At 54.3% G+C, this 55,547-nt stretch carries 55 protein-coding genes, 1 other RNA gene and 1 pseudogene (2 of these 57 only partly in view); 28 read left to right on the top strand and 29 right to left on the bottom strand.

Annotated elements, in window-relative coordinates:
• The 3 genes in view from KCR01S_RS08670 to KCR01S_RS08660 are tightly spaced (each overlapping or abutting the next) and all read right to left on the bottom strand, a layout consistent with a single transcriptional unit that may run on beyond the window.
• Positions 1-24 carry the 5' portion of an NIPSNAP family protein gene (locus KCR01S_RS08670; RefSeq protein ID WP_015965584.1) on the bottom strand. Its footprint begins 297 nt before the window's first position, so only the first 24 of its 321 coding nucleotides appear in the window; it begins with the start codon at positions 22-24; its stop codon lies off the left edge, out of view.
• Positions 21-1,715 carry an FAD-dependent oxidoreductase gene (locus KCR01S_RS08665; RefSeq protein WP_061282121.1) on the bottom strand — a complete coding sequence of 565 codons (1,695 nt, stop codon included), beginning with the start codon at positions 1,713-1,715 and terminating at the stop codon, positions 21-23. Before KCR01S_RS08665 ends, KCR01S_RS08670 begins: the two co-directional genes overlap by 4 nt.
• On the bottom strand, positions 1,712-2,533 hold the full coding sequence (locus tag KCR01S_RS08660) for a shikimate dehydrogenase family protein (protein WP_061282119.1): 822 nt from the start codon (positions 2,531-2,533) through the stop codon (positions 1,712-1,714). Before KCR01S_RS08660 ends, KCR01S_RS08665 begins: the two co-directional genes overlap by 4 nt.
• A 152-nt stretch (positions 2,534-2,685) precedes the next feature.
• On the opposite strand from KCR01S_RS08660, the gene KCR01S_RS08655 reads away from it, so the two are divergent.
• On the top strand, positions 2,686-3,444 hold the full coding sequence (locus KCR01S_RS08655; protein ID WP_061282117.1) for an IclR family transcriptional regulator domain-containing protein: 759 nt from the start codon (positions 2,686-2,688) through the stop codon (positions 3,442-3,444).
• A 51-nt stretch (positions 3,445-3,495) separates the two neighbouring features.
• Here KCR01S_RS08655 and cyoE read toward each other — a convergent pair whose 3' ends face one another.
• The 7 genes from cyoE to KCR01S_RS08620 all read right to left on the bottom strand — a co-directional run bounded on the left by cyoE (position 3,496) and on the right by KCR01S_RS08620 (position 10,854).
• Positions 3,496-4,383 carry a heme o synthase gene (gene cyoE / locus KCR01S_RS08650; RefSeq protein WP_052283867.1) on the bottom strand — a complete coding sequence of 296 codons (888 nt, stop codon included), beginning with the start codon at positions 4,381-4,383 and terminating at the stop codon, positions 3,496-3,498.
• 11 nt (positions 4,384-4,394) lie between these two features.
• Positions 4,395-4,724: a cytochrome o ubiquinol oxidase subunit IV gene (locus tag KCR01S_RS08645; protein WP_052283866.1), complete on the bottom strand. Its 330-nt coding sequence runs from the start codon at positions 4,722-4,724 to the stop codon at positions 4,395-4,397.
• The gene (locus KCR01S_RS08640) at positions 4,724-5,335 is read right to left on the bottom strand and encodes a cytochrome o ubiquinol oxidase subunit III (RefSeq protein ID WP_052283865.1); all 612 of its coding nucleotides are present in this window, start codon (positions 5,333-5,335) and stop codon (positions 4,724-4,726) included. The genes KCR01S_RS08645 and KCR01S_RS08640 overlap by 1 nt, the downstream gene beginning before the upstream one ends.
• Complete coding sequence (cyoB, locus tag KCR01S_RS08635; protein WP_061282115.1) at positions 5,325-7,316, bottom strand: cytochrome o ubiquinol oxidase subunit I; 1,992 nt, start codon at positions 7,314-7,316, stop codon at positions 5,325-5,327. The genes KCR01S_RS08640 and cyoB overlap by 11 nt, the downstream gene beginning before the upstream one ends.
• Before the next feature lie 19 nt (positions 7,317-7,335).
• Positions 7,336-8,283, bottom strand: coding sequence for a cytochrome o ubiquinol oxidase subunit II (gene cyoA / locus KCR01S_RS08630; RefSeq protein ID WP_061282113.1), 948 nt, complete (start codon positions 8,281-8,283; stop codon positions 7,336-7,338).
• A gap of 471 nt (positions 8,284-8,754) precedes the next feature.
• On the bottom strand, positions 8,755-10,230 hold the full coding sequence (gene ampG / locus KCR01S_RS08625; protein ID WP_061282111.1) for a muropeptide MFS transporter AmpG: 1,476 nt from the start codon (positions 10,228-10,230) through the stop codon (positions 8,755-8,757).
• A 45-nt stretch (positions 10,231-10,275) separates the two neighbouring features.
• Positions 10,276-10,854 (bottom strand): lipoprotein, encoded by a 579-nt coding sequence (locus KCR01S_RS08620; RefSeq protein ID WP_061282180.1) that lies wholly within the window; start codon positions 10,852-10,854, stop codon positions 10,276-10,278.
• A 298-nt stretch (positions 10,855-11,152) separates the two neighbouring features.
• Between KCR01S_RS08620 and bolA the strand changes: the two genes are divergently transcribed.
• The 9 genes from bolA (at position 11,153) to KCR01S_RS08575 (ending at position 21,645) form a co-directional block, all read left to right on the top strand.
• On the top strand, positions 11,153-11,470 hold the full coding sequence (gene bolA / locus KCR01S_RS08615; RefSeq protein ID WP_052283861.1) for a transcriptional regulator BolA: 318 nt from the start codon (positions 11,153-11,155) through the stop codon (positions 11,468-11,470).
• Positions 11,471-11,805: 335 nt separating this feature from the next.
• Positions 11,806-13,104: a trigger factor gene (gene tig, locus KCR01S_RS08610; protein WP_052283860.1), complete on the top strand. Its 1,299-nt coding sequence runs from the start codon at positions 11,806-11,808 to the stop codon at positions 13,102-13,104.
• A 241-nt stretch (positions 13,105-13,345) separates the two neighbouring features.
• A complete protein-coding gene (clpP, locus tag KCR01S_RS08605) occupies positions 13,346-13,969 on the top strand; it encodes an ATP-dependent Clp endopeptidase proteolytic subunit ClpP (protein ID WP_052283859.1) in 624 nt (207 codons plus the stop codon).
• Positions 13,970-14,103: 134 nt separating this feature from the next.
• Positions 14,104-15,378 carry an ATP-dependent protease ATP-binding subunit ClpX gene (clpX, locus tag KCR01S_RS08600; RefSeq protein WP_061282109.1) on the top strand — a complete coding sequence of 425 codons (1,275 nt, stop codon included), beginning with the start codon at positions 14,104-14,106 and terminating at the stop codon, positions 15,376-15,378.
• Positions 15,379-15,561: 183 nt separating this feature from the next.
• Entirely contained in the window at positions 15,562-17,916 is a 2,355-nt protein-coding gene (gene lon / locus KCR01S_RS08595; RefSeq protein ID WP_052283857.1) for an endopeptidase La, read from the top strand.
• 209 nt (positions 17,917-18,125) lie between these two features.
• Entirely contained in the window at positions 18,126-18,398 is a 273-nt protein-coding gene (gene hupB / locus KCR01S_RS08590) for a nucleoid-associated protein HU-beta (RefSeq protein ID WP_035895161.1), read from the top strand.
• A gap of 212 nt (positions 18,399-18,610) precedes the next feature.
• On the top strand, positions 18,611-20,485 hold the full coding sequence (ppiD, locus tag KCR01S_RS08585) for a peptidylprolyl isomerase (RefSeq protein ID WP_061282107.1): 1,875 nt from the start codon (positions 18,611-18,613) through the stop codon (positions 20,483-20,485).
• Between the two features lie 148 nt (positions 20,486-20,633).
• Positions 20,634-21,011, top strand: coding sequence for a helix-hairpin-helix domain-containing protein (locus tag KCR01S_RS08580; RefSeq protein ID WP_061282106.1), 378 nt, complete (start codon positions 20,634-20,636; stop codon positions 21,009-21,011).
• Positions 21,012-21,246: 235 nt separating this feature from the next.
• Positions 21,247-21,645: a YbgC/FadM family acyl-CoA thioesterase gene (locus KCR01S_RS08575; RefSeq protein WP_061282103.1), complete on the top strand. Its 399-nt coding sequence runs from the start codon at positions 21,247-21,249 to the stop codon at positions 21,643-21,645.
• Positions 21,646-21,745: 100 nt separating this feature from the next.
• Here the strand turns inward: KCR01S_RS08575 and queC are convergent, their stop codons facing one another.
• Together queC and KCR01S_RS08565 are read right to left on the bottom strand one after the other, a co-directional pair.
• On the bottom strand, positions 21,746-22,447 hold the full coding sequence (gene queC / locus KCR01S_RS08570; protein ID WP_061282101.1) for a 7-cyano-7-deazaguanine synthase QueC: 702 nt from the start codon (positions 22,445-22,447) through the stop codon (positions 21,746-21,748).
• A gap of 67 nt (positions 22,448-22,514) precedes the next feature.
• Positions 22,515-24,215, bottom strand: a complete 1,701-nt coding sequence (locus KCR01S_RS08565; protein ID WP_061282099.1) for an SgrR family transcriptional regulator — start codon at positions 24,213-24,215, stop codon at positions 22,515-22,517.
• 99 nt (positions 24,216-24,314) lie between these two features.
• Between KCR01S_RS08565 and cof the strand changes: the two genes are divergently transcribed.
• A complete protein-coding gene (cof, locus tag KCR01S_RS08560) occupies positions 24,315-25,133 on the top strand; it encodes an HMP-PP phosphatase (RefSeq protein WP_061282097.1) in 819 nt (272 codons plus the stop codon).
• A 44-nt stretch (positions 25,134-25,177) separates the two neighbouring features.
• On the opposite strand, the gene KCR01S_RS08555 is transcribed toward cof, so the two are convergent.
• Entirely contained in the window at positions 25,178-26,227 is a 1,050-nt protein-coding gene (locus KCR01S_RS08555) for a PLP-dependent cysteine synthase family protein (RefSeq protein WP_061282095.1), read from the bottom strand.
• Positions 26,228-26,342: 115 nt separating this feature from the next.
• On the opposite strand from KCR01S_RS08555, the gene KCR01S_RS08550 reads away from it, so the two are divergent.
• The 5 genes from KCR01S_RS08550 (at position 26,343) to amtB (ending at position 32,240) form a co-directional block, all read left to right on the top strand.
• Entirely contained in the window at positions 26,343-26,801 is a 459-nt protein-coding gene (locus tag KCR01S_RS08550; protein ID WP_061282093.1) for an Lrp/AsnC family transcriptional regulator, read from the top strand.
• 25 nt (positions 26,802-26,826) lie between these two features.
• Positions 26,827-28,602, top strand: a complete 1,776-nt coding sequence (locus KCR01S_RS08545; protein ID WP_061282090.1) for a SmdA family multidrug ABC transporter permease/ATP-binding protein — start codon at positions 26,827-26,829, stop codon at positions 28,600-28,602.
• The gene (locus KCR01S_RS08540) at positions 28,595-30,373 is read left to right on the top strand and encodes a SmdB family multidrug efflux ABC transporter permease/ATP-binding protein (protein ID WP_061282088.1); all 1,779 of its coding nucleotides are present in this window, start codon (positions 28,595-28,597) and stop codon (positions 30,371-30,373) included. The genes KCR01S_RS08545 and KCR01S_RS08540 overlap by 8 nt, the downstream gene beginning before the upstream one ends.
• A 208-nt stretch (positions 30,374-30,581) precedes the next feature.
• Complete coding sequence (glnK, locus tag KCR01S_RS08530; protein ID WP_004858743.1) at positions 30,582-30,920, top strand: P-II family nitrogen regulator; 339 nt, start codon at positions 30,582-30,584, stop codon at positions 30,918-30,920.
• Between the two features lie 33 nt (positions 30,921-30,953).
• Positions 30,954-32,240: an ammonium transporter AmtB gene (amtB, locus tag KCR01S_RS08525; RefSeq protein ID WP_061282178.1), complete on the top strand. Its 1,287-nt coding sequence runs from the start codon at positions 30,954-30,956 to the stop codon at positions 32,238-32,240.
• A 140-nt stretch (positions 32,241-32,380) separates the two neighbouring features.
• Here amtB and tesB read toward each other — a convergent pair whose 3' ends face one another.
• A complete protein-coding gene (tesB, locus tag KCR01S_RS08520) occupies positions 32,381-33,241 on the bottom strand; it encodes an acyl-CoA thioesterase II (RefSeq protein WP_061282085.1) in 861 nt (286 codons plus the stop codon).
• Positions 33,242-33,582: 341 nt separating this feature from the next.
• Between tesB and KCR01S_RS08515 the strand changes: the two genes are divergently transcribed.
• Positions 33,583-34,083 (top strand): YbaY family lipoprotein, encoded by a 501-nt coding sequence (locus KCR01S_RS08515; RefSeq protein WP_061282083.1) that lies wholly within the window; start codon positions 33,583-33,585, stop codon positions 34,081-34,083.
• 92 nt (positions 34,084-34,175) lie between these two features.
• On the opposite strand, the gene KCR01S_RS08510 is transcribed toward KCR01S_RS08515, so the two are convergent.
• Positions 34,176-34,487 carry an MGMT family protein gene (locus KCR01S_RS08510; protein ID WP_061282081.1) on the bottom strand — a complete coding sequence of 104 codons (312 nt, stop codon included), beginning with the start codon at positions 34,485-34,487 and terminating at the stop codon, positions 34,176-34,178.
• A gap of 164 nt (positions 34,488-34,651) precedes the next feature.
• Here KCR01S_RS08510 and ffs point away from each other — a divergent pair.
• The 3 genes from ffs to KCR01S_RS08495 all read left to right on the top strand — a co-directional run bounded on the left by ffs (position 34,652) and on the right by KCR01S_RS08495 (position 35,511).
• An RNA gene (ffs, locus tag KCR01S_RS08505) (signal recognition particle sRNA small type) lies at positions 34,652-34,748 on the top strand.
• Between the two features lie 302 nt (positions 34,749-35,050).
• On the top strand, positions 35,051-35,299 hold the full coding sequence (locus tag KCR01S_RS08500; protein ID WP_061282079.1) for a hypothetical protein: 249 nt from the start codon (positions 35,051-35,053) through the stop codon (positions 35,297-35,299).
• On the top strand, positions 35,296-35,511 hold the full coding sequence (locus KCR01S_RS08495) for a hypothetical protein (RefSeq protein ID WP_061282077.1): 216 nt from the start codon (positions 35,296-35,298) through the stop codon (positions 35,509-35,511). The genes KCR01S_RS08500 and KCR01S_RS08495 overlap by 4 nt, the downstream gene beginning before the upstream one ends.
• An 86-nt stretch (positions 35,512-35,597) precedes the next feature.
• Here KCR01S_RS08495 and yczR read toward each other — a convergent pair whose 3' ends face one another.
• Entirely contained in the window at positions 35,598-37,025 is a 1,428-nt protein-coding gene (yczR, locus tag KCR01S_RS08490) for a MocR-like transcription factor YczR (protein WP_156478754.1), read from the bottom strand.
• Positions 37,026-37,111: 86 nt separating this feature from the next.
• Between yczR and yczE the strand changes: the two genes are divergently transcribed.
• Together yczE and KCR01S_RS24065 are read left to right on the top strand one after the other, a co-directional pair.
• Complete coding sequence (yczE, locus tag KCR01S_RS08485) at positions 37,112-37,726, top strand: membrane protein YczE (protein WP_061282073.1); 615 nt, start codon at positions 37,112-37,114, stop codon at positions 37,724-37,726.
• 76 nt (positions 37,727-37,802) lie between these two features.
• Positions 37,803-37,934: pseudogene (locus tag KCR01S_RS24065) on the top strand (LacI family DNA-binding transcriptional regulator); the annotation flags it as partial.
• Between the two features lie 200 nt (positions 37,935-38,134).
• Here the strand turns inward: KCR01S_RS24065 and KCR01S_RS08480 are convergent.
• The gene (locus tag KCR01S_RS08480) at positions 38,135-38,977 is read right to left on the bottom strand and encodes a nickel/cobalt efflux protein RcnA (protein WP_061282071.1); all 843 of its coding nucleotides are present in this window, start codon (positions 38,975-38,977) and stop codon (positions 38,135-38,137) included.
• 133 nt (positions 38,978-39,110) lie between these two features.
• Between KCR01S_RS08480 and KCR01S_RS08475 the strand changes: the two genes are divergently transcribed.
• On the top strand, positions 39,111-39,383 hold the full coding sequence (locus KCR01S_RS08475) for a metal-sensing transcriptional repressor (RefSeq protein ID WP_061282069.1): 273 nt from the start codon (positions 39,111-39,113) through the stop codon (positions 39,381-39,383).
• On the opposite strand, the gene KCR01S_RS08470 is transcribed toward KCR01S_RS08475, so the two are convergent.
• The 5 genes from KCR01S_RS08470 to KCR01S_RS08450 all read right to left on the bottom strand — a co-directional run bounded on the left by KCR01S_RS08470 (position 39,376) and on the right by KCR01S_RS08450 (position 44,343).
• Positions 39,376-40,941 carry an EAL domain-containing protein gene (locus KCR01S_RS08470; RefSeq protein WP_061282067.1) on the bottom strand — a complete coding sequence of 522 codons (1,566 nt, stop codon included), beginning with the start codon at positions 40,939-40,941 and terminating at the stop codon, positions 39,376-39,378. The genes KCR01S_RS08475 and KCR01S_RS08470 overlap by 8 nt on opposite strands.
• Positions 40,942-41,034: 93 nt before the next feature.
• Positions 41,035-41,694, bottom strand: coding sequence for a methionine ABC transporter permease (locus KCR01S_RS08465; protein WP_167348821.1), 660 nt, complete (start codon positions 41,692-41,694; stop codon positions 41,035-41,037).
• Positions 41,691-42,482 carry a methionine ABC transporter ATP-binding protein gene (locus KCR01S_RS24060; RefSeq protein ID WP_072277123.1) on the bottom strand — a complete coding sequence of 264 codons (792 nt, stop codon included), beginning with the start codon at positions 42,480-42,482 and terminating at the stop codon, positions 41,691-41,693. The genes KCR01S_RS08465 and KCR01S_RS24060 overlap by 4 nt, the downstream gene beginning before the upstream one ends.
• Positions 42,479-43,285, bottom strand: coding sequence for a MetQ/NlpA family ABC transporter substrate-binding protein (locus tag KCR01S_RS08455; RefSeq protein WP_061282061.1), 807 nt, complete (start codon positions 43,283-43,285; stop codon positions 42,479-42,481). Before KCR01S_RS08455 ends, KCR01S_RS24060 begins: the two co-directional genes overlap by 4 nt.
• Before the next feature lie 26 nt (positions 43,286-43,311).
• Complete coding sequence (locus KCR01S_RS08450; RefSeq protein WP_061282059.1) at positions 43,312-44,343, bottom strand: isopenicillin N synthase family dioxygenase; 1,032 nt, start codon at positions 44,341-44,343, stop codon at positions 43,312-43,314.
• Positions 44,344-44,626: 283 nt separating this feature from the next.
• On the opposite strand from KCR01S_RS08450, the gene KCR01S_RS08445 reads away from it, so the two are divergent.
• Both KCR01S_RS08445 and ykgO read left to right on the top strand, forming a co-directional pair.
• Positions 44,627-44,890 carry a type B 50S ribosomal protein L31 gene (locus KCR01S_RS08445; protein WP_052283831.1) on the top strand — a complete coding sequence of 88 codons (264 nt, stop codon included), beginning with the start codon at positions 44,627-44,629 and terminating at the stop codon, positions 44,888-44,890.
• Positions 44,890-45,030 carry a type B 50S ribosomal protein L36 gene (gene ykgO, locus KCR01S_RS08440; protein WP_003859006.1) on the top strand — a complete coding sequence of 47 codons (141 nt, stop codon included), beginning with the start codon at positions 44,890-44,892 and terminating at the stop codon, positions 45,028-45,030. The genes KCR01S_RS08445 and ykgO overlap by 1 nt, the downstream gene beginning before the upstream one ends.
• Here ykgO and KCR01S_RS08435 read toward each other — a convergent pair.
• The gene (locus KCR01S_RS08435) at positions 45,027-45,737 is read right to left on the bottom strand and encodes a GNAT family N-acetyltransferase (RefSeq protein WP_061282057.1); all 711 of its coding nucleotides are present in this window, start codon (positions 45,735-45,737) and stop codon (positions 45,027-45,029) included. The two genes, ykgO and KCR01S_RS08435, sit on opposite strands and share 4 nt — an antisense overlap.
• A gap of 103 nt (positions 45,738-45,840) precedes the next feature.
• On the opposite strand from KCR01S_RS08435, the gene pdxR reads away from it, so the two are divergent.
• Positions 45,841-47,298 carry a MocR-like pyridoxine biosynthesis transcription factor PdxR gene (gene pdxR / locus KCR01S_RS08430; RefSeq protein ID WP_061282055.1) on the top strand — a complete coding sequence of 486 codons (1,458 nt, stop codon included), beginning with the start codon at positions 45,841-45,843 and terminating at the stop codon, positions 47,296-47,298.
• Here the strand turns inward: pdxR and KCR01S_RS08425 are convergent.
• The 6 genes from KCR01S_RS08425 to acrA all read right to left on the bottom strand — a co-directional run bounded on the left by KCR01S_RS08425 (position 47,267) and on the right by acrA (position 54,066).
• Complete coding sequence (locus KCR01S_RS08425; RefSeq protein WP_061282053.1) at positions 47,267-47,737, bottom strand: YlaC family protein; 471 nt, start codon at positions 47,735-47,737, stop codon at positions 47,267-47,269. The genes pdxR and KCR01S_RS08425 overlap by 32 nt on opposite strands.
• A 104-nt stretch (positions 47,738-47,841) precedes the next feature.
• Positions 47,842-48,396: a maltose O-acetyltransferase gene (gene maa / locus KCR01S_RS08420; protein ID WP_061282051.1), complete on the bottom strand. Its 555-nt coding sequence runs from the start codon at positions 48,394-48,396 to the stop codon at positions 47,842-47,844.
• 140 nt (positions 48,397-48,536) lie between these two features.
• Positions 48,537-48,755 carry an HHA domain-containing protein gene (locus tag KCR01S_RS08415; protein WP_035891858.1) on the bottom strand — a complete coding sequence of 73 codons (219 nt, stop codon included), beginning with the start codon at positions 48,753-48,755 and terminating at the stop codon, positions 48,537-48,539.
• A 25-nt stretch (positions 48,756-48,780) separates the two neighbouring features.
• Complete coding sequence (gene tomB / locus KCR01S_RS08410) at positions 48,781-49,155, bottom strand: Hha toxicity modulator TomB (RefSeq protein ID WP_052283826.1); 375 nt, start codon at positions 49,153-49,155, stop codon at positions 48,781-48,783.
• A 545-nt stretch (positions 49,156-49,700) separates the two neighbouring features.
• The gene (gene acrB / locus KCR01S_RS08405; RefSeq protein WP_061282048.1) at positions 49,701-52,847 is read right to left on the bottom strand and encodes a multidrug efflux RND transporter permease subunit AcrB; all 3,147 of its coding nucleotides are present in this window, start codon (positions 52,845-52,847) and stop codon (positions 49,701-49,703) included.
• A 22-nt stretch (positions 52,848-52,869) separates the two neighbouring features.
• Positions 52,870-54,066: a multidrug efflux RND transporter periplasmic adaptor subunit AcrA gene (gene acrA / locus KCR01S_RS08400; RefSeq protein ID WP_061282046.1), complete on the bottom strand. Its 1,197-nt coding sequence runs from the start codon at positions 54,064-54,066 to the stop codon at positions 52,870-52,872.
• Positions 54,067-54,208: 142 nt separating this feature from the next.
• Here acrA and acrR point away from each other — a divergent pair, with 142 nt between their 5' ends.
• Both acrR and mscK read left to right on the top strand, forming a co-directional pair.
• Positions 54,209-54,853, top strand: coding sequence for a multidrug efflux transporter transcriptional repressor AcrR (acrR, locus tag KCR01S_RS08395; protein WP_061282044.1), 645 nt, complete (start codon positions 54,209-54,211; stop codon positions 54,851-54,853).
• A 126-nt stretch (positions 54,854-54,979) separates the two neighbouring features.
• On the top strand, positions 54,980-55,547 hold the beginning of the coding sequence (gene mscK / locus KCR01S_RS08390; RefSeq protein WP_061282041.1) for a mechanosensitive channel MscK. Its footprint extends 2,783 nt past the window's final position; the window shows 568 of its 3,351 coding nt (coding positions 1-568); its start codon is at positions 54,980-54,982; its stop codon lies beyond the right edge, outside the window.

Here is a 55,547-nt window from a genome sequence, read left to right as displayed (position 1 = left end):
GTAGGTGCGTTTTTCGTAAATCATGCGTTTTCTCCAGAAGTGAGTGGGGATTGTTGAACCATGTGCATGGCGGCCAGGTAGCCAAAGGTCAGCGCCGGGCCGAGGGTAATGCCGGGGCCGGGGTAGGTGCCCGCCATGATTGAGTCCATATCGTTGCCGACGGCGTACAGCCCGCCGATAGGCACACCTTGCTGATTCACCACCTGCGCGTCGGCGGTGGTGACCAGCCCGCGGGAAGTGCCTAAATCGCCGGTGAACAGTTTGATGGCATAAAACGGCGCGGCTGTGAGCGGCGCGTTACAGGCATTTGGCCGATGGGCGGCGTCGCCCATGGCGCGGTTGTAGCTGTTGCCACCCTTGTGGAACGCCGTGTCGTGACCATTTTGGGCATCACGGTTGTAGCGCTCGACGGTCTGCTCCAGTTGCTGCGGTTCAATTCCTAGCTGTTGGGCCAGTTCGCCCAGGCTTTGTGCTTTATACAAGTAGCCGGCCTTAACCAGCGCATCGTTGTTGACCGGTGCCGGACGTGCCAGACCCAGGCCGTAGCTTTTCATCGCCTGTGCATCGCAAAGTAAAAAGCACGGTGCGTTTTCTGCCTGCTGCTGCATGGCGCTGGCAAAATGGTGATAGGAGTTGGATTCGTTAACGAAGCGCACGCCGCGCTGATTGACGGCGATAACGCCCGGCTTGGCGCGGTCGGTCACCAGATGCGGGAAGCGTTCTTCGCTGCCATCCGGGTGACGCAGCACGGAAACGGGTGCCCAGAAAAAGTTGGAGGGCAGGTCGGGGCCTTGTTTCGCATCGACGCGAAGACCAAGCTGGAACGCCGCGCCGTCGTTGGTTGTGGGTGACATGGTGTAATGCTGTTGCGTTGCCGGGCGGAATTGTGGCGCGATGCGCCCGGCGGCGAAACCGCCCGCCGCCAGCACCACGCCGTGGCGGGCGTGCAGCGTGGCGGACTCGCCGTTTTGCTCAATCTCAACGCCGGTCACCCGGTCGTTGTGTTCGATGAGCGACTTCACCGTCACGTTTAAGCGTAATTCCAGACCTTTGCGTAGCGCCAGCGTTGCCATACGGGCGATTAACGCATTGCCCATGGCCAGACGGGTACCGCGGTGATGGCGCAGACGATCGCGTCCGTAGCGCAGCAGCAGCTTGCCGCAGTGGCGGAACGAGGCCCAGGAGCGACGCATGTCGAGGAAATGTTGAATATCGACGCGGTTGACCATCATGCCGCCAAACAGCAGCATGCCCGGCGGCGGGGATCGCAGGGTCCGGAAATGAGCCCCCAGTTTGCGGCCGTCGTACTCGACAACCTCCAGCGCGCGGCCAACATCCACCGCCCCAGGTTCATCCGGGTAATAGTCCGGCGACAGCGGGCGCAGGCTGTACTTCACCGCCCCTTCTTGTTCCAGAAACGCCAGCGCGTCGCGCCCGGCATTCACAAACGTCTCCACCAGTTCCGGACGATAGTTGGCTTCGCCAATGATGGTACGCAGATAGGTTTTCATCTCGTCGGGGCTGCCGTTTTTTCCCAGTTTGCGCGCCTGGTCGGTATCGTTAATCCAAACCGCGCCGCCGGAAATCGCCGAGGTGCCGCCAAAGTGCGGGGCTTTCTCCAGCATCAGTACGGATAACCCTTTACAGCAGGCGGTCACGGCAGCGGCAAAGCCCGCAGCACCGCTGCCGATGACGATGACATCCCAGCTTTTCATGCGGTAGCCTCTTGCGGTTGTGGGAGAGCGCCAATGAATTCACCCATCAAATGCATTTGCGCCAGCGCCATTTCAGGGCCGGTCTGCGTGCGGCATCCGCGTTCGCGGGCAAACGCCAGCAGCGGGGTGATCACCGGTGCGGTGACGACATCGGCGACGTGGGTATTCGTTGTGAGCGTCGCCAGCAGTTCCGGCGTCAACGGCAGTGAGTCAAAGCCAGCCATACCGGCCGGGGAGCCATTGACCAGCAGATCGAATTCAGCCAGTGAAGTGGGTAATGTGGTCAGGTGTACGGTCGGGAAGTGGGTCGCCAGGCGGTTTGCCAAACGTTGGCGGCTGGCGTCATCGCGATCGTACAGCGCCAGCGTGTCAATGCCCGCTTCGCACAGCCCCCAGGCAATGGCGCTACCGACGCCGCCGCAGCCGGAGAGCAGGGCGCGTTTTCCCGCGGCTTCGAAACCCTGAGCCTGCGCCGCGCGCTGGAAACCAACGCCATCCAACATGTCGCCCTCTAAACGCCCGTCAGGCAGCTTGCGCACGCAGTTAACCGCATTCAGATGACGGGCGCGCGGCGTGAGCACGTCGAGGAGTCCGGCAACCCGCTGTTTATGCGGAACGGTAACTAAAATGCCGCTCATATTGTGCCAGCCGCGCAGGGTGTTCAGGTAGTCAGCGACCGCTTCCGGGGCGATATCCACCGGGATCATGACCTTGTCCATATTCTGACTGGCAAAGTAGTGGTTAAAGTTATCCGGCGATTTCACCTGAGTAATAGGGTGCCCGATAACGGCGACGATCTGAGTAAATCCGCTTACCATTTCTCACCTCAATTGTTAACTAACTGTTGCTTGAGTATTTCAATGGAAGCGGTGAGCGACAACGCAGAATTCGGACAGGTTGGTTGTTAATCGCACCGACAGTGCGATAATCGCAGTAATCGACCTTTCATGTTGCAAAAGTGTGAGCAACTATGCAAAACGAGATTCATCAGCGCGATCTGATCGTCGGGCTGCAAAAAGGGCTGGCGCTGATCCAGCTTTTCTCGAAGGCGAATCCCCGCTTAACCGTGCCGCAGGCGGCAAAAATGAGCGGTCTGACGCAAAGCGCCGCCCGCCGGTTTTTCCTTACGCTGGTACACGACGGGTATCTGGATACCGACGGGCGCTACTACTGGCTGACGGCTAAAAATTTGCGTCTGGGGCAGGCCTATGTGGATTCAGCACAGTTTCCGCGGATGGTGCGACCGATTGTAGAATACGTGGCCAGCCGGGCGGAGGAGCATGCTTCCGTTGGCGTGATTGATGATAACGAACTGGTCTATATCGCCCGCAGCAAGCATACGCCGTTCAACTCGACCTCAGTACGTCTGGGCGAGCGCGTACCGATACACTGTACTGCCGGGGGACGACTGTGGTTGGCATCGCTGCCGGAGTCGGAGTGTGAGGCCGTGCTGCAGCAGGTCACTCGCGAGCAGAGAACGCCGTACACGGTGACCGATATTGTCACGTTAATGGAGAGAATCGCGCAGGTTCGCCGGCAGGGATATGCCACCATTGAGCAGGAGTTTGAAATTGGCATGCTGGTGGTGGCAGTGCCGCTGGCGGACAGGGAAGGGCTGTATTGGGGGGCATTGAGCCTGACCAGCCATCAATCGCGGACTTCGCTGGAGGCGATGTGCCGCAATCATCTGGATCTGCTCTACAGCGCGCAGGCGATGCTGGTGGCCTAATCCAGATAATAAAAAACCCGCCGAAGCGGGTTTTTTTACACCGAACAAACCTTACCAGACGTAAGTCAGCAGGTTCTGCGAATTCGGCACCATGAAATCGACGGACATCATCACAGAAAGCGCGGTAATGGCAATGATAGAGAAACCGAACAGCTTGCGCGCCCAGACCTTATCATCTTCCACTTTGTAACCGCGCAGCGCCATGCCTAACCACCAGACGCTGACCGCCGCGGCAACCACCAGGTATTTATACCCAGCGTAGCCACCCAGCGAGAGCATCAGGGTGGCGACAGCAAAGGCCACGATGTACAGCGTGATGTGGTTTTTCGCCACGGAGATGCCTTTCACCACCGGCAGAACCGGAATGTTCGCTGCCTGATAATCCTTGAAGCGGAAAATCGCGATAGCGTAGGAGTGAGGCATCTGCCACAGGCTGAAAATAGCCAGCAGAATCAACGCGCCGCTGTCGAAGTCACCGGTTACGGCACAGTAGCCAATCACCGGCGGCGCCGCGCCGGAGAGAGAGCCAATCAGGGTGCCGTAGACGGAGTGGCGTTTCATGTACAGGCTGTAAACGCCGACATAAACCACAAACCCCATCACCCCCAGCCAGCAGGCGAGGGGATTGGCGCCGAACCACAGCAGCATGAAGCCAGCGAGACCCAGCAAGGTGGCGTAGACCAGCGACGTTTTTGGCGCAATTAATCCCTTAACCAGCACTCGGTTCTTCGTACGTTCCATCTTACGGTCGATGTCACGATCGATGTAGTTGTTGAAAACACAACCCGAGGCGACCACCAGAGACACACCGATGAGCGTCCAGGCGAACAGCGGGTAATCGATGTGGCCTTTGGAGGCCAGCAGGAAACCGCCGATCACGGAGATCAGGTTGCCAAAAATGATGCCAGGCTTCGTAACTTGCAGGTATCGCTTAAACATACTCGCCGCTCTTAGTGAACCATCATGTTGTAGTTCAGGTTCCACATAATCCAGATTGAACCTACCACCACGATGGCAATGATTATCACGGTAAAGACAAACGCGGTCAGGTTCCAGCCTTCGTCAGACTTGCTGTTCATGTGCAGGAAGTACACCAGGTGTACCAGGATCTGCACAACAGCGGTGACCAGAATGGTCCCCAGAATTACCGCATGCGACGCGCTGCCCGTCATCACCATCCAGAACGGGATAACCGTCAGGATGATAGACAGGATAAATCCTGTCATGTAGGACTTCACGCTGCCGTGGGAAGCGCCGCTGTGATCGTTAGAATGACTCATTACATTGCCCCCATCAGGTAAACAACGGAGAACACACAGATCCATACTACGTCCAGGAAGTGCCAGAACAGGCTCAGGCACAGGATACGCGTACGGTTAGTGCTGGTCAGGCCGCGACGGGAAACCTGCACCATCAGCACCGCCATCCAGATAAGACCGGAAGTCACGTGCAGACCGTGGGTACCTACCAGAGCGAAGAACGCTGACAGGAAGCCGCTGCGATCCGGACCCATACCTTCAACAATCAGGTGATGGAATTCATAGATTTCCATCGCGATGAACCCTGCCCCGAAGAGGAAGGTCAGCGCCAGCCAGGAAACTACCTGGCTCTTGTTGTTTTTGTACATGGCGATAGCCGCCATGCCGTAGGTGATGGAGCTGAACAGCAGCAGTGCGGTTTCAACCAGAACGAACGGCAGTTCAAAGATATCTTTACCGGTCGGGCCGCCCGCAGTGCCGTTCACCAGAACGGCATAGGTGGCGAACAGACTGGCGAAGATAATGCAGTCGCTCATCAGGTAGATCCAGAAGCCGAAGATCTTCATCGGTCCGGTATCGTGATGCCCATGTTCGTGCGCGTGGGCGTTATGCGCCAGAGTATCAGTTGCCATTTTTCAGCCCTGCCTTATGAATCTCATCGAAATGCTGATTTTCCAGTTTTTCGACTTCTGCAACCGGCACGTAGTAATCCACGTCCTCGTCAAAGCTCTTGATAATCCAGGTGATAACGATGCCAGCAAAGCTTGCAATCGCCAGCCACCAGATGTGCCAGATCATGGCGAAACCAAATACCGTTGCGAAGGCGGCAATCACGATGCCGGCGCCGCTGTTTTTCGGCATATGAATTTCTTCATACTGGGTAGGCTGTTTGTACGCTTCACCTTTCTCTTTCATTTCCCAGAATGCATCACGTTCGTGAATGTGCGGCACAATGGCAAAGTTGTAGAACGGAGGTGGGGAAGAGGTTGCCCACTCCAGCGTACGGCCGCCCCACGGGTCACCGGTCAGATCGCGGTTTTGGTCGCGGTCACGGATAGAGACGTAGAACTGAATCAGCTGGCAGAGAATACCGCAGGCAATCAGCGCTGCACCGCATGCTGCAACAACCAGCATTGGGTGGAACTGCGGATCAATCTGCTGGCTCAGACGACGGGTCATGCCCATGAAGCCCAGCACGTACAGCGGCATAAATGCCACGAAGAAGCCGATGATCCACAGCCAGAACGCGCGTTTACCCCAGGTTTCATTCAGGGTGAAGCCGAAGGCTTTTGGCCACCAGTAGGTCAGACCTGCGAAGCAGCCGAAGACTACGCCGCCGATGATGACGTTATGGAAGTGGGCAATCAGGAACAGGCTGTTGTGCAGCACGAAGTCCGCGCCTGGCACTGCCAGCAGAACGCCGGTCATACCGCCGACCGAGAAGGTCACGATAAAGCCGATGGTCCACAGCATCGCAGAGTTAAAGACGATGCGGCCCTGATACATGGTGAACAGCCAGTTGAAGATCTTCACCCCGGTTGGGATGGCGATAATCATCGTGGTAATACCGAAGAAGGCGTTTACGTTCGCGCCCGCACCCATGGTGAAGAAGTGGTGCAGCCAAACGATGAACGACAGGATGGTAATACACACGGTTGCCCACACCAGTGAGGTGTAGCCAAACAGGCGTTTACGCGAGAAGGTTGCCGCCACTTCGGAGAACACGCCGAAGACAGGCAGTACCAGAATGTACACTTCCGGGTGACCCCAGGCCCAAATCAGGTTGATGTACATCATCATGTTGCCGCCCATATCATTGGTAAAGAAATGGGTGCCCAGATAGCGATCCAGGGTCAGCAGCGCGACGGTAACCGTCAGAATTGGGAAGGAGGCGATAATCAGGATGTTGGCGCACAGAGATGCCCAGGTAAATACTGGCATCTTGAACATCGTCATACCTGGTGCACGCATCTTGATGATGGTCACGAAGAAGTTAATACCGGTCAGGGTCGTACCGATACCGGAGAGCTGAAGTGCCCAAATCCAGTAATCAACGCCGACGCCCGGACTGTATTCAATTCCCGAGAGCGGTGGATACGCCAGCCAACCGGTCTGTGCAAACTCACCAACGCCCAGAGACAGGTTAACCAGGATAACGCCGACAACGGTGAACCAGAAGCTCAGGTTGTTCAGGAACGGGAATGCCACGTCGCGCGCACCGATCTGCAGAGGAACCACAAGGTTCATCAGACCGATAACGAACGGCATCGCTACGAAGAAGATCATGATAACGCCGTGGGCGGTAAAGATCTGGTCGTAGTGATGAGGCGGCAGGAATCCTGCTTCCCCGGCGGAGGCCAGCACCTGCTGGCTACGCATCATGACGGCATCGGCAAAGCCACGCAGCAGCATGACGATAGCGACGATGACATACATGATGCCGAGTCTTTTGTGGTCAACCGAAGTCAGCCACTCATTCCATAGGTAGGACCACTTACCGAAGTAAGTGATCAAGGCGAGTAACGCCAGACCACCGATGATAATGGCAGCGACCGTAACCATGACAATAGGTTCATGGAACGGCACTGCATCCAGTGTCAATTTTCCGAACATCGTTTTCTTCCTCGGCCCCTTAGTGAGCGGATTCCGCGTGGCTCATGTCCATGCCTTCCATTCCTTCGTGCGATGCGTGTTCGCCTTCAGGTTTGGACATGTCCATGCCCTTGCCGTGATCCATAAATTTGCCTGTGACTGCTTTAAACAAATCTGGTTTCACGCTGGAGAAGTACTCCACCTTGTTGTATTCGCTCGGTGCAGCCACTTTCTCGAATGCCGCCATGTCATCCATGGTGTTCGGAGATTGTTTCGCTTTAGCGACCCACTGATCGAATGTGGCACGATCCGGCGTTGCAATGGCTTTAAACTTCATACCAGAGAAGCCCGGGCCGCTATAACTGGCGGAGATACCGTCGTAGGTACCCGCTTCGTTAGCGATAAGATGCAGGTTGGTCTGCATACCGGCCATGGCGTAAATCTGGCTGCCCAGACGCGGGATAAAGAAGGAGTTCATCACGGAGTTGGAGGTCACTTTGAACTGCACCGGAACGTTCGCTGGGAAAGCGATTTCGTTAACGGTAGCAATGCCCTGCTCCGGGTAGATGAAGAACCATTTCCAGTCCATGGAAACCACTTCGATGGTGATAGGTTTCTCGTCATGAACCAGCGGCTTGCTCGGTTCTAAAGAGTGTGTGGTTTTCCAGGTCAGTACGGCGAGGAAGATGATGATAAGAATTGGCACTGTCCAGACCACAGCTTCAACTTTGTTGGAGTGTGACCAGTTAGGGCTATACTTCGCATCTTTATTGCTCGCACGGTACTTCCAGGCGAAACCAACGGCCATTAAGACGGCGGGAATCACGACGATCATCATCAGGCCAAAAGCCGTCAGTATCAGCGAACGCTGCTCCAGTCCAATCTGTCCTTTGGGGTCAAGTAGTGCAGAATCACAGCCACTGAGTAATACAGTGCTGGCGATTAATGACAACCATCCCAAGTTTTTATTGTATTTCCTGAGTCTCATGTAACGACCTCAATTCCACGGGGTGTTGGTGGCGTTTAAAGTGTGGGGGCATTTTACGGGAAGGTTACATTACTGTAAACATCATTGGTGCTCTGTCAGTTATGTGTTACCGGGTTCTGCCGCGCCTGTCACAGATGTTGCCAAATATGTCTATTTTTCAGGCGGGAAGCCCAGAGTACGGGTGTTATAACGAAAGGGGACCTCAGGTGGGGGTAAAGAGGGCAATTGGTATAACCATTGTCAAAAATATACAAATAATTAACAATTAATCATCAAATAATAGACAATTCAAAAACGAAAAAATAATTGTCATCGTGCTGAATCGGTTAATGAAATAAAGCGTAGTTGAGACGTTCCAATAATTTCCAGAATTCTAAAGCGCACAAAAGCACAAATATTTTTTTTATTTACGCTGCGGTCGTTATTATTACGTATCGTGACTACAGCGTATTAGTCGTATTTTTTACGTATTTATCGAAACTGCGTTTTGCGCAATGCCAGATAATCCAGCAGGCAGCCAAATACAATCCCGGCAAAGGCAACCAGCACGCCAGCTTCCAGCAGCATTCCAGAGCCGTTCAGAGCGGTAAGATTCAGCGCGTTACTGACTAACATCAGCAGCCAGATGCCCAATAAGATAACGCCAATCAGCAGTAAACGCAGGGCAAAACGATAGCCGCCGCTGTAGCTATTTCGCGGCATAAACTGTTCGGTTTGCTGGGTGTATTCTAGCGTCCGGCGGCAGACCAGCAGCAGCAGGATCCCTGGGACCGCAGCCACGACGGAGAACAGATAGAACGTTGGCCAGCCGTGGGCTTCAACAAACCAACCGGCAATGGGCCCGACGTAAACGCGGCCGACGGCGGAAAGCGCCGACAGCAGCGCGAACTGGGTGGCCGAGAAGGACTTGTTACATAAGGTCATCAGCAGCGCGACAAACGCCGCCGTTCCCATACCGCCACACAGGTTTTCAAAGAATACTGCCGCTGCCATGGAGTAGATATGTTTGTCAGTGACCGACAGCATCCAATAACCGGCGTTGGAGACCCCCTGCAAAATGCCGAAGATCAGCAGCGCGCGAAAGAGCGTCAGGCGCTGCATCAATACTCCGCCGTACAGCGCACCGAGAATGGTGGCGAACAGGCCGAGCGTTTTGTTGACCATACCGACCTGGCCGGCGTCAAAGCCGACGCCGCGAATTAAAAAGGTGGTCGTCAAGCTCATGGCAAAAGCATCGCCGAGCTTATACATCACGATCAGCAGCAGAATAAGCCAGGCGTTGTTGCGGCCGAAGAAATCTTTCAGCGGCGCAACAACCGCCTGTTCAAGGCTTTTGGGCACCGGAATGACGTCGCTAGGTTCAGGGGCGAACAGGGTGGCGATAATGCATGGCACCAGTAAAGCGGCCATCAGCCAGTACATGCCCTGCCAGCCGAGCCATTTATCTGCCAGCCACAGCGCTAAACCACCGGAGACCAGCATCCCCAGGCGATAGCCCAGCACGCTGATAGCGGCACCCGCGCCGCGCTCTTCCGTTGGCAACACGTCGGTTTTCCAGGCGTCAAAAACGATATCCTGAGACGCGGAGCAAAAGGCAATAACCACCGCCAGCGCAGCCATCCATCGGAGCTGCGTTGAGGGTTCAAGAAAGCCCATTGCCGCGATAGCAATCAGCAATAAACATTGAGTGGCCAGCAGCCAGCCGCGACGACGCCCTAAAAATGGCGGCGTATAGCGATCCATCACCGGTGACCAAAGAAACTTAAAGACGTAGGCCTGTCCGACCAGCGAAAAGAAACCGATGGTTTTGAGGTCGATATTCTCGACCGTCATCCATGCCTGCAGCGTCCCTGACGTCAGGGCAAGGGGTAAACCGGAGGCAAAGCCAAGAATCAGCAGAATGGCTGATTTCGGTTGCTGAAATATTCGCAGATAGTGATTAGACATTGGCTTTAACGTTCAGACCCGGCCTGAGCCGGGTCTGTGAAGGGATTAGCGTGCGTTCTGCTTGATAAAGTCGTGGATGGTGGTGTCCTGGGACATATCCGCGATGGTATCGGTCAGTACGCTATCAACTGTGTCGGAGATATTCTTGTTAGAGGCCTGGAATGCGCCTTCTACGGAATAGCTCGAACGGTAGTTTTTGGTCATCTTGTTACCGTTTGCCGCGGTCGCGATGATAGCGATATCCGCTTTGGTATTGATGTTGTAACGCACGTTACCCTGGGAAACGTCCGCATACAGCTGGCTTACGATAATCTGCAGATTTGCCGCACCGTTAGGGCCGATCATGTAGCCACGCGCAGCCATCTGTTTTTCCAACACTTCTTGCATCAGGAAGCGCAGGTCGCGAGAGGCGGTAAGGGTAACCAACTGGTTGTTGCGGGTGACTTTTGCCAGCGCCTGATCCTGACGCTGGTCGGCGCCGTTGATGCTGACGGTAACGCCCATCAGGCTTGGATCCTGCTGTGGCAGCGTAATTTTAGGTGACACGTCAACGGTGGTTGGAGGCGTTACGCAGCCTGACAACATAAACAGTGCTACCAAGGGGAAGAGGATTTTTTTTAACATGTTAGGGGTCTCAAAACGCATTGTTTACTGATAATCCCCGTCATCATAACATTGCCAACGGCGAGGGGAAGTAGGCAATGCATGTAAATTCATCGTGTTGATGTTTTTCTGCCCGAGCATACAAAAAACAGGGGTATTTCAGATGAAAACGGATTGTAAAAGGCGTTAACTTCATCTACTTGACAAATAAAATGGCGCGAACGCTAATTTTTTGTTGCCTTTGTGTAATGGAGTCAGTAAAAGCGGCTAACATTTAAAGGGATAGGCGGCATCTTAACGTTGTCGGAGGAGTAATATCATGATGATGCGTGAACAAATCGAAGAAAAATTAAGGGCAGCGTTTGATCCTGTGTTCCTGGAAGTTGTCGATGAGAGCTACCGCCACAACGTACCGGCAGGTTCTGAGAGCCACTTTAAAGTTGTGCTGGTCAGCGATCGATTCACCGGCGAGCGGTTCCTGAATCGCCACCGAATGATCTACGGCACCCTCACAGAGGAGTTTGCTTCTACCGTACATGCACTGGCATTGCACACTTATACGCGAAAAGAGTGGGAGGGTTTGCAAGATACCGTCATTGCTTCACCACCATGCCGTGGAGCGGGCACTATCGCGTAGAAAAGGCATTTGCAACGCGGAACTTTTCCAGTATGTTGCGTACAGAATATGAGAAAACGGCCTGCGGGCCGTTTTGTTTTGTCTGAATTTTGAGCGCCAAAGACAGTATTCAGACAAAAATTAGCCGGGAATTGTGAAAAATGCCGCAGCAACGCGTGATAACCGTTCTCGACTCATAAAAGTGATGCCGCTATAATGCTGCGTCTTATTTTTCGGAATGTCTTCGGGATGATTCTGGCTACAGGGAATGTGTTTCTGATTTAAAGATAACGTCCCAGTACAGCAAGGCATGATTCAGAGTTGACCGAGCACTGTGATTTTTTTGAGGTAACAAGATGCAAGTTTCAGTTGAAACCACTCAGGGCCTTGGCCGCCGTGTAACGATTACTATCGCTGCTGACAGCATCGAAAACGCTGTAAAAAGCGAGCTGGTCAACGTAGCGAAAAAAGTACGCATTGACGGTTTCCGTAAAGGTAAAGTACCGATGAATGTTGTTGCTCAGCGTTATGGCGCTTCCGTGCGTCAGGACGTGCTGGGTGACCTGATGAGCCGCAACTTTGTTGATGCGATCATCAAAGAGAAGATCAACCCAGCTGGCGCACCGAACTACGTTCCGGGCGAATACAAACTGGGTGAAGACTTCACCTACGCAGTAGAGTTCGAAGTTTATCCAGAAGTTGAACTGAAAGGTCTGGACGCTATCGAAGTTGAAAAACCAGTTGTTGAAGTGACCGAAGCTGACGTTGACGGCATGCTGGACACCCTGCGCAAGCAGCAGGCAACCTGGAAAGACAAAGACGGCGCAGTTGACGCAGAAGACCGCGTAACCGTTGACTTCTCTGGCTCCGTAGACGGCGAAGAATTCGAAGGCGGTAAAGCGACTGACTTCGTACTGGCAATGGGCCAGGGTCGTATGATCCCAGGCTTTGAAGACGGTATCAAAGGCCACAAAGCCGGCGAAGAGTTCACCATCGACGTGACCTTCCCAGAAGAATACCACGCTGAAAACCTGAAAGGTAAAGCGGCTAAATTCGTTATCAACCTGAAGAAAGTTGAAGAACGTGAACTGCCAGAACTGACTGCTGAATTCATCAAACGTTTCGGCGTTGAAGATGGTTCCGTAGAAGGTCTGCGTGCTGAAGTGCGTAAAAACATGGATCGCGAGCTGAAAGGCGCGGTACGTAACCGTGTTAAAACTCAGGCGATCGAAGGCCTGGTGCAGGCGAACGAAATCGACGTTCCTGCTGCCCTGATCGACAGCGAAATCGACGTTCTGCGCCGTCAGGCTGCACAGCGTTTCGGTGGCAACCAGCAGCAAGCGATGGAACTGCCTCGCGAACTGTTCGAAGAGCAGGCGAAACGCCGCGTTGTTGTTGGCCTGCTGCTGGGTGAAGTGATTCGTACCCACGAGCTGAAAGCTGACGAAGCACGCGTTGCTACCCTGATCGAAGAAATGGCTTCTGCCTACGAAGATCCGAAAGAAGTAATTGAATTCTACAGCAAAAACAAAGAGCTGATGGAAAACATGCGCAGCGTCGCTCTGGAAGAACAGGCTGTTGAAGCGGTTCTGGAAAAAGCGAAAGTGACTGAAAAAGCAACTTCCTTCAATGAACTGATGAACCAGCAGGCGTAATTTCGCTTTCCGGTTTACGGTTTTGAGAAAAACCCGTTGCCTTTTGGTGACGGGTTTTTTTTATTGCAGCGATAGCCAACGCGAGCGTGATAAAAGGGCTTTTCGGTATTAGCGTAACAACAAAATATTGTTATGCTTGAAATAGGGTAAGATCGTACCCATTACTGGGGGAACGAATCACTCGCCACATCTCTATAATCAGAATGCTGTGGCTATATTATTTTTTATCCAGGAGACGGACATGTCATACAGTGGCGAACGAGATAACTTAGCACCCCACATGGCCCTGGTGCCGATGGTCATTGAGCAGACCTCCCGTGGCGAACGTTCTTTTGATATCTACTCCCGTCTGCTTAAAGAGCGCGTTATCTTTCTGACCGGCCAGGTGGAAGACCACATGGCGAACCTGATTGTGGCGCAAATGCTGTTTCTGGAAGCGGAAAACCCGGAAAAAGATATTTACCTGTACATCAACTCCCCGGGTGGCGTGATTACCGCTGGGATGTCTATCTATGACACCATGCAGTTCATTAAGCCGGACGTTAGCACCATCTGTATGGGGCAAGCGGCGTCCATGGGCGCGTTCCTGCTGACGGCAGGCGCAAAAGGCAAGCGTTTCTGCTTGCCGAATTCCCGCGTGATGATTCACCAGCCTTTGGGCGGCTATCAGGGACAGGCGACGGATATTGAAATCCACGCCCGTGAGATCCTGAAAGTGAAAGGACGTATGAATGAGCTTATGGCGCACCATACCGGCAAATCTTTAGAGCAGATTGAAAGTGACACAGAACGTGACCGTTTCCTGTCTGCCTCTGAAGCTGTGGAGTATGGTTTGGTTGACTCTATCCTGAGTCAGCGTAACTAATGTCATGACGGCACGTGCCGCCGCAGGGTATATACTACTAGAGGCGGCACAACGCTCGCGTAGCAGCTTGCGCTTAAGAATGGCATTTGCGTCGTCATATGCGGCACAAAGAACTTAAAAAGAGGTTTTGACTCATGACAGATAAACGCAAAGATGGCTCGGGCAAACTGTTGTACTGCTCTTTTTGCGGCAAAAGCCAGCACGAAGTGCGTAAGCTCATCGCCGGCCCATCCGTGTATATCTGCGACGAATGCGTCGACTTATGTAACGACATCATTCGCGAAGAGATTAAAGAAGTAGCGCCGCATCGTGAACGCAGCGCGCTGCCAACGCCACACGAAATTCGCCACCACCTTGATGACTATGTCATTGGTCAGGAACAGGCGAAAAAAGTGCTGGCTGTTGCGGTTTACAACCACTACAAACGTCTGCGTAACGGTGATACCAGCAACGGCGTCGAGCTTGGCAAAAGTAACATTCTGCTGATTGGCCCGACCGGTTCCGGTAAAACCCTGCTGGCGGAAACGCTGGCGCGTCTGCTGGATGTTCCGTTCACCATGGCCGATGCCACCACGCTGACCGAAGCGGGTTATGTGGGTGAAGACGTTGAAAACATTATTCAGAAACTGCTGCAGAAGTGCGACTACGACGTACAGAAAGCGCAGCGCGGTATTGTTTACATCGATGAAATCGACAAGATCTCGCGTAAATCCGACAACCCGTCGATTACGCGCGATGTGTCCGGCGAAGGCGTACAGCAGGCTCTGCTGAAGCTTATCGAAGGCACCGTGGCTGCCGTTCCGCCGCAGGGTGGGCGTAAGCATCCGCAGCAGGAGTTCCTGCAGGTTGATACCTCTAAGATCCTCTTTATCTGCGGCGGCGCATTTGCCGGCCTGGATAAAGTGATTGGTAACCGCGTTGAAACCGGTTCGGGTATTGGCTTTGGCGCAACCGTGAAATCGAAAACGGATAAAGCCAGCGAAGGCGAGCTGCTGAGCCAGGTAGAGCCAGAAGATCTGATCAAATTTGGTCTGATCCCTGAGTTCATCGGTCGTCTGCCGGTGGTTGCAACGCTGACTGAGCTGAGCGAAGAAGCGCTGATTCAGATCCTGAAAGAGCCGAAAAACGCCCTGACCAAGCAGTATCAGGCGCTGTTTAATCTGGAAGGTGTCGATCTGGAGTTCCGTGACGAAGCGCTGGACGCTATCGCGAAGAAAGCCATGAGCCGTAAAACCGGTGCCCGTGGTCTGCGTTCAATCGTGGAAGCGGCGCTGCTCGAAACCATGTACGATCTCCCTTCGATGGAAGACGTTGAAAAAGTGGTTATCGACGAGTCGGTGATTGCCGGTCAAAGCGAACCGCTGCTAATTTATGGCAAGCCGGAAGCGCAGCAGGCATCTGGCGAATAATTCACCAGTTCATACAATCAGTTAATCAAAAAGGGGGGATTTTATCTCCCCTTTTATTTTTCCTGATTCATAGCGTTGAATGTGTGGAATACATCCCCATATACTGGTTACATGTTAATGGTTGTGTGAAGCACAGTCGCATGACCAGCTTACCTGGCGGACACTAAACTAAGAGAGAGCTCTATGAATCCTGAGCGTTCTGAACGCATTGAAATCCCCGTATTGCCGCTGCGCGATGTGGTGGTTTATCCGCACATGGTCATTCCCTTATTTGTAGGGCGGGAAAAATCTATCCGTTGTCTGGAAGCGGCCATGGATCATGATAAAAAAATCATGCTGGTCGCGCAGAAAGATGCTTCAACGGATGAGCCGGGTGTAAACGATCTTTTCACCGTCGGGACCGTGGCCTCTATTTTACAAATGCTGAAACTGCCCGACGGTACGGTAAAAGTACTGGTCGAAGGTTTACAGCGTGCGCGTATCTCTACGCTCTCCGATAACGGCGAGCACTTCTCTGCGAAAGCGGAGTACCTGGAGTCGCCGGCGATTGAAGAGCGCGAGCAGGAAGTCCTGGTGCGCACGGCAATCGGTCAGTTTGAAGGTTACATCAAGCTGAACAAGAAAATCCCACCGGAAGTGCTGACGTCGCTCAACAGCATCGACGACCCTGCACGTCTGGCGGATACCATCGCCGCGCACATGCCGCTGAAGCTGGCAGATAAACAGTCCGTACTCGAGATGTCCGACATCAACGAACGCCTGGAATATCTGATGGCGATGATGGAGTCGGAAATCGATCTGCTGCAGGTTGAGAAGCGCATTCGCAACCGCGTGAAAAAGCAGATGGAGAAATCCCAGCGTGAGTACTATCTGAATGAGCAGATGAAGGCGATTCAGAAAGAACTCGGCGAGATGGACGAAGTTCCGGACGAGAACGAAGCGCTGAAGCGTAAGATCGACGCGGCGAAAATGCCGAAAGAGGCAAAAGAGAAAACAGAAGCTGAACTGCAGAAGCTGAAAATGATGTCGCCGATGTCAGCGGAAGCTACCGTGGTTCGCGGTTATATCGATTGGATGGTGCAGGTGCCGTGGAACACGCGCAGCAAGGTCAAAAAAGATCTTCGCCAGGCGCAGGAAATCCTCGATACCGACCATTACGGCCTTGAACGCGTCAAAGACCGCATCCTTGAGTATCTCGCGGTCCAAAGCCGTGTGAACAAGCTCAAAGGGCCGATTCTGTGCCTGGTTGGGCCTCCTGGCGTGGGTAAAACCTCTCTGGGGCAGTCCATTGCTCAGGCAACTGGACGTAAATACGTCCGTATGGCATTGGGTGGCGTGCGTGACGAAGCGGAAATCCGCGGCCACCGTCGTACTTACATCGGCTCAATGCCGGGTAAGCTTATCCAGAAAATGGCAAAAGTGGGCGTTAAAAACCCGCTGTTCCTGCTGGATGAAATCGACAAAATGTCTTCGGATATGCGCGGCGATCCGGCCTCTGCTCTGCTGGAAGTTCTTGATCCAGAACAGAACGTGGCGTTCAGCGATCACTACCTTGAAGTGGATTATGATCTCAGCGACGTGATGTTTGTTGCGACGTCGAACTCCATGAACATTCCTGCACCGCTGCTGGATCGTATGGAAGTGATTCGTCTGTCGGGTTATACCGAAGACGAGAAGCTGAACATTGCCAAACGCCACCTGCTGCCGAAGCAGATTGAGCGTAACGCCCTGAAAAAAGGCGAGCTGACGGTAGATGACAGCGCGATTGTTGGCATTATTCGTTACTACACCCGTGAAGCGGGCGTTCGTAGCCTTGAGCGTGAGATCTCGAAACTGTGCCGTAAAGCGGTGAAACAGCTGCTGCTCGATAAAGAGCTCAAGCACATCGATATCAACGGCGACAACCTGCACGATTACCTCGGTATTCAGCGTTTTGACTACGGTCGCGCTGATGAAGAAAACCGCGTGGGTCAGGTCACGGGGCTCGCATGGACGGAAGTGGGCGGCGATCTGCTGACCATCGAAACTGCCTGCGTTCCGGGTAAAGGTAAGCTGACTTACACCGGTTCTCTGGGTGAAGTGATGCAGGAGTCCATTCAGGCTGCGCTGACCGTGGTGCGCGCGCGCGCGGAAAAACTGGGCATCAACCCAGATTTTTACGAAAAACGCGACATCCACGTTCACGTTCCGGAAGGGGCAACGCCGAAAGATGGTCCAAGTGCCGGTATCGCGATGTGTACCGCATTGGTGTCCTGTCTGACCGGTAATCCGGTTCGCGCTGATGTGGCAATGACCGGTGAAATCACCCTGCGTGGCTTGGTGCTGCCAATCGGTGGTCTGAAGGAAAAACTGCTGGCGGCCCACCGTGGTGGCATTAAGACAGTTCTGATTCCTGATGAGAACAAACGCGATCTGGAAGAGATTCCGGACAACGTTCTGGCCGATCTTGACATCCATCCGGTCAAGCGCATTGAGGAAGTTCTGGCTCTGGCGCTGCAGAATGAACCGTCTGGAATGCAGGTTGTAAGCGCAAAATAGTGACCTCGCGCAAAGAGCGTTAATAAAAATAAGGCTGGCAAGCATAAACTGACTTGCCAGCCTTTTTTTGTCTCGCTAATTTAGACGGCTGGCAGGTGTGTCGTCGACAACGGGTGTTGTAAGGGCATGGTAGTCCTGATATAACTGCTCCGCGATCGCATCGCGAAGGATTCCGGTGCGATATAAATAATAAAGAGAGGAAGAGAACAGTGAACAAATCTCAACTGATTGACAAAATTGCTGCTGGCGCGGATATCTCCAAAGCTGCAGCTGGACGTGCGTTAGATGCTTTAATTGCTTCTGTTACTGAATCTCTGCAAGCTGGGGATGACGTTGCACTGGTAGGTTTCGGTACCTTTGCTGTCAAAGAGCGTGCTGCCCGTACTGGCCGCAACCCTCAGACCGGTAAAGAGATCACTATCGCTGCGGCTAAAGTACCGGCATTCCGTGCAGGTAAAGCACTGAAAGACGCGGTAAACTGATCCCTTTCCCGTTACGGGAATGTGGCAAAGTACAAGGGCGCATCGACTGATGTGCCTTTTTTTATGTCTTATTGTGACGTTTTAACAGTTTATATGCGGTGTTTGCTGACAACCGCCCCGGTTTCTTGTCAAAATACGGCCTCACGCGCAGCATTCATCACGTGCTATGCTGCTCGAGGTATTTGTCACCTACAGCGGAGTGTTGTTACACCATGATGGACAATTTACGCACGGCAGCCAATAGCGTCGTGCTCAAAGTAATTTTCGGTATCATTATCGTGTCGTTCATTTTGACCGGCGTGAGTGGCTACCTGATTGGCGGTAACAATAATTTTGCCGCGAAAGTGAATGGCCAGGAAATCGGCCGCGGCCAGTTTGAAAATGCCGTTGCTAGCGAGCGTAACCGCATGCAGCAGCAGCTTGGCGATCAGTTCTCTGAACTGGCGGCCAATGAAAACTACATCAAAACCATGCGTCAGCAGGTGCTCAATCGTCTTATCGACGAAGCGCTGCTTGATCAGTATGCGAAAGACCTGGGTCTTGGCATCAGCGATGAGCAGGTGCGTAAAGCCATTTTCGCCACCACCGCATTTCAGGTTGACGGCAAATTCAATAACACCCGCTACAACGCGCTGGTGAATCAGATGGGCATGACGGCAGACCAATATGCGGCGGCCCTGCGTAACCAACTGACTACACAACAGCTGATTAACGCCGTTGCGGGCACCGACTTCATGCTGCCGGGCGAAACCGACCAGTTAGCGGAGCTCGTTTCCCAGCAGCGTCTGGTACGTGAAGCGACCATTGACGTGAATGCGCTGGCGGCAAAACAGCAGGTTAGCGATGCGGAAATCAACAGCTACTACGAGCAGAACAAAGGCCAGTTCGTGTCTCCAGAGCAATTCCGCGTGAGCTACATCAAGCTGGATGCGGCATCAATGGCCGAGAACGTCTCTGATGAAGAGATTCAGGCCTATTATGACCAGCATCAGGACCAATTCACTCAGCCACAGCGTAACCGCTACAGCGTCATTCAGACCAAAACGGAAGCTGATGCAAAAGCGGTTCTCGACGCGCTGAATAAAGGCGGCGACTTTGCGGCTCTGGCGAAAGAGAAATCTGCCGATATCATCTCCGCACGCAACGGCGGAGATATGGGCTGGCTGGAAGAATCCACCACTCCAGATGAGCTGAAGAATGCCGGCCTGAAAGAAAAAGGTCAGCTGTCTGGCGTGATTAAATCTTCCGTGGGTTTCCTGGTGGCGCGTCTGGATGACGTTCAGGCTGCTAAGGTGAAACCACTGGCAGAGGTGCGTAACGATATCGCCAACAAAGTGAAGCAGGAAAAATCACTCGACGCTTACTACGCGCTGCAGCAGAAAGTCAGCGACGCGGCGAGCAACGAAAATGATTCACTGGCGGGTGCAGAGCAGGCCGCTGGCGTGAAAGCAGTAGAGACTGGCTGGTTTGATCACAGCAGCCTGCCGGCTGAACTGAACTTCAAACCGGTTTCCGATGCTATCTTCAACGGCGGTCTGGTGGGCGAAAACGGTATGCCGGGCAGTAACTCCGACATCATTACCGTGGACGGCGACCGTGCCTTCGTCCTGCGCGTGAGTGAGCACAAAGCTGAAGCGGTGAAACCGCTGGCTGAAGTCAAAGCGCAGGTGACCGATATCGTGAAACATAACAAAGCAGAACAGCAGGCCAAACTGGATGCGGAAAAACTGCTGGTTGCGTTGAAAGACGGTAAAGGTGACGAGGCGCTGAAGGCGGCGGGTCTGAGCTTTGGTAGCAGCAAAACGCTGAGCCGTGCTGGCCAGGATCCACTGAGCCAGGCTGCCTTCTCGCTGCCGTTGCCACAGAAAGACAAACCAAGCTACGGTATCGGCAACGATATGCAGGGCAATGTGGTTCTGCTGGCGCTGGACGAAGTCAAAGCCGGCGAGATGCCAGAAGCGCAGAAAAAAGCGATGGTACAGGGGATCACCCAAAACAACGCTCAGATCGCTTTCGAAGCGATGATGAACAACCTGCGTAAATCAGCCAAGATTAAGCTCGGCGATATCATCGACCAGCAGCAATAATCGGAACTCGCCTCGCATTAAATTGTAATGCGATGTACACCTCAAAGGCCGCATTCGCGGCCTTTTCCATATTTAAAATCTGCCTTTTGAAGGCGGCGGTTTCTGCCGTTATCGTGCCCTTGTTATCACTCAACAAGGAGAAATCAGCATGAAATGTGGCATCAAAATGTGCGTTATGGCTGTCGCGATGGTCTGCGCGGGGATGAGCTTTAGCGTTCAGGCGGCGCAATCCGCCGCGGCGAAGGGGCTGGTGACCCAAACCCGAGCCAGTGAAGCGACCGGCGAGCAGGCTAAGGCGTCAGCCAGCAGCAAAGCCAGTGACGATGAAGGTACCCGGGTCAGCATTAACTCTGCGTCGGCAGAGGCGTTGGCACAGGCAATGAATGGGGTAGGGATTAAAAAAGCGCAGGCGATTGTCAGCTACCGGGAAGAGTATGGGCCGTTTAAAACGCTGGACGATCTCAAGCAGGTGCCGGGAATGGGCAACTCGCTGGTTGAGCGAAATCTTGCCCATATCACGCTTTAATTTATGCAGAGTGTTTGCACTCGCCTGAAAATTTGCCAGACTAAAGAGGTCATACCAGTGGTGTGACCTCTGACTCTATTTAAAATATCGACACAAAATCATTCAAGTTGCATCAGGGCGGCAAGAGAGTGAATCCCGATAAGCTTACTCAAGTCAGTGATTCGGGTGAACGAACGCAGTTAACGCGGAGGCTGCTTGAAGGATAATGTGTATAAAATAATAAGGCTATGGCGCTATGCAGACACAAATCAAAGTTCGCGGTTATCACCTGGATGTCTACCAGCACGTTAATAACGCTCGCTATCTGGAGTTTCTTGAAGAGGCCCGCTGGGATGGGCTGGAGAGCAGTGCGGGCTTCCAGTGGATGAGTGCGAACCACATCGCCTTCGTGGTCGTGAATATTAATATTAACTATCGTCGTCCCGCCGTGCTGGGCGATCTACTGACGGTGACCAGTAAAGTGGAGCAACTGAATGGCAAAAGCGGTGTGCTTAGTCAGGTGGTGACGCTGGAGCCTGAAGGGCAGGTAGTTGCCGATGCGCTGATTACCTTCGTCTGCATCGATCTGAAGACGCAGAAAGCGCTGGCACTGGAAGGGGAGTTACGTGAGCATCTGGAGGCGATGGTGGAGTAATGCGTCAGCCCGGGCTGTTAAGGCTCGCCCAGGTGACCTAACGCTGTGAGCTATTTGTCTATCACCCGGGCAAGGCGTTGACGCCCGCCCGGGAAAATCTTCAGACCGACTTGAGCCCGGTTTTTTGCTTCATCGTCGCCATCACGCCCGGCTTATCCGCCAGATAGTGATGTAGACCGTTCGCCCGCAGGTTACAGGCCGCGCAGTGACCACAGCCGTCACCCTTGATGCCGTTATAGCAGGTCAGCGTTTCAGTTCGCACCAGATCCAGCTTACCCCAGTAGTCTGCCAGCGCCCAGGTCTGGGCTTTATCCAGCCACATCAGCGGTGTTTCAAAGCGAATATCTTTTGCCATGCCCAGGCTTACCGCATGGTTAAGGGCCTTCACAAACTCATCACGGCAGTCCGGGTAACCGGAGAAGTCGGTTTCACATACGCCGGTAATCACCGCTTCAGCCTTCACCTGGTAGGCGTAGATGGCCGCGAGCGTCAGGAACAGAATATTACGTCCTGGCACGAAGGTATTAGGAATGCCATCGGCATCGGGTTCGTAATCGGGAACCGGGATGCTGTCACGGGTCAGGCTACTGACGGCCAGTTCGTTTAAGAGTGTGACATCCAGAACTTTATGCGCGCGTGCGCCAAGTGTAAGCGCCAGTTCACGAGCCACGTCAATTTCGGCACGATGCCGCTGGCCATAATCAAACGTGACGCAGTGAACTTCATCGTATTGATGCAACGCCTGCACCAGGCATGTAGTGGAATCTTGTCCACCGCTAAAAACGACAACGGCACGTTTCATGGCATTTCCTGTCTTTGGTTCTAAAAGCCGCTATGGTAACGCCTGTGTGCCACGGCGACCAGCTTCTTCACCGCGTATCCGGCGGCAACCAGGCTTCGGAGAAGTCGAACCAGCCACGGGCGTTGAGACGAATGCCGTTGACGCCCGGCGGCGCGCTTACCTGATATTGATAATTAAACAGCGGCGTCAGGATGGCGTCGTGCATCAGACGGGTGAACAGACGTTTTAGTGCGGCGATCCTCAGTACATCATCCGGTTGCGCCTGCGCCTCATCGAGCGACTGCTGGACGAGGTGCGCCTGCTCATCGGTAAACAGTGAGGGCCACAGGGCATCGCAGCGTAACCACTGCTCGAGCGCGTACTCGGGCATCTCACCAATCAGTCGGTCGCCCATAAACAGATCCGCCTGCGGCAGGTCTTTGCAGCCGTTCCAGCTTTTAGCATCGTAAAAAATGACCGTTAGCTCGCAGCCAAGCGGGGCCAGCGCATTTTTTAACTGCTCGGCCATGGTGTGCAGTTCGACGGGAAGATGATAGATAAGCGTCAAGGTGGGCGGCAGGGCTACATCAGGGTTATCTTGGGCCAGCGGAATCGCCCAACCCGGCAGCATCTCTTCGCTGGGAGTGATCAGATTTTCACCAAGCGGAAGGCTTTGCAGCAGTCCGGAGCGATGGATTAGCGCTATGACCCGCTGCGCCTGCGCCATGCTAAGTCGTGGGCTTTGGCGCAGCGCCAGATAACAAAAGCCCAGGCTGATACTGTGGCTCACCAAACGCAATTTCCCCAGTTCTTCTGGTTTACCAATCGCGATTTGCACCGGATGCTGGCAGCTAGTGCCTAAACCCTGCTCAAATAGCTGGGGCGTGATCCAGTATTCAATCGCCTGAAGCAGCGGATGGCCCAGATGGTAGCGATGGTGGCTTTCGATGCGTACCAGTTCCGGCTCGAAGATTTTGTACATGAACGGGCCGGTACCCTGTTCTGGCTCATCCGGATGCGCCAGTACGCTGCAATAGCTCGCCAGCCGGTGCGGTAGCCAATAGTCCGGGCGATGCAGAGTAAAGGTCAGGCATTGGGGATGACTCTGGCCTATCTCCTTAACGCTGGAGAATAACCGGGCCAGCTCGGGAAGGGTCAGCAGCATCAGCAGGCGGCGACGCAGCTGATCGGTCTCCACCGCGTCTCCGTTGTGCCAGTGCAGAGTAGAGCGGACATAAAAGTGCCAGCACAGGCCGTCAGGCGAGACCGACCAGTGGTGCGCGAGATCGCCACTTGGTTGCGACGCATCATGATTAAAACGGGTGAGGCCAGAGTAAATCTGCCCGGCCAGGTGCTGTTCGGCGCGCCCGGCGAGAAAGCCAGGATGCAAGGGTTCGAGAGGGCGATAATAGGGAATGCGCAGCGTCGGGGTGTTGTTTTGCCACTGACCGCCCAGAAACGGATGCAGCAGCGCCCGCAGCTCTACCGGTGCAATCTGGGCCAGCTCCAGCGCGTTATGCTGCTGTCCGCGTTCCAGCGCGGTTTCCATCATTTCATTACGCAGCGCCTCTGGCGTCGTGTGAAACGTCAGGCTTCCGCGTTTGCCGCGCCCGGATTGTGCCTGCCAACTGAGCCAACCGGCTTCCTGCGCCTGGCGCAGCAGCGTACGCACATGTCGTTCGCTGCAAAAACAGAGGGCAGCGAGTTCGGCAATGGTGACCTGCTGCGTTTCCCCCTGCGACGGTTGCCACAGACGCTGAAACTGATTTAAACGATTTAACAGACGCATAGAAACCCGGAACAATAAATGTGAAGTATTCAGTATTACTTCCGTATATCCCAGCGGATACTGAGTGGCAAGAGAGAGCGATCACAGGCGGGATAAATAATGGCGAGACTGGCAGCGTTTGATATGGATGGCACCCTTTTGATGCCTGACCATCGTTTGGGCGACAGAACCATTGCGGTACTGAAGCGGCTACGCGAACGCAATATCACGCTAACTTTTGCCACCGGTCGTCACGTGCTGGAGATGCGTCCGCTGATTGAATCGCTGTCGCTGAATGCCTATCTCATTACTGGCAACGGCACGCGGCTTCATTCGCAGCAGGGGGAAGTGATGCACCGTAGCGATCTCGCTCCGGACGTCGCCGAGCAGGTACTGCACAGCCATTGGGATACCCAGGCCAGCGTTCACGTATTTAATGATAACGGCTGGTTTACCGGACGTGAGATCCCCGAAATGTTGCAGGCCCATGTCTACAGCGGTTTTCGCTATCAGTTGCGCGATCTCCGGCGGATCCCCGCACACCAGGTGACTAAGGTCTGCTTTTGCGGCGATCATGACGATCTGTGTCGTCTGCGCATTCAACTGGTTGAGGCGCTGGGCAAGCGTGCCAACATCTGTTTCTCGGCGATTGACTGTCTTGAAGTTCTGCCACCGGAAAGCAATAAAGGTGCGGCGCTGACGGTGCTGGGCGGCCATCTGGGCGTGGGTATGGACGAATGCATGGCGTTTGGTGATGCGATGAACGACCGTGAAATGCTGGGGCTGGTGGGGCGCGGCGTGATTATGGGCAACGCGATGGGGCAACTTAAGGCCGCATTGCCCCATCTACCGGTTATCGGAAACTGCAACACTCAGGCGGTTTCCCACTATTTAACGCATTGGCTGGATACACCGAATCTTCCTTATTCCCCCGAATAGAGAAACTTTCCAGCAAGCCAGGCTCAGATGATGCCTGGCTTTTTTTATTGTCCGATAAGCTGCTGAATCTGCTGGTGCCACGGCATTACGTCGCCAATGTTCGCCGTCACCCACTGCGGGTTGTAATAGGTATCGAGATAGCGTTCGCCGCTGTCGCACAGCAGCGTCACAATCGATCCGGTTTTACCTTCAGCGCGCATCTGCGCAGCAAGCTGCAGTGCCCCCCACATGTTGGTACCGGTCGATGCGCCGACCTTGCGGCCAAGCTGCGTCTCCAGCCACTGGGCGGTAGCGACGCTGGCGGCATCCGGTACGCGCATCATGCTATCGACCACGTCCGGAATGAATGACGGTTCGACACGCGGGCGGCCAATACCTTCAATTTTACTGCCGACGGTGCCGCGCAGGCTGGCGTCGCGCTGCTGCCAGTAATCCATAAACACCGAGTTTTCGGGATCAACCACCATCAGTTGGGTCTCGTAGCCCTGGCAACGGATGTAGCGACCGATAGTGGCTGAGGTGCCGCCGGTGCCGGCGCTCATTACCACCCATGCAGGAACCGGATTCGGCTCATGGGACATCTGGCGGAAAATGCTGTCGGCGATGTTGTTGTTACCGCGCCAGTCGGTGGCGCGCTCGGCGTAGGTGAACTGATCCATATAGTGGCCGTTCAGCTCACGGGCCAATTTTTCCGACGCAGCATAAATTTCACAGGCGCTCTCCACGAAATGGCAGCGGCCGCCGTAAAACTCAATCTGTTCGATTTTTCGTTTTGCGGTGCAGGAAGGCATAACGGCGATGAATGGCAGCCCAAGCAGGCGAGCGAAATAGGCTTCGGATACCGCCGTCGAACCGGACGACGATTCAATAATGGTGGTGCCTTCCTTAATCCAGCCGTTGCACAGGCCGTAAAGGAACAGCGAGCGCGCCAGACGGTGCTTCAGGCTGCCGGTCGGGTGGGTGCTTTCGTCTTTAAGGTACAGCTGAATGCCGGGAAAGGCAGGTAGCGCCAGACGAATCAAATGCGTATCGGCGCTGCGTTGATAGTCGGCGTTAATTTCGCTAATGGCGTGTTTGATCCAGGTGCTATTCATCGTGTTTATCCGTTTGTCATTTTGTGCCCAGCATAGCGAAAAGCACAGAAAAAATTGTTGCCATCTGACCTTTAAAATAGAATGAAGGTAGAAAAGTTTTCTCCCGGTGCCCCTTATGCTAGATAAAATTGACCGAAAGCTGCTCTCTTTGCTGCAAAATGACTGTACGCTCTCTTTGCAGGCGCTGGCCGATGCCGTTAATCTGACCACCACGCCGTGCTGGAAACGGCTTAAGCGGCTGGAAGACGAGGGCATATTACTCGGGCGCGTTGCGCTGCTGGATGCGGAAAAACTCGGGCTGGGGCTGACGGCCTTCGTGCTGATTAAAACCCAGCATCACAGTAGTGAATGGTACAGTCTCTTTGTCAGTGAAGTGACGCAGATGCCTGAAGTGCTCGGTTTCTGGCGTATGGCCGGAGAGTATGACTACCTGATGCGCGTCCAGGTTGCCGACATGAAACGCTATGATGATTTTTATAAAAGCCTGGTGAACCGCGTTCCTGGACTGTCGGACGTCACCTCAAGCTTTGCGATGGAACAGATCAAATCCACTACCGCTCTCCCCATCGGATAACACTTTATCTCTGGAATTTTACCGCGTGCGATTATTTGCTCAACTAAGCTGGTACTTCCGTCGGGAATGGCGTCGCTATCTCGGCGCAGTTTCCCTGCTCATTATCATTGCCATACTGCAGCTTATTCCGCCGAAGATGGTGGGAATTGTGGTCGATGGCGTCTCACAGCACCACTTCACCGCCGGAAAGCTGCTGATGTGGGTAGGCACTATGGTCCTGATCGCCGTGGTGGTTTACCTGCTGCGCTACGTCTGGCGCGTGCTGCTGTTTGGTGCGTCCTATCAGCTCGCCGTCGAACTGCGGGAAGATTTTTACCGTCAGCTCAGCCGCCAGCATCCTGAATTTTATCTGCGCCATCGTACCGGCGACCTGATGGCGCGTGCCACCAACGATGTTGATCGCGTGGTGTTTGCCGCCGGTGAAGGGGTGTTGACGCTGGTGGACTCGCTGGTGATGGGCTGCGCGGTACTGATTGTGATGTCGACCCAGATTAGCTGGCAGCTTACGCTGCTGGCGCTGGTGCCAATGCCCATTATGGCACTGGTCATCCATCGCTACGGTAACCTGCTGCACGAGCGCTTCAAGTTAGCGCAAGCGGCATTCTCCAGCCTTAACGATCGCACCCAGGAGAGTTTGACCAGTATTCGCATGATCAAGGCGTTTGGTCTTGAAGATCGTCAGTCTGCGCAGTTTGCTGCCGATGCGGCGGACACCGGCATTAAAAACATGCGCGTGGCGCGCATTGACGCGCGTTTTGACCCGACTATCTACATCGCCGTCGGGATGGCGAACCTGCTGGCGATTGCTGGCGGAAGCTGGATGGTGATGCAGGGTGAGTTAACCCTCGGTCAATTAACCAGCTTTATGATGTATTTGGGGCTGATGATTTGGCCGATGCTGGCGCTGGCGTGGATGTTTAACATCGTCGAGCGCGGCAGCGCCGCCTACAGCCGTATCCGCACGCTGCTGGCGGAAGCGCCGGTGGTGGATGACGGTACTCAGACCGTACCTGAAGGCCGCGGCACGCTGGCGTTGGCGATTCGTCGCTTTAGCTATCCGAAAACGGATAAATCGACGCTGACCGACGTCGATGTGATCCTCAAGCCGGGCCATATGCTCGGCATTTGTGGGCCAACCGGCTCCGGAAAGTCGACTATTTTGTCGTTGATTCAGCGCCATTTCGATGTTGATGAAGGCGATATTCGCTTCCACAACATTCCCCTGCGCCAGCTACAGTTGGATGCCTGGCGTAGCCGTCTGGCGGTGGTGAGCCAGACGCCGTTCCTGTTTTCTGACACGGTGGCCAGCAATATTGCGTTGGGCTGCCCGAGTGCGACGCAGGAAGAAATTGAACAAGCGGCGCGGTTGGCCTGCGTTCATGACGATATCCTGCGCTTGCCCCAGGGTTACGAGACGGAAGTCGGTGAGCGCGGCGTCATGCTTTCCGGCGGACAAAAGCAGCGAATTTCGATTGCACGCGCGCTGCTGCTGGATGCGGAAATCCTGATCCTCGACGACGCGCTGTCGGCGGTTGACGGGCGTACCGAGCATAAAATTCTGCACAATCTGCGTCAGTGGGGGGAAGGGCGGACGTTTATCATCAGCGCTCACCGCCTGTCGGCGCTACTCGATGCCAGTGAAATCATAGTGATGCAGCATGGGCATATCGCCCAGCGTGGTCAACATGAACGGCTGGCGACGCAGCCGGGCTGGTATCGCGATATGTATCGTTACCAGCAGCTTGAGGCGGCGCTAAACGATGCGCCGGAAGAAGAGAATACGGAGGTGGCCGATGCGTAGTTTTGGGCAACTGTGGCCAACCTTAAAACGCCTGCTGGCCTACGGCTCGCCGTGGCGAAAACCCCTGTCGATTGCGGTGCTCATGCTGTGGATAGCCGCGGCGGCAGAGGTTAGCGGGCCGCTTTTGATCAGCTATTTTATTGACAACATGGTGGCAAAAGGACTGCTGCCGTGGGGCAAAGTCATGGGGCTGGCCGCAGCCTATGTCGGTCTACAGCTTCTGGCGGCAGGGCTGCACTACAGCCAATCGCTGCTGTTTAACCGGGCCGCCGTAGGCGTGGTCCAGCAACTGCGTATTGATGTGATGGATGCTGCGCTACGCCAGCCGCTGAGTGAATTCGACACGCAGCCGGTAGGGCAGCTCATTTCACGGGTGACCAACGATACCGAAGTGATTCGCGACCTGTACGTCACGGTGGTGGCGACGGTGCTGCGTAGTGCCGCGCTTATCGGCGCGATGCTGGTGGCGATGTTCAGTCTCGACTGGCGCATGGCGCTGGTGGCGATGGCTATTTTCCCGGCGGTGATGACGGTAATGATCATCTATCAGCGCTATAGCACGCCGATTGTCCGCCGCGTTCGCGCTTATCTGGCGGATATCAACGACGGTTTTAATGAAGTCATCAACGGTATGAGCGTTATCCAGCAATTCCGTCAGCAGGTGCGCTTCGGCGAGCGGATTGGTGAAGTGAGCCGTTCACATTATTTGGCGCGTATGCAGACGCTGAGGCTGGACGGCTTCCTGCTACGTCCGCTGCTCAGCCTGTTCTCGTCGCTGGTACTGTGCGGGCTGCTGATGCTATTTGGCTTTAGCGCAACAGGGTCTATCAAGGTTGGTGTGCTGTATGCATTTATCAGCTACCTGGGACGCCTCAATGAACCGCTGATTGAGTTGACGACCCAGCAGTCGATGCTGCAACAGGCGGTAGTCGCTGGGGAACGCGTTTTTGAGCTGATGGACCGGCCGCGTCAGCAGTATGGGCAGGATATTGCTCCGCTGGCGAGCGGGGATATTGATATCGACAACGTGTCGTTCGCTTACCGCGACGACAAAATGGTGCTGCAAAACATCTCGCTGTCTATTCCGGCGCAGAGCTTCGTGGCGCTGGTGGGGCATACCGGGAGCGGTAAAAGTACGTTGGCCAGCCTGCTCATGGGGTACTACGCGCCTAACTCTGGAGAGATCCGCCTCGGCGGTCGGCCATTGCCGAGCCTCAGTCATCAGGTGTTGCGTGAGGGCATCGCGGTGGTGCAACAGGATCCGGTAGTGCTGGCTGACTCCTTCTTCGCCAACGTTACGCTGGGGCGCGAGATTAGTGAACAGCAGGTCTGGCAGGTGTTGGAAACGGTGCAACTGGCGGAAATGGTTCGCGGCATGAGCGACGGCCTTTACACCCATCTGGGCGAGCAGGGGAATAATCTCTCCGTCGGGCAAAAGCAGCTGCTGGCGTTGGCCCGCGTGCTGGTGGACACCCCGCAGGTGCTGATTCTGGACGAGGCCACGGCCAATATTGACTCCGGCACAGAGCGCGCTATTCAGCAAGCGCTGGCTGCCGTTCGCCAGCACACCACGCTGGTGGTGATTGCCCACCGTCTGTCGACCATTGTTGAGGCAGATACCATAATGGTGCTTCATCGCGGGCAGGCGGTTGAGCAGGGTTCTCACCAGCAACTGCTTGAAGCAAAAGGGCGTTACTGGCAGATGTATCAACTTCAGCTGGCCGGTGAAGAGCTGGCTGCGAGCGCTCAGGACGATGCATTGACCGCCTGATGCACCAGCGACAGGCATTTTTCTAACAGAATGCATTTGTGACACGCATCATGCACCCGCATGGTGCGTTTTTCTTTTTTCTCCCGCCATTTTGCCGCCATAACCCCTGATTTCACCGCCTGGCATCGTGCTTTGAATTTTTGGCACGCCGCTTGCTTTATCTCTTTTGTGTTCGCAGCCATTACCGAATTCTGACTGGAGGGGATCTATGAAGCTGGTTACCGTGGTAATCAAACCATTCAAACTTGAAGACGTTCGCGAAGCGCTGTCTTCAATTGGCATTCAGGGCTTAACGGTGACAGAAGTGAAAGGCTTCGGTCGTCAGAAGGGTCATGCTGAGCTATATCGCGGCGCGGAATACAGCGTCAACTTCCTGCCGAAAGTAAAGATTGATGTGGCTATCGCCGACGATCAGCTCGATGAAGTCGTCGACGTGATCAGCAAAGCCGCTTACACCGGAAAAATTGGCGACGGTAAGATTTTTGTCGCCGAACTGCAGCGCGTTATCCGTATTCGTACCGGCGAAGCCGACGAAGCGGCGCTGTAATTCCCAGCCAGCACAGTGATAGGGATCGAGATGATGAAAAAAACAATGGTAAAAACGGGGTTGAGCGCACTGGCGCTGTTGCCGGGTCTGGCGATGGCCGCTCCTGCGGTTGTGGATAAGGCCGATAACGCCTTTATGATGCTGTGTACCGCGCTGGTGCTGTTTATGACTATTCCGGGCATTGCGCTGTTCTACGGCGGCCTGATCCGCGGTAAAAACGTGCTCTCCATGCTGACTCAGGTGGCGGTGACCTTCGCGCTGGTCTGCGTGCTGTGGGTGGTTTACGGCTACTCACTGGCCTTCGGCACCGGCGGCAGCTTCTTCGGCAGCTTCGACTGGGTGATGCTGAAGAATATCAAGATTACTGACCTGATGGGCTCCTTCTATCAGTACATCCACGTGGCGTTCCAGGGCTCCTTCGCCTGTATCACCGTGGGGCTGATTGTCGGTGCGCTGGCGGAGCGTATTCGCTTCTCCGCGGTACTGATCTTTGTGGTCATCTGGCTGACGCTCTCCTATGTGCCGATTGCGCACATGGTATGGGGCGGCGGTCTGCTGGCAAGCCACGGTGCGCTCGACTTTGCCGGGGGTACCGTTGTACACATCAACGCCGCCGTTGCGGGCCTGGTGGGTGCGTATCTGATTGGGAAACGCGTGGGCTTTGGCAAAGAAGCTTTCAAACCGCATAACCTGCCGATGGTATTCATCGGTACCGCAATCCTCTACTTTGGCTGGTTCGGCTTCAACGCTGGTTCCGCTAGCGCGGCGAACGAAATTGCCGGTCTGGCCTTCGTGAACACCGTGGTTGCCACCGCGGCCGCTATCCTCGGCTGGGTCTTCGGCGAGTGGGCACTGCGCGGCAAGCCATCTCTGCTGGGCGCGTGCTCCGGTGCGATTGCCGGTCTGGTCGGCATCACCCCAGCCTGTGGTTATATTGGGGTCGGCGGTGCGCTGATTCTGGGTATTATCGCTGGTCTGGCAGGTCTGTGGGGTGTGACTTCACTGAAACGTCTGCTGCGCGTTGATGATCCTTGCGATGTGTTTGGTGTGCACGGCGTGTGCGGCATTGTCGGCTGTATTCTGACCGGTATCTTTGCTTCCACGGCGCTGGGCGGTGTGGGTTATGCAGAAGGCGTGACCATGGGCCATCAGGTTCTGGTACAGCTGGAAAGCATCGGCATCACCATTGTCTGGTCTGGCGTAGTGGCCTTCATCGGCTACAAAGTGGCAGATTTGACCGTCGGTCTGCGTGTACCAGAAGATCAGGAACGTGAAGGCCTGGACGTCAACAGCCACGGCGAAAACGCCTACAACGCCTGATATCCCTAATCAGGGGAGGCGGAGACGCCGACCCTGGGTTTTTCGACCACGAAGTTTGCGCCTCGCCCGAAAAACTGCAGTTATCTCCAAAGCCAAAAAAGCCTCCCATCGGGAGGCTTTTTTGTGTGCGTGGGGGCGGGTTATCCGCGATTACGCATGACCCCTTCCTGCACCGTGGAGGCAACCAGTATACCGTCCTGAGTATAGAATTCGCCGCGAACAAAGCCGCGTGCGCTGGAGGCTGAGGTGCTCTCCACGCTATACAGCAGCCATTCGTTCATGTTGAACGGACGGTGGAACCACATTGAGTGATCGATCGTCGCCACCTGCATGCCCGGCTCGAGGAAGCCTACGCCGTGGGGCTGAAGCGCCACCGGCAGGAAGTTGAAGTCTGAAGCATAGCCCAACAGATACTGATGAATATGCAGATCGTCCGGAACGGCACCGTTAGCGCGCATCCACACCTGGCGGTGCGGCTCTGCGGTATGGCCTTTCAGCGGGTTGTGGAATTCAACCGGGCGAATTTCAATCGGTTTGTCGCACAGAAATTTCTCAGCAACCTGCGGCGGCAGGAAATGTGCCAGCGAACGGGCGATATCGGTTTCCGATGGCAGGCCGTTCGGGGATGGCGCAACGGGCATCGTTTTTTGATGCTCATAGCCTGATTCAGGCGCCTGGAAGGAGGCGGTCATGTAGAAGATAGGCTTGCCGTTTTGAATCGCGGCCACCCGGCGTGCGCTAAAGCTGTTGCCGTCACGCAGGACTTCAACATCGTAAATAATCGGCTTCTGGCTGTCTCCCGGGCGTAGGAAGTAGCTGTGAAAAGAGTGAACTAAACGATCGGCAGGGACGGTCTCTTTCGCCGCATACAGCGCCTGGCCCACGACCTGTCCGCCAAATACCTGACGCAGACCCAGATCTTCGCTCTGACCGCGGAACAGGCCCTCTTCAATTTTTTCCAGATTTAATAACGTCAGCAGATTTGATAGCGCCTGGCTCATTGGTACCCTCTATAATTTTACTCTCATATACCCGTCATACTTCACGTTGCATACGCGTTGGCTGCGTTCGGTCACCCAGTCGCTTACCCGAGTAAGCTGCTGGAATTCACTCGCTTGCCGCCTTCATGCAACGCGAACTATTTAGGGTATAACGGCAGGTGAATGCTTCCATTATAACGTAATTTCGCGAGTGGTCCGATGGGTTCAATTATCTGAATAATGGGGCGTTTGCAGGCATTAATGTGAAATATGTGCCACACTTAAGCGGTTAAAGTTGTTAAGGCGTTGTCACTCAATTGAGAAAATGGCCTTAATTAGAGTGAGCAAAAAGGAGAATGCTAATGAAACTTGTGCCGATCTTAAGCGGTTTGGCGATTGCACTGGCCGTTGCAGGCTGTTCGCAGACGCACCAGCAAAGTCAGAATCAGACACCAGCACCAGAAGCAGCGGCCGCGCAGCAAGCGGTATCCGGGCCGAATGTCTCCGGTAATGTCCTCATTCGCCAGAAAGTGGCGCTGCCGCCTGATGCGGTATTAACGGTTACGCTGTCCGACGCATCGCTTGCCGATGCACCATCGAAAGTTCTGTCGCAGAAAGTGACCCGCACCGAAGGTAAACAGGCACCGTTTAGCTTTGTGCTGCCTTACAACCCGGCTGATATCCAGCCAAACGCTCGCATTCTGTTAAGTGCGGCGGTCACCCTCGACGGTAAACTGCTGTTTATCACCGATACCATTCAGGAAGTGATCAACCACGGCGGTACCAAAGCCGACCTGATTATGGTGCCGGTACAGCAAACGCCGGTTCCGGTTCAGGATGCAGCGCCCGTCCAGGTTCCGTAAGTGTTGCTGAGATAAAAGACGATGCCCTCCCTGTGAGGGCATTTTTTTGTCCGGGGTGTGCTGCACGAATGAAGACAGGCGTCAAAAATGCCTTAATATTGCCAGCGATACTTTTGCATATCGATTTGCCCACTGCCGGAAACCTGCACGCCGTCGGCCAGCAGCGCCTGGCGCTGGCGCTGGTGGTCAGGGCCGGTCAGCGAAATGGCCCCGTGGCGATTCACCACCCGATGCCACGGCAGCGTTGAGCCTTCCGGTAATCGGCGTAGAACCCCTCCCACCTGTCTTGCGGCACGTGGAGAACCCGCCAGCCTGGCGACATCGCCGTAGGTGGTGACGTAGCCCTCGGGGATTGCAGCGACGATTTGCCATACGCGGTGCGGGAAAGAGTCTTGAGCGTCCATAGTCTATTCCTGAAGACAGAACGCTCAGCATAATCAGACTGATGGTCGCTGTGAAGAGGGGGTTGTGCAAGAATCCAGCAGGTAAAAGCGGATAGCTTGCAATTGACCGGCTCAGCAGTGATAATGCGCCAGCGCGTTGGGAACAACGCTCTCAATGGGGGCTCTGTTGGTTCTCCCGCAACGCTACTCTGTTTACCAGGTCAGGTCCGGAAGGAAGCAGCCAAGGCAGATGACGCGTGTGCCGGGATGTAGCTGGCAGGGCCCCCACCCATTTCTACCTCTCTGATTTTTCAGCCTTCCCTCAGATAAAGTAACCCTATATTAATAATGGTTATTGGCGTCAGCATTTTGCGGCTTTTCAATTAAACTTCATTAGCTTGTAATAATAGTGTCATCTCTGTGTCATAAATAGTATTTAAATTAACATTAGGCATTCATATCGCTCAGAATGTTATAAATATATTTGTGGAATGTACTGTTGGTTTGATGTATTAGTTATTACAGAAATAATACAACAACCATTTTAGCCGCGTGCAAACGTGTTGCTACGGGAAGGAGTAAACATGACGGTCGCAGTGCTCAACGTAAAAATTGATGAGACAGTAAAAGAAGGACTTCGCCACTACGCTGAGGCGAACGGTCTGACGTTAAGTGCGGCGACGGAAAAGCTGCTACAGCGGGCATTTGCAACAGAAGTCGAGGCGGGTGTATGTGAAGACGACATTGACAGCCAGCATACGGAAGAAGATGTTGCACCATTCACACCTAAAGAAATCAAAGCATTACGAAAAATCCTGAAGAAGAGAAAATGAAACAGCAACCTTCAATAGCCTGTAACTACGGCGAAGCCTGTGATTTATTACGCTCGGGCTACGTCAAACATGTTCTTCTGAACTGGAATGTAGGCAGCGATGAGTTCTTTCGTATTGCCTCAGACTGGTGCGATACCGGTGCTAAGATAAAAAAAGAGGGAGAATCTTTCGTTATATCTCTTAAAGGTTTTCCGATCCCCCCTCAGCACTAATATATTATTTCGCGTGGCTAAACCAGGCAAAATAATATAAAACAGGCCGGCAATATTAATGGTGGTATTGTTATACCCGCGCGCGGTTAAATAATTTTCCGCACCTTACTAGTGCCATGCTGGCCTGCTAACGTCGCCCATACCGGCTGTAATGTGGTAAAGGTGCGGCGTAGCGTATCGTCATCTAAGGTGAATGGAATACGCAGATTTCTCTCCCCTCCACCAGCCAGACTAAACCGCGTACCTACGCCAAGATGAATGCCGCAGCCTTCTGCCCGAGCCGCAAAGCGCGTGGCCATCATTTCCGGCAACTCAACCCAGAACGATAATCCACCTTCCGGCAGGACAAATTTCCATTGGGGAAAATATTCCTGCATCAGTTCTGCACACATATCGCGACGATTTTTAAGCTGATGCCGTCGTCCGGGCAGCAGCGATTCTTCATGTTCCAGCAGCCAGCAGGTTGCCAACTGCTCCAGCAGCGGAGAGCCGAGATCGAGGGTATCACGGGTTTGAATCAGCGCGGCGATGGTGCGTGATGATGCGCGGATCCAGCCCAGTCGCAGGCCACCCCAAAAGCTTTTTCCCGTCGAACCCACGGTCACGATCGGCGCGTGGCGATTAAATGCGGCCAGCGGCGGCGGCGGCGGGGCGCTGTACCATAAATCGACCATGGTTTCGTCGACGACTAGCGTGGTGCAGGTACGAGCGGCCAGATCGGCAATGATTTGCCGCGTCGCGCTGTCCATGCATTGTCCGGTTGGATTTTGAAAGTCGGGCATCAGATAGGCCAGACGGGGTGCGGTCTGGGCGATAATGGCCGCCAGCCCATCGGTGTCCCAGCCCGCATCCGGCAGGGGCAATGCCACCGGGCGGCAGGAGGCACCCTCAATAGCCGCAATCGCCAACGGATAGGTTGGCGTCTCCACCACCACCCTATCGCCTGGCCCGGTGAGATAGCGCAGGATCAGCGCCAGCCCACTAACGGCACCGTTTACCAGCATAATTTCATCGGCAGTGGTTGGCAGCCCGCGTGCACAGTAGCGCGCGGCGATTGCTTCTCGCAGGACGGGCAGCCCTTGCTGATCGTAGCCGGTTTGGTTGAGATAGCCGGGCAGGACGCTGAGTGCATGACTATAGGCCTGGTGGATTTCGGCCCCGGCCGCCAGCGCGGCGGTGGAGAGATCCAGCGTTGGTGAAGAGGGCGTACGCGGCACGCGCTGGTTAAACTCCGCAGCTAGAGTCACCGTAGAGCCGCTGCCCTGGCGGCTTTGCACATAGCCCTCATCGCGCAACTGGGCCAGTGCGCTGGCGATGGTGGTCCGGCTGACACCGAGCGCGCTAGCAAATTCACGTTCGCCCGGCAGGCGAGTGTCGAGCGGCAGTCGGCCATCGAGAATCAACAATCGCAGCGCGTCGGTTAGCTGTCGCCATAGCGGTGTGGTTGATGGGGTTTCCTGCCAGTGACCGAGCAGGCGGACGAGCGATTGGGTGGCAGAGCGTCGTAGCATCAGTGCAGTCCACTTTTTGAAAACTGGTCATTAATCATAATGCCATTTTTGTCGATGATGAAGCTATCAACCGACAGGCAGAGGTGCCAATGTTACGCCGACTGATTCAGCTTTACTTTGGGTTAACGCTATATGGGGTGTCAACCGCCGTCTATGTTCGCGCCAATCTCGGGGCCGATCCGTGGAACGTGTTTCACCTTGGGGTTGCTGGACTGACATCTCTGAACATTGGACTGGTGATGATCTTAACCGGCGTGGCGGTGCTACTGCTGTGGATCCCACTGCGCCAGCGTCCTGGCCTTGGCACCATTAGCAATGTGATTGTGCTGGGGCTGGCAGCCGATGCAACGCTGGCGCTGATGCCGCCGCTGGAGTCGCTGTGGCTACGTGCCGCGATGTTGGGAATGGCGGTGATCCTCAACGCCTTGGCGACGGGAATGTACATTGGTGCGGGATTTGGCGCGGGGCCGCGTGATGGGCTGATGACCGGGATTCACGCTCGCACCGGTTGGCCGGTACGCTGGATCCGTATGGCTATTGAGCTCTCGGTGCTGGTTATCGGTACGGTGTTGGGTGGTACTTTTGGCATTGGGACCGTGCTGTATGCACTGGCGATTGGTCCGTTGATTCAAATCTGCTTGCCGTGGTTCCAGCTACCGCGAGTGGCGCAGCGGCGGGCGGTAAAAGCGGAGCAACCGTCCTGATTTTACGAAGCGCTCACAGCGTTGTGGACATTTTCAGGTGACACGGCTGTTATCATGCCAGGTAACCTGAAGAAGTATGAAATCGATAACGCTTTATGGTGTGGCCCGCGTCGCCGGGGTTTCCTACCAGACCGTGTCGTGGGTAATTAACCAGGCTGTGCACGTATCACCGCGCACTCGGCATAAGGTACAGGCCGCGATGCGGGATGATAGCAGCGCATCGCGGCAGTCGCTGAATGGCCGCCGGCGTTGTAGACCGCTTTAAGCAGGAGAATTAGCCATTCAGGTGACTCTGGAAGGTGCTGATTTGGCGACGGCGGGGCTGAGCGCGCAAATCTGACGCTGATCGCTCGCCGGCTCAACTATGGCGCACATCGCTGGCAGCAGCATTAAACCGTATCCCCGGCATCAGGCTAAGGCGCTGATGCCGTGCGCCATCATGTAGATCCCCACCAGAATAATTAGCGCGCCGGAGAACCACGGCGCCTTTCGCGACAGCTCGCCGAACCCGCTCCAGCGTTTAGTCATATGCTTGAGGCTTATCGCCGCGATGGCACCAGAGGCAACTAACGTTAGCGCCAGACCCACGCTAAAGCTCAACACCAGCGTCGCCCCCAGCGCCACATGTTTAAGCTGCAAACAGATAAGCAGAATGGTTATCGATGCTGGGCAGGGGATGAGCCCGCCGGTCAGGCCAAACAGCATAATTTGCCCAGTGGTAACCTGCTGGCCGGTAAAACGACGGTTGATCTCCTCGGCATGGGCGCGCTGGTGGGCATCCTGCCAGTCGGCATCGACCAACGCGCCATGGTGGTGCTCATCGTGGTGATGATGATCATGAGCGTGATCGCTGTGGTCGTGATGATGTGAGTGGCCGTGATGATCGCTGTGATCATGGTTATGCGCCCCGCGTGATTCGCGCCAGGTCCGCCAGAGCATCCACAGGGCGATGGCAATAATGATGATCCCGGAAAGCAACTGGAACCACGGCTCGGCGGTTTGCGCATCCCAGCCGCGGCCAAACCACATCCCCGCCATCGCGATAACCCACACCACGACCGTATGCGACAGCGTCGCCGCCAGCCCCAGTAAAATCGCCTGTTTCAGCGTGCCGCGAATAGCGACGATGAAGGCCGCCATCATGGTTTTAGAGTGTCCAGGTTCCAGGCCATGCAGTGCGCCAAGCAAAATGGCGCCGGGAATAAAGAACCAGGCATTGCCCTGTTGTAAGAGTGTAGTGAAGTCGGTCATGAGTGAGGATCCTTGCTGAAAGTGGATTTACTATACTCCCTCCCAGTACATTACTACTACCCCCCAGTATAAAAATGTGCGGCAATAGCTGCGCGTGGTATGCTTGCGCAGGAGTTAAGAACAGGATCCGGCTATGTCACATACCGTACGGCACAAGAAGATGTTATTGACGCGCCTGAAGAAAATTCAGGGGCAGAGCGTTGCGCTGGAAAAAATGCTCAATCGCGAGCACGAATGCGCTGAGGTGTTACAGCAGCTAGCAGCGATTCGCGGTGCGGTGAATGGCATGATGTTGCAGGTGATTCAGGGGCATCTTACCGATCACGTGGTGAAAGAACCCGAAGAGATGCAGCGCGAAGCCGATCTTGACGTGGTGATGCAGGTGATTAAATCTTATCTCAAGTAGCGTGTGTCCGCAGATTGCTCTCCGCCCACAAAATAAAAGCCTCCTTCGGCAGGGCCTTGCTATAAAGCCAGCCTTGCCCGAATTGAACGCCGTGCTCACGTAGCCATTTCTCCTGGCAGGCCGTTTCGATGCCTTCCGCCACAATGTTTAGCTGCAGCGTTTTCGCCATCTCAATGATATACGGCGTCACCTGCGCATATTCCAGCGCGTCAACGAACGACTTATCCAGCTTTAAGGTATCGACTTCCAGATCCTGTAGATAGCGCAGGCTGGAGTAGCCGGTGCCAAAGTCATCAATATAGACGGCATGTCCGGCACGGCGATAGGCCGCGATAGCCGGCAGGGTGGTTTTAGGATCGGCAAAACCGCGCTCGGTCAGCTCCAGAGCGATTTGCTGCGGCCGAACCTGCCAGATTCGTAGCTGCTGATGCAGGATGGTTTGTAACATCACCGATTGAAAATCGGCGACCGACAAATTAATTGAGACATGTATTTCCGGATGCAGATGCAGCCATTTTCCGAGATCGCGGAATACCCTTTTCACCACGTTTTCCGTCAGGCGGGTGATGAGCCCGCTTTCCTCAGCCAGCGGGATGAAAATATCCGGTGACAGGTAGCTACCATCCGCCTGTTTCCAGCGCGCCAGCGCTTCACAGCCGACGACTCTGCCATCGGTAAGCGAGACGATGGGCTGATAGTTAACGCTAATCTCGGCGTTATTGAGCGCATCGCGCATTTGCTGGTGAGGCGATTGCAAACGGCGCAGGACGCGAATAATCAGCCAGCTTGCTAACAGGCTGATCAATATCCCTGCTGGCATCCAGATAAGAAGTTGATGATGCAGACGTTCAGACAGCGGCAGCGTGGAGGACCAGGTGAGAATGGAGACCTGCAGTTCCGGATAATGACGCACCGTATAAACGATATTATTCTCGGTTAGCGTTTCCAGATTTTCATTTTTGATTCGAAGCCAGGCTTGCTCATCAAGTGGGGCGCTGTTGGCGAGAACCCGGTTCGTGACGGTGCTAATAAGCGCGACCTGGGTCGGGGAATTCGTAAACGGAATAACGTCAATAAATGAGATGGGATCGATAATCACCATGTGGTGGTCTGAGGCAAAAGCCGCCATATAGCGATGCATACCCAGATCGTTTTGTTCGGTATACCACGCGCGATAGCCCGAGGGTAAGATGCGATCGGGTTCAGGGAAGGTGAAGGGGCTACCGCTACTCTCAAGCGAAGAGCACTGTGTCGTCAGCCCATTCAGGTACAGTACTTCCTGAATATAGCGCCAGGCATAGGAGATACGCCGCATTTCCTGAAGGTGGGCAGGGCTACAGCCGCCCACTTTCAGCGTATCCATCTCTGTTAACGCTTTTTTCACCTGGCCCATGACCTGCTCGCTGCGGATTAATACGCGGGACGCATAGGTCGCTTGCTCATCCATAAATTGGCGGTGTGCTTCACGTTGAGCCAGCCAGATGCTCAGCAGTATAGGGAGAAGTATCGCCAGAATAAGCACGCCGGTTATCAGACCGACCAGATGTCGAGTAGTCACTGCCAGTCCTTATCCTGGGAGAAGTATGACAAGTATACCTGACATTCCATGTGCTTATTGCGTGAAATCGATTTCTGGCGGCTCTCCCTCGGTTTATCGCCGATGCGCCAACGCCCTGACCAATCTGTCGCCGCCCATTTGCACTCCTTGTACCATCAGCACCAGGATGAATACCGTCCCGACCATGATCTGATCGTTGAAACGCTGATAACCATAGCGAATGGCCAGATCGCCCAGCCCGCCGCCGCCGATAACGCCGGCCATGGAGGAAAAACCAATCAGCATGACGATCGTCAGCGTGGTAGCCGCCAGCAGCGACGGAAGGGCTTCAGGCAGCAGGGCTTTGGTGATGATGTGCCAGATGTTACCGCCCATTGAGAGCACCGCTTCAATACGTCCGTAGTCCACTTCATCCAGCGCGCTTTCGGTCAGACGTGCGAAAAATGGAAATGCGCCGATGGTGATGGGCACGATCGCCGCCGTACTGCCGAGGGTGGTTCCCACCAGCAGACGGGTAAAGGGGATCAGGGCAATGAGCAGCACGATAAACGGCAGCGAACGGCCCGTGTTGATAATCGTCCCCAGCACGGCATTCACCCGTGGCATCGGCATCAGTCCGTGGCGGCGCGAAAGAAACAGTAGCACGCCAAGCGGAAGGCCAATCAGGACGGTAAACAGGGCCGCCAGACCGACCATGTAAAGTGTGTCCAACGTGCCATCAACCAATAAAGGCCATAAATCTTCCCAGCTCATGCGACTATGCATAGGTGTCTCCTGTCCAGACCGTGACGCGCAAGGAAGCGGCGTTCTTCATCGCCATCGCCGAGCAAGATATCCCGCAGACGTGACCAGGGGGCGGCCAGCAGGTCGGCAATTTTTCCGCTCTCCTGCAGTTCACCACTTTCCAGTAGCGCCGCGTGATCGCAGAGATTTTTCACCACTTCGAGCTGGTGGGTAATCAGGACGATAGTGAGCCCTAACTGGCGATTGATGGTTTCCAGCAGCGCCAGTACGCTGGCGGTGGTTTCGGCATCGAGCGCGCTGGTGGCCTCATCACACAGCAGCACGTCCGGGTCGGCTGCCAGCGCGCGGGCAATGCCCACGCGCTGTTTTTGCCCGCCGGAGAGCTGCGAGGGAAAGGCGGCCGCTTTATCAGCCAGCCCGACCAGCGTGAGCAACTCCGCAACCCTTTGTTGTCGCTGTGCTTTCGCTACGCCTGCGATCTCCAGCGGTACCGCCACGTTGTCGGCAACGTTACGGGCGTGCAGCAGATTGAAGTGCTGAAAAATCATGCCGGTGCGCAGGCGATGGGCGCGTAGACGCGCCTTATCGAACTGCACGATATCTTCACCGTTAAACAGGATGCGCCCCGCGCTGGGCCGCTCCAGTAGGTTTAGACAGCGAATCAGGGTGCTTTTACCCGCGCCGCTGCGCCCCAGTATTCCGTAAATCGCTCCTTTCGGAACGGTAAACGAGACGTCGTTGAGTGCCGGTTGGCCGCTCCCGGCATACTGCTTTGTCAGCCCTTCAATGACGATCATGATTTTGGCGCGCTAACCGGAATCACGGAGCCGTTATAGTGCTGGCGGATAAACTCAGCAACCTGTGGCGAGGTGAGATCTTTCGCCAGCTCTTTAATTCGCGGATCGTTGGCCAACTGTGGATTCGTCACCAGAATATTGGCGTAAGGATTATTGGTGGCGCTTTCCAGTCCCAGCGCATCTTTGGCTGGCGATAAGCCGGCCTCCAGCGCATAGTTTCCGTTGATAACACCAAGATCCACATCGTCCAGAGAACGCGGGATTTGCGGTGATTCCACTTCGAGAATTTTCAGCTTGTGCGGGTTCTCAACGATATCCTTCGGCGTGGCGAGGGTTGTCGCCGGGTCGGTAAATTTCGCATCCAGCTTAATCAGCCCTTTGCTCTGAAGCAGGAACAGCGCGCGGCTTAAATTGGTGGTGTTATTAGGTACCGCGACGGTGGCGCCTTCCGGCAGCGATTGCAGATCTTTATGCTTACGCGAATAAATGCCCAGCGGCTCAATGTGCACGGTAGCGGCGACAGCAAAGGTTTTACCCAGCGCTTTTTCCTGATCTTTTAAATACGGCACGTGCTGGAAATAGTTGGCGTCAACATCGCCGTTGGCCAACAGTTCGTTAGCATTCACGCCGCTGGTGAGCTCGACGATTTTCAGATCGAGTTTCGGATCCTGTTTTTTAATGAAGTTGAGGATCTCGGCGTGCGGCACCGGATCGGCGGCAATGCGCAGCGGTTCGGCGGAGGCGCTCCAGGCCAGAGAAAGGGACAATGCTATTCCTGCCAGTTTAAATGCAGCGTGTTTCATGTTGTGTTTCCTTATTAGAATGAGGATCAGGCAATCAATTGTTCACTGCGTGCGCGCAGTACGTCGCGGTAATAGCGTTCGGCCACGTCTGGATGAGAGCGCAGGCGACCTTTCAGGTAGTTCCAGCCGACATCCCGCAGCAGCGGATTTTGCGGATCGCTTTGCGGCCCGTTGGCCTCTCGCGCCAGCGCTTCCGGTAGCGTATAGACCGGCACCACCGCGTCGAGTTGTGCACCGAGGAAAAAGGCAATGGAGAGTCGTTGCTGGTTGGCCGGTGGTGATACCACGCGGTGAACGGTGGCCCGCAGGTAGCCGTTGGTCGCCAGTTCCAGCAATTCGCCAATATTGACCACAAAGCTGCCCGGCAGCGGTTTGGCGTCAATCCATTGGCCGTCGCTGACCTCCACCTGCAATCCTTTTTGTTCGTCTTGCAGCAGGAAACTCAGAAATCCGGAATCTTTGTGCGCGCCCACGCCCTGAGTGCTGCTTTGCGTCTCTTGCTGCCCTGGGTAGCGGATAAGCTTGATATGTTCGTTGGGCTTTTCACCATACAGTGTGTCAAAGGCTTCCGGCGGCAGTTGGAGCGCTTGGGCAAAAGCGCGCAGCAGCGTCATTGCCATTTCCGTCATCGCCCGCTGCCACTGCAGTAAAACTGGGCGCAGGGTCGGCAGTGATTCTGGCCACAGATTAGGCCCCTGTAATTGAAGCCAGCGCGGGTCATGTTCGCGTAACGACACGGCCTGACGCTCGGCGCCGATATCAAACTGTTCCCGCCAATCCGGCTGGCCGCGCGTTAGCTCGGCAGCACTGCGGTTGTAGCCACGGAAATGTGGGGAATGAATCATCGCCACCTGCTGTTTTTGTTCGTCGGACAGGGCGAAAAAACGGCGGGATTCAGATTGCAGCGACTGCTGCAGGGCATCGTTGATACCGTGATCGGTCAGATAGAAGAAACCAACATCGCGGGCTGCGTGACGCAGCTGCGCTAAAAATGCCTCGCGTTCAGACGGCTGTTGGTACTGCGCGAGGCTCAGAATAGGCAGAGTGGTAAGGCTCATTATTATCTCCGTTTTGCAGATTCATACTGGGTAACTCAGGCGGTGCGAGTGGGGGATGACAACAACAGCGCTGCATGGGATCTCTCCTGTAGGTTGATAGCTACAGCCTGCCTGATTGCAAAAATCGGCTCCAATAACGTTAATTTCTAATTTATGTTCGCGCGGGGGTCTGAGCTTTTGCGAAAACTGGCAAAAGAAAAGTCCCTGTAAAGAGAGGGGTTGTAATGTGCAGGATGACGGCGTATCGTAATTGTTATGTTATAACATATTAAGTGAGGGTCAGATGAAAGCCAATATCCATCCCCATTACCGTCCTGTCGTATTTCATGACACCAGCGCTAATGAGTTCTTTACCGTGGGATCCACCATTAAAACCGACCGGGAAATTGAGCTGGAAGGGGTGACATATCCGTATGTCACGATTGATGTTTCGTCCAAATCGCATCCGTATTACACCGGTAAACAACGTACCGCTTCGACAGAAGGCAGCGTGGCGCGGTTCACCCAGCGTTTTGGTCGCTTTGTTGATGTAAAAAGAGGTTCATGATGCAGGTGCTTAACTCGTTGCGCAGCGCAAAGCAGCGCCATCCGGATTGCCAGATCGTCAAACGCAAAGGGCGTTTGTACGTTATCTGCAAATCTAACCCCCGCTTTAAGGCGGTGCAGGGGCGTAAGAAACGTCGTTAAGCGCTGGCTTTACGTAATGTCTCCAGGGACTGGCGTTGCTTGCCGTCGGCGGTAAAATTGTCGACGGCAAGCCATTTCTGAAATGCCAGGTTGAGTGCCGGCCACTCGCCATCAATAATGGAAAACCAGTCGGTATCGCGATTATGGCCCTTAATCACCAGCGCCTGACGAAAGCGCCCTTCAAACTGAAAACCTAAGCGCAGCGCAGCCTTACGCGACGGTTCGTTAAAGCTATTACATTTCCACTCGTAACGGCGATATCCTAGCGTTTCAAAGGCATAGCGCATCAATAGCCACTGCGCTTCCGTTGATGCCGGCGTACGGCTCAACAGCGGAGAAAAATGAACGTGGCCCACCTCCATCACACCATTTTTCGGGTCAATACGCATCAGCGCCAGGGAACCAACCGGTAGCCCGGTGCGGCTATCAATCACCGCAAATTGGATTGGGTCCTGTAACGTTTCGATGCTCGCAATCCACTGACGATACTCTTCGACTGAGCTTTCCGGCTCGCGCAGCAGCCAGGTCCAGCCGCGGGTATCCGTTGCCTGCTGGTGGGCGGCAAACAGCGCCTCGGCATGCTGAAGACTTAGCGGCTCCAGGCGACAATAGCGGCCTTCCAGCGTCACGCGCTGCGGATGTGGACGCGGCTGCCAATCTTGCAGGGCATCACCAATTAACTGACCGAATTGATTAAGTTGACTCATAACCTCTCCTTGGGGAAATAAACAATACGTCGAGCGTATAAGTTTACTGGTTCCATAAAAAGTGCCATCAAGGTATCTTTTAATGGTGCCACGAGGAGGCCCGATGAATATTCCCGACGATCCCTTTTTCGCTATGCTTATACGTTCGCTACAGGCGCGCGCGGGTGAAACGCTGCAACGCCGTCTCTACAGCACGCTGAGAGAGGCAATTATGCAGGGGCAGCTCCAGGCGCAAAGCTGGCTCCCCGGTTCGCGGGTCATGGCGCAGCGGTTATCGATTTCACGCAATACCGTCAATGCAGCGCTGGAGCAGTTGGCGATGGAAGGGTATCTGCATCGGGATCGTCGCGGCTCGCGGGTAACCGCACTACCGCAGCCGCAAAATCGGGACTGCCCAGCGTTCAGTGCCGCCGCATTGTCGTTGCGCTTGCAGTCTTTGCCGCCGGTGCTGCCGCGCGATACACCGCCATTGCTGTTTGCGCCGGGAACACCAGCGCTTAACTATTTTCCGCTGCCGCTATGGCGGCGATTGCTCGATGGCGTGTTGCGCGAAGAGGGAAGCCGCCTGCTGGGTTATGGGGATTCCGCAGGGGAATGGCCACTGCGGGTCGCCATTGCTCGCCATTTGGCACTATCACGCGGTATCGACTGCGATGCCCGGCAGATTGTGATTACCGAAGGGGCGCTGGAAGGGGTAAATCTTTGCACTCAGCTGCTTAGCGAACCAGGGCAAACTGCCTGGGTCGAAGAACCGGGATATTTTGGCGCCAGAAGCGCCTTTAGCGCCGCCGGACTTCGGCTGGAGGGTGTGCCGGTGGATGAAGAAGGAATGAACATCGATCGCGATTTAGCGACGCCCACGCTGATTTTCACCTCGCCTTCACATCAGTATCCAACCGGCAGCGTGCTGAGCGCTTCGCGACGCCTGGCGCTGCTGGCGTTTGCTCGCCAGCAGGGTGCCTGGATTGTGGAGGATGATTATGACAGTGAGTTTCGCTTCAGCGGCGAACCGATTCCGGCGATGCGTGGAATGGTTAGCAATGCACCGGTGGTTTATTTAGGCACTTTTAGTAAGACCCTGTTTCCGTCGCTACGTATCGGTTTTATGGTACTGCCGTCCGCGTTGGTTGAATCAGCACAGCCGGCCATTCGCGCGCTGCTGCGCGGCGGCCATCGCGCTGAACAGCGTGCCCTGGCCCGGTTTATTGAAGAGGGGCATTACGCTCGCCATCTTGCGTCGATGCGGCGTTTATACCGTAAACGGCAATCGCAGCTGCATGAGGCGTTGGCACAGGAGTTGACGGTCGCGCATAGCGTGATGGCTGGGGAGGGAGGACTGCATCTGACGGTAGCGATTGATGGGGTTGATGATGTGGCGCTGGTTCGTCTGGCACATGCGCATCAGATAGCGCCCAGCGCATTGAGCTCATTTTACCTTAACCGCCAGCACGCCCGTACGGGGCTGGTGCTGGGGTACGGCAACACGTCGGCATCACAGTTTGCAACGGCAATCCGCACGCTACAGCGGCTTATTGAGCAGCTTCAGAACGGGTCAGGCTGAACACGTCGTAGAACGACAACTCACCTTTGGTGGAGAGCATCTTTTGCAGCTGCGTTTTCGACTGACCATCTACGCGACTGGAGTTCAAAATACGTTCAATTAACTGCGGCGGAACAAAACGCGTGTTGTACCATTCGCCGTTATAGCAGACGCGAAAATCCAGAACATCGATATCTTCGTAGCGATAGCGTGGGTAGACGTCAAAGAAGAAGAAGCCGTTAAGCAGCGCGAACATCAGCCAGAGCAACCAGACCGAATCCGCCAGCGTGTCGGAACGCATCATCACCACCAGGGTCGCAAAGAAGGCGACATACATGGCGATGAACAGGCCGGGATGATTGCGGATAAAACTGATACTAAAGCGCGGGCGGTTGTCGCGCTTTTCAGTGGTATTCAATTCATCAATGGTTTGCGTGAGTAATCGCTGGATCTCTGACATCTTAAGCTCGGCAACGGAAGGCGGATTGACCTATTCTATGTTGCATTAATCCACACGGAAAGTAACAGATCGGTTGCAAAAAAGCATAACAGTCGACAGCGCGCCTAGCTGATCATTTTGATGATTTTTGCCGGGTTACCGCCAACCACGGCATTTGCCGGAACATCTTTGACGACCACTGCGCCTGAAGCGATGACCGCATTATCGCCGATGGTTACCCCGGGATTAATAATCGCCCGCCCACCAATCCAGACGTTATGACCAATGGTGACCGGTTTACCGTATTCCATGCCGCTATTACGCGCCTCAGGATCCAGTGGATGCGTTGCGGTATAAATATGCACGCCCGGCGCCAGCATGCAGTTATCGCCGATATGAATAGGACAAACGTCCAGCATAACGCAATCGAAGTTAGCGTAGAAATTGGTGCCAAGGTAGATGTTATAACCGTAGTCGCAGCGGAACGTGGGCTCGATATAGGCGTCGTCGCCCTGGCCTAATAGCTCGCGCAGCAGCTGAGCGCGGATGGCTTTTTCATCGGGAGCCGTATGGTTATAACGGTGGATGAGTTGCCTGGCGCGAACCCGGTCCATTTTTAGCGTGTCGTCTGCCGGACGATAGAGTTCGCCCGCAATCATTTTATGTTTTTCAGTACTCATGTGAGCCTCCGTCTTCAGGAAGCTATTACCATAAAAGGCTAACGATTCTTAGGGAACGTTCCCAATCCGTAGTTGTGATAATAATCACAGTTATAGGTCAAACGGGAGGAGAGAGCCTTGTACTCACAATGGAATAAAGATTAGCGAATGAACTTCCAGACGGTTGACGGGATTTTGTCGTACAGTTTATTCATGGTCAATTCGGCCAGACGATGATCGGCTGCTGAGTAAAATACCGCCAGTTCATTATCGGAAAGTTCATATTTATTTTTTTCAATTACACGCTCTAACGTATCAATTGACTGACAGCGTCGTAGGCGCATCAAATAATCAGTTTTAGTTAATGGTTTATCAGACATAATTCACCCATTGATTGTAATAGTTTTAACAAGAAAGGCTAACAGGATTAGCACGGCTCACGTTGACAAAACAGCGAAACAGTTTGTTCCCTGACTTACGCCATTTTTGAAGGTCATCGCTATTAATGCCGTAGTTGCCAAACAGCATGAAAGTATCATCCAGATATTCGTCAATCTGTGCAATCAGTTTATTATCTTCATCGTACTTAATTTTATAATTAAGTGCGAACGTTGCGATATGTTCTATCAGTTCATTAAGCTGCAGATTAACTGCCGAGGTAGGGTCATTTACCCAGCCATGGTTGCTCTCTTCCAGCGTGGCGAGACTGTCATGATACAGCGTTTCGCAAAGGAACTTAAGCTGTGCGATATCATGTCTTTTTGGTGAGTATTCGTCCATAACGCATCCCCCTGATTCTGGTACAAACAGCTAATAACAAATGCCGGTGCGGGATGGGTACTACTGGTTAGCCAGAAACATGCACATGTTCCCGATCTGCTGTAACTATAATCTACTCTGGAACAGATTTCACCGAGCTATTACGAAAAATTACAATTTATCCTCTGGCGATTAATTTTTCTTTCTTCTGAGGATGCCCATGCGCATTAAAAGCTAACGTCTTGTTTCCACATAAGAAGGATCTATCGATAATACCGAGCCATTACCTTAGACAGCAAATGTTTCACAAAGGTCCGACAATGTCTCTTAGGAATATTCTTAATTTCTTATGGAAATGACAGGCAATCCTGTTTATTGAAAATAAGATAAAGACAAATCTCAATTTCCGTTTATACCACGAATCGTTATTTTTAATATTAATCGCGAATACAATATCACACTTTTTAATGATTGATTAAAAAATGAGCGTGGTGTGTACCTGGCATTTTTATCAAAAAGAGGCATAAAAAAAGGGCCGCTTTCGCGACCCTTTGCCAGTCAGAATTTTAGTGATGCTCAACCTTGTGGCTGTGCTCAATGTCTTCGCTCTTACGGCTAAAGCGACGACGCACAACAACAAAGAACACCGGTACGAAGAAGATAGCCAGAACCGTTGCGGTGACCATCCCGCCCATTACGCCAGTACCGACGGCGTTCTGTGCACCGGAACCTGCACCGGTACTGATAACCAGCGGCATAACGCCGAGGATAAATGCCAGTGAGGTCATCAGGATTGGACGCAGACGCATACGAACCGCTTCCAGCGTCGCCTCAATCAGGCCTTTACCTTCTTTGTCCATCAAGTCTTTGGCGAACTCAACAATCAGGATGGCGTTCTTCGCCGAGAGCCCTATGGTGGTCAACAGGCCGACCTGGAAGTACACGTCGTTGGTCAGGCCACGGAAGGTGGCGGCTAACAGTGCACCAACAACCCCCAGCGGAACCACCAGCATAACGGAGAACGGAATCGACCAGCTCTCGTACAGCGCTGCCAGACACAAGAACACCACAATCAGTGAAATCGCATACAGGGCAGGGGCCTGGTTACCGGAGAGTCGTTCCTGATAGGACATCCCCGTCCAGTCATAGCCGATACCCGCTGGCAGTTTGCCCGACAGCTCTTCCATCAGGTTCATTGCTTCACCGGTACTTTTACCCGGCGCAGCCTGACCCAGGATTTCCATCGATGGCAGACCGTTGTAACGTTCCAGACGTGGAGAACCATATTCCCAACGCGAGGTTGAGAAGGCTGAGAACGGCACCATCTGACCGTTGCTACCGCGAACGTACCAGTTACCGATATCTTCCGGCAGCATACGGTATTTCGCTTCAGACATCAGATACACCTTCTTCACACGACCGCGGTCGATGAAATCGTTGACGTAGCTACCGCCCCAGGCTGTACCCAGTGTGGTATTGATGTCGCTGATAGAAACGCCCAGCGCCTGCGCTTTTTCCTGATCGATATCGACTTTGAACTGCGGCGTATCTTCCAGACCGTTAGGACGAACGCCGGTCAGCACGTCAGGGTGCTGGGCAATCATACCGAACAGTTGGTTACGCGCCTGCGTCAGCTTCTCGTGGCCCAAACCGGCCTGGTCAATCAGCTGGAAGTCGAAGCCGGTTGCGGTACCCAGTTCTACGATAGCCGGCAGGTTAAACGCGAACACCATCGCATCTTTAATCTGCGAGAAGTAGCCCATCGCACGGCCGGTAATCGCTTCAACTTTGTTTTCATCACCAGGACGCTGGCTCCAGTCTTTCAGGGAGACGAAGGCGATACCGGTGTTCTGGCCTCGACCCGCGAAACCAAAGCCGTTAACGGCAAAGACGGATTCAACGTTGTCCTTCTCTTTGGTGAGATAGTAGTTAGTCATCTCATCCAGTACTTTCTGCGTACGTTCCTGGGTCGCACCGGCAGGCAGCTGCGCCATGCTGAGGAATACGCCCTGGTCTTCGTCCGGCAGGAACGAGCTTGGCAGGCGGACAAACAGGAACGCCATGCCGACCACAATGATCAGATAAAGCAGCAGATAACGACCGGTGCTGCGCAGAATGTTACCTACGCTGTCGGTGTAGTGGTGCGTGCTCTTATCGAACATGCGGTTAAACCAACCAAAGAAGCCCGTGGTTGCACCGTGGCTGCCTTTCTCAATTGGCTTCAGCATCGTGGCACACAGTGCCGGCGTCAGAATCAACGCAACCAGTACGGACAGCGCCATCGCGGAAACGATAGTGATGGAGAACTGGCGGTAGATTGCCCCGGTAGAGCCACCGAAGAAGGCCATCGGGATAAATACCGCCGACAGAACCATCGCGATACCGACCAGTGCGCCCTGAATCTGGCCCATGGACTTACGCGTGGCTTCTTTTGGCGGTAGACCCTCTTCGGCCATCACACGCTCAACGTTCTCGACCACCACGATGGCGTCATCCACCAACAGGCCGATGGCAAGCACCATCCCGAACATCGTTAGGGTGTTTATCGAGAATCCGAACGCGGCAAGTACCGCAAAGGTCCCGAGCAGCACCACCGGTACAGCGATGGTTGGAATCAGCGTCGCACGGAAGTTCTGCAGGAACAGATACATGACCAGGAACACGAGGATAATCGCTTCAACCAGCGTTTTCACCACTTCGTGAATCGAGATCTTAACGAACGGCGTGGTGTCGTACGGGTAAACAATTTTCAGGCCCGATGGGAAGAACGGCTCCATCTTCGCCAGTTCTGCACGGATCGCGTTAGCGGTATCCAGGGCGTTAGCACCGGTTGCCAGTTTAATCCCCAGGCCGGAAGCCGGCTGGCCGTTAAACTTAGCGATGACGTCATAGTTTTCACCGCCTAGCTCAACCTTCGCGACATCGCGCAGGCGAACCTGGGAACCATCCTGATTCACTTTCAGCAGGATGTTGCTGAACTCTTCCACGTTCGTCAGACGCGTCTGCGCCACGATAGAGGCGTTCAGCTGCTGTCCTTTAACCGGTGGCGTACCGCCTAACTGACCTGCGGCAACCTGGGCGTTCTGCGCTTTCAGCGCGCTGATCACATCGACCGGCGTAAGCTGGAAGTTGTTCAGTTTGTTCGGGTCCATCCAGATACGCATTGCGTACTGAGAACCAAACAGCTGAACGTCGCCGACGCCGCTGGTACGGCTAATCGCATCCTTCATGTTGGCGGCGACGTAGTCAGAAATGTCATCCTGGTTCATGGTGCCGTTGGTGTTGATAACACCGACAACCATCAGGAAGCTGCTGGAAGCCTTTTCAACGCTGATACCCTGCTGCTGAACTTCCTGCGGCAAGAGAGGCGTTGCCAGTGCGAGTTTGTTCTGCACCTGTACCTGGGCGATATCCGGATCGGTACCGGATTCGAAGGTCAGCGTGATGGTTGCAGTACCGGTGGAGTCGCCGTTGGAGGACATGTACATCAGGTGATCGATACCGTTCATGTTCTGTTCGATAACCTGAGTGACTGTGTTCTGCACCGTTTCGGCGTCAGCACCGGGGTACATGGCCGTGATCGAAATCGCAGGCGGCGCAATCGTCGGATATTGCGCTACCGGCAATTTGAGGATCGATAGCCCCCCAGCCAGCATGATAATAATGGCAATCACCCACGCAAATATGGGGCGATCGATAAAGAAATTAGGCATGTCTTAACGGCTCCTGTTTAAGTTAAGACTTGGTTTGTTCTGACGGAGCTGCACCAGCTTCGGCCGGCTGTTTAGCGTCAGAAGTGACTTCCTGGGCTTTAACCTGCACGCCCGGTTTCACTTTTTGCAGACCGGTGATAATCACGCGATCGCCATCTTTCAAACCTTCAGTCACCAGCCATTTATCGCCAATGGCCTGTGTTGCAACGATCTGACGGGTCTCGACTTTATCGCCTTCACCTACCACCAGCGCAGTAGCATCACCACGTGGCGTACGGGTTACACCCTGCTGTGGAACCAGCAGCGCATTCGGGTTGGTCCCTTCTTCCAGACGTGCGCGGACAAACATTCCCGGCAGCAGCGTGTGGTCTGGGTTCGGGAAGACCGCGCGCAGCGTAATCGAACCGGTGGTCTGGTCAACGGTAACGTCAGAGAATTCCAGAGCGCCGCTCTGCGGATACTTGATGCCATCGTTGGTCACCAGGTCCACTTTCGCTTTGCCGTTTTCCTGCTTCAGTTTGCCGTCCATCAGCTCTTGCTTCAGACGTAAAAAGTCGTTGCTGGATTGGGTGACATCAACGTAGATAGGATCTAACTGCTGCACGGTTGCCAGCGCCGTAGCCTGACCGTTTTGCACCAGCGCACCTTCGGTTACGTTGGATTTACCAATGCGTCCGCTGATCGGCGAAGTCACTTTGGTATAAGCCAGGTTAATGCGTGCGGTTTCAACGGCGGCCTTCGCGGCCAGCACGGCGGCGTTAGCCTGCTGTGCATCGGCGACAGCGGTGTCATAATCCTGACGGCTGATGTACTGAGTGCCGAGCAGTTTTGAATAGCGGTTAACGGTCAATTTCGCGATATTGGCGGCGGCCTGTGCCTTCGCTAAATCGCCTTTTGCGCTTTCATAAGACGCCTGATAGGTGGCTGGATCAATCTGATAGAGCGACTCGCCCGCGGTGATATCGCCACCCTCGGTAAAGTTACGCTTCAGAATAATACCGCTGACCTGCGGACGAACTTCCGCTACGCGGAATGCGTTTGTGCGGCCGGGTAATTCTGTCGTGATTACAAGAGGTTCAGATTTGAGCGTCACTACGCCGACTTCTGGCGCGTGTTGGGCTCCTTGCTGAGCTGGTTTGTCGTCACATCCTGTTAGCGCTAAGCTGCCTGAGAGCATCAGAACGACCGCCAGAGGCGTTAACCCTCTGTTTTTGTTCATATGTAAACCTCGAGTGTCCGATTTCAAATTGATCAATGGAACAAGCGTCCACAAACCCATTGCTGCGTTCGTATTATCGTCATACTATGGTACATACATTCATAAATGTATGTAAATCTAACCTCTGCAAATTCACCGACCTATGGCACGAAAAACCAAAGAACAAGCGCGAGTTACGCGTCAGCACATACTGGATGTTGCCCTACGGTTGTTCTCACAGCAGGGGGTATCATCCACTTCACTGGCCGAGATTGCAAAAGCGGCCGGGGTGACGCGCGGCGCCATTTACTGGCACTTTAAGGATAAGTCGGATCTCTTTAACGAAATCTGGGCGTTATCAGAATCCAGCATCAGCGATCTTGAAATTGAGTATCGGGTAAAATTCCCGGACGATCCACTCTCAGTTTTAAGGGAAATCCTTGTTTACATCCTGGAAGCAACCGTGGTTGAAGAACGCCGACGCTTGATGATGGAGATTATCTTTCACAAGTGTGAGTTTGTCGGTGAAATGGCGGTTGTGCAACAGGCACAGCATAATTTATGTATAGAAAGTTACGATAGAATTGAACAGGCGTTAAATGACTGTGTGATGGCAAAAGCATTACCGACCAATTTATTAAGTCGCCGGGCGGCTATTCTCACTCGCAGCTATATTTCCGGGCTCATGGAGAACTGGCTGTCGACGCCGACGTTGTTCGACCTGCGGGCTGAAGCGCGAGCCTATGTCGCGATTTTAATCGAAATGTACCAATTTTGCCCGACGCTACGCGGGGAAACGGATACTTAACGTCTAAGAAATTACCTGGAAGAATCCTGGGTTCTCTGGCTATTCGACCGTTGTCTTAAGTGCTATTCTGCGCCGGTAATTCTCTCCGGCTCGCTACCGGCTTTAACCACTACTCGTGTTAACATTATGCTGCATAACATCCGCCCACGGGCTACGATCTCTGCATTTTTCATTGTCGCTGTTTGCTTTCTCTTTTCTATTGCCGCGGTGCAAGCTCGCGCGCTAAGTAATAATGATATTCCTGACCGCGCTGATGTTCAGGATCAGCTTAATACCCTTAATAATAAGAAAGACCTGACGCCGCAGGACAAGCTGGTGGTACAGGACCTGAGCGAAACGCTCCAGTTGCTGGATAAAATCGACCGCGTGAAGGATGAGTCCGCGCAGCTGCAAAAGCAGGTGGATCAAGCGCCAGCCAAGCTGCGTCAGGCGACGGAGAATTTGAATGCGCTAAGCGATGTTGATAATGATGACGAGACGCGCAAGACCCTGAGTACGTTGTCGCTTCGTCAACTGGAAGCGCGCGTGTCGCAGGCCGTTGACGACCTGCAAAATGCGCAAAACGATCTGGCCACCTACAACAGTCAACTGGTGTCGCTGCAAACGCAGCCGGAACGCGTTCAGAACGCCATGAATTCGGCGTCGCAGCAGCTTTTGCAGGTGCGTAATAGCCTGAACGGTACCACCGTCGGCG

The organism is Kluyvera cryocrescens NBRC 102467 (assembly GCF_001571285.1).
GTDB classification, from domain to species: domain Bacteria; phylum Pseudomonadota; class Gammaproteobacteria; order Enterobacterales; family Enterobacteriaceae; genus Kluyvera; species Kluyvera cryocrescens.
The sequence above is the reverse complement of the archived record's forward strand: the minus strand, read 5'-3'. Positions and strand labels throughout refer to the sequence as shown.

What these genes read in the sequence shown, in the direction of transcription:
- KCR01S_RS08665 (WP_061282121.1), bottom strand. Translation starts at nt 1,715, where the DNA reads ATGAAAAGCTGGGATGTCATCGTCATCGGCAGCGGTGCTGCGGGCTTT.
- KCR01S_RS08660 (WP_061282119.1), bottom strand. Translation starts at nt 2,533, where the DNA reads ATGGTAAGCGGATTTACTCAGATCGTCGCCGTTATCGGGCACCCTATT.
- KCR01S_RS08655 (WP_061282117.1), top strand. Translation starts at nt 2,686, where the DNA reads ATGCAAAACGAGATTCATCAGCGCGATCTGATCGTCGGGCTGCAAAAA.
- cyoE (WP_052283867.1), bottom strand. Translation starts at nt 4,383, where the DNA reads ATGTTTAAGCGATACCTGCAAGTTACGAAGCCTGGCATCATTTTTGGC.
- KCR01S_RS08645 (WP_052283866.1), bottom strand. Translation starts at nt 4,724, where the DNA reads ATGAGTCATTCTAACGATCACAGCGGCGCTTCCCACGGCAGCGTGAAG.
- KCR01S_RS08640 (WP_052283865.1), bottom strand. Translation starts at nt 5,335, where the DNA reads ATGGCAACTGATACTCTGGCGCATAACGCCCACGCGCACGAACATGGG.
- cyoB (WP_061282115.1), bottom strand. Translation starts at nt 7,316, where the DNA reads ATGTTCGGAAAATTGACACTGGATGCAGTGCCGTTCCATGAACCTATT.
- cyoA (WP_061282113.1), bottom strand. Translation starts at nt 8,283, where the DNA reads ATGAGACTCAGGAAATACAATAAAAACTTGGGATGGTTGTCATTAATC.
- ampG (WP_061282111.1), bottom strand. Translation starts at nt 10,230, where the DNA reads ATGTCTAATCACTATCTGCGAATATTTCAGCAACCGAAATCAGCCATT.
- KCR01S_RS08620 (WP_061282180.1), bottom strand. Translation starts at nt 10,854, where the DNA reads ATGTTAAAAAAAATCCTCTTCCCCTTGGTAGCACTGTTTATGTTGTCA.
- bolA (WP_052283861.1), top strand. Translation starts at nt 11,153, where the DNA reads ATGATGATGCGTGAACAAATCGAAGAAAAATTAAGGGCAGCGTTTGAT.
- tig (WP_052283860.1), top strand. Translation starts at nt 11,806, where the DNA reads ATGCAAGTTTCAGTTGAAACCACTCAGGGCCTTGGCCGCCGTGTAACG.
- clpP (WP_052283859.1), top strand. Translation starts at nt 13,346, where the DNA reads ATGTCATACAGTGGCGAACGAGATAACTTAGCACCCCACATGGCCCTG.
- clpX (WP_061282109.1), top strand. Translation starts at nt 14,104, where the DNA reads ATGACAGATAAACGCAAAGATGGCTCGGGCAAACTGTTGTACTGCTCT.
- lon (WP_052283857.1), top strand. Translation starts at nt 15,562, where the DNA reads ATGAATCCTGAGCGTTCTGAACGCATTGAAATCCCCGTATTGCCGCTG.
- ppiD (WP_061282107.1), top strand. Translation starts at nt 18,611, where the DNA reads ATGATGGACAATTTACGCACGGCAGCCAATAGCGTCGTGCTCAAAGTA.
- KCR01S_RS08580 (WP_061282106.1), top strand. Translation starts at nt 20,634, where the DNA reads ATGAAATGTGGCATCAAAATGTGCGTTATGGCTGTCGCGATGGTCTGC.
- KCR01S_RS08575 (WP_061282103.1), top strand. Translation starts at nt 21,247, where the DNA reads ATGCAGACACAAATCAAAGTTCGCGGTTATCACCTGGATGTCTACCAG.
- queC (WP_061282101.1), bottom strand. Translation starts at nt 22,447, where the DNA reads ATGAAACGTGCCGTTGTCGTTTTTAGCGGTGGACAAGATTCCACTACA.
- KCR01S_RS08565 (WP_061282099.1), bottom strand. Translation starts at nt 24,215, where the DNA reads ATGCGTCTGTTAAATCGTTTAAATCAGTTTCAGCGTCTGTGGCAACCG.
- cof (WP_061282097.1), top strand. Translation starts at nt 24,315, where the DNA reads ATGGCGAGACTGGCAGCGTTTGATATGGATGGCACCCTTTTGATGCCT.
- KCR01S_RS08555 (WP_061282095.1), bottom strand. Translation starts at nt 26,227, where the DNA reads ATGAATAGCACCTGGATCAAACACGCCATTAGCGAAATTAACGCCGAC.
- KCR01S_RS08550 (WP_061282093.1), top strand. Translation starts at nt 26,343, where the DNA reads ATGCTAGATAAAATTGACCGAAAGCTGCTCTCTTTGCTGCAAAATGAC.
- KCR01S_RS08540 (WP_061282088.1), top strand. Translation starts at nt 28,595, where the DNA reads ATGCGTAGTTTTGGGCAACTGTGGCCAACCTTAAAACGCCTGCTGGCC.
- glnK (WP_004858743.1), top strand. Translation starts at nt 30,582, where the DNA reads ATGAAGCTGGTTACCGTGGTAATCAAACCATTCAAACTTGAAGACGTT.
- amtB (WP_061282178.1), top strand. Translation starts at nt 30,954, where the DNA reads ATGAAAAAAACAATGGTAAAAACGGGGTTGAGCGCACTGGCGCTGTTG.
- tesB (WP_061282085.1), bottom strand. Translation starts at nt 33,241, where the DNA reads ATGAGCCAGGCGCTATCAAATCTGCTGACGTTATTAAATCTGGAAAAA.
- KCR01S_RS08515 (WP_061282083.1), top strand. Translation starts at nt 33,583, where the DNA reads ATGAAACTTGTGCCGATCTTAAGCGGTTTGGCGATTGCACTGGCCGTT.
- KCR01S_RS08510 (WP_061282081.1), bottom strand. Translation starts at nt 34,487, where the DNA reads ATGGACGCTCAAGACTCTTTCCCGCACCGCGTATGGCAAATCGTCGCT.
- KCR01S_RS08500 (WP_061282079.1), top strand. Translation starts at nt 35,051, where the DNA reads ATGACGGTCGCAGTGCTCAACGTAAAAATTGATGAGACAGTAAAAGAA.
- KCR01S_RS08495 (WP_061282077.1), top strand. Translation starts at nt 35,296, where the DNA reads ATGAAACAGCAACCTTCAATAGCCTGTAACTACGGCGAAGCCTGTGAT.
- yczE (WP_061282073.1), top strand. Translation starts at nt 37,112, where the DNA reads ATGTTACGCCGACTGATTCAGCTTTACTTTGGGTTAACGCTATATGGG.
- KCR01S_RS08480 (WP_061282071.1), bottom strand. Translation starts at nt 38,977, where the DNA reads ATGACCGACTTCACTACACTCTTACAACAGGGCAATGCCTGGTTCTTT.
- KCR01S_RS08475 (WP_061282069.1), top strand. Translation starts at nt 39,111, where the DNA reads ATGTCACATACCGTACGGCACAAGAAGATGTTATTGACGCGCCTGAAG.
- KCR01S_RS08465 (WP_167348821.1), bottom strand. Translation starts at nt 41,694, where the DNA reads ATGAGCTGGGAAGATTTATGGCCTTTATTGGTTGATGGCACGTTGGAC.
- KCR01S_RS24060 (WP_072277123.1), bottom strand. Translation starts at nt 42,482, where the DNA reads ATGATCGTCATTGAAGGGCTGACAAAGCAGTATGCCGGGAGCGGCCAA.
- KCR01S_RS08455 (WP_061282061.1), bottom strand. Translation starts at nt 43,285, where the DNA reads ATGAAACACGCTGCATTTAAACTGGCAGGAATAGCATTGTCCCTTTCT.
- KCR01S_RS08450 (WP_061282059.1), bottom strand. Translation starts at nt 44,343, where the DNA reads ATGAGCCTTACCACTCTGCCTATTCTGAGCCTCGCGCAGTACCAACAG.
- KCR01S_RS08445 (WP_052283831.1), top strand. Translation starts at nt 44,627, where the DNA reads ATGAAAGCCAATATCCATCCCCATTACCGTCCTGTCGTATTTCATGAC.
- ykgO (WP_003859006.1), top strand. Translation starts at nt 44,890, where the DNA reads ATGCAGGTGCTTAACTCGTTGCGCAGCGCAAAGCAGCGCCATCCGGAT.
- KCR01S_RS08435 (WP_061282057.1), bottom strand. Translation starts at nt 45,737, where the DNA reads ATGAGTCAACTTAATCAATTCGGTCAGTTAATTGGTGATGCCCTGCAA.
- pdxR (WP_061282055.1), top strand. Translation starts at nt 45,841, where the DNA reads ATGAATATTCCCGACGATCCCTTTTTCGCTATGCTTATACGTTCGCTA.
- KCR01S_RS08425 (WP_061282053.1), bottom strand. Translation starts at nt 47,737, where the DNA reads ATGTCAGAGATCCAGCGATTACTCACGCAAACCATTGATGAATTGAAT.
- maa (WP_061282051.1), bottom strand. Translation starts at nt 48,396, where the DNA reads ATGAGTACTGAAAAACATAAAATGATTGCGGGCGAACTCTATCGTCCG.
- KCR01S_RS08415 (WP_035891858.1), bottom strand. Translation starts at nt 48,755, where the DNA reads ATGTCTGATAAACCATTAACTAAAACTGATTATTTGATGCGCCTACGA.
- tomB (WP_052283826.1), bottom strand. Translation starts at nt 49,155, where the DNA reads ATGGACGAATACTCACCAAAAAGACATGATATCGCACAGCTTAAGTTC.
- acrB (WP_061282048.1), bottom strand. Translation starts at nt 52,847, where the DNA reads ATGCCTAATTTCTTTATCGATCGCCCCATATTTGCGTGGGTGATTGCC.
- acrA (WP_061282046.1), bottom strand. Translation starts at nt 54,066, where the DNA reads ATGAACAAAAACAGAGGGTTAACGCCTCTGGCGGTCGTTCTGATGCTC.
- acrR (WP_061282044.1), top strand. Translation starts at nt 54,209, where the DNA reads ATGGCACGAAAAACCAAAGAACAAGCGCGAGTTACGCGTCAGCACATA.